General features: G+C 44.4%; 60 protein-coding genes, 3 pseudogenes and 2 other annotated features (1 of these 65 running past the window's edge). Of the genes and pseudogenes, 50 read left to right on the top strand and 13 right to left on the bottom strand.

The window, feature by feature from the left end; translation table 11 throughout:
- Both AXI57_RS08715 and ysxE read left to right on the top strand, forming a co-directional pair.
- On the top strand, positions 1-1068 hold a 1068-nt coding region (locus tag AXI57_RS08715; RefSeq protein ID WP_155724086.1), incomplete at its 5' end, for a LysM peptidoglycan-binding domain-containing protein.
- A 31-nt stretch (positions 1069-1099) separates the two neighbouring features.
- Positions 1100-2128 carry a spore coat protein YsxE gene (ysxE, locus tag AXI57_RS08720; RefSeq protein WP_061669845.1) on the top strand — a complete coding sequence of 343 codons (1029 nt, stop codon included), beginning with the start codon at positions 1100-1102 and terminating at the stop codon, positions 2126-2128.
- Positions 2129-2147: 19 nt separating this feature from the next.
- On the opposite strand, the gene AXI57_RS08725 is transcribed toward ysxE, so the two are convergent.
- Positions 2148-2339: a hypothetical protein gene (locus tag AXI57_RS08725; RefSeq protein WP_061572654.1), complete on the bottom strand. Its 192-nt coding sequence runs from the start codon at positions 2337-2339 to the stop codon at positions 2148-2150.
- A gap of 167 nt (positions 2340-2506) precedes the next feature.
- Positions 2507-2726, top strand: a binding site (T-box leader).
- 59 nt (positions 2727-2785) lie between these two features.
- Between AXI57_RS08725 and valS the strand changes: the two genes are divergently transcribed.
- From valS to pheA, 20 genes are all read left to right on the top strand, one after another.
- Positions 2786-5428, top strand: a complete 2643-nt coding sequence (gene valS / locus AXI57_RS08730; RefSeq protein ID WP_061669846.1) for a valine--tRNA ligase — start codon at positions 2786-2788, stop codon at positions 5426-5428.
- A gap of 57 nt (positions 5429-5485) precedes the next feature.
- Positions 5486-6781, top strand: coding sequence for a bifunctional folylpolyglutamate synthase/dihydrofolate synthase (locus AXI57_RS08735; RefSeq protein ID WP_061669847.1), 1296 nt, complete (start codon positions 5486-5488; stop codon positions 6779-6781).
- 153 nt (positions 6782-6934) lie between these two features.
- Entirely contained in the window at positions 6935-7681 is a 747-nt protein-coding gene (locus AXI57_RS08740; RefSeq protein WP_061669848.1) for a prepilin peptidase, read from the top strand.
- A gap of 133 nt (positions 7682-7814) precedes the next feature.
- The gene (locus AXI57_RS08745) at positions 7815-8831 is read left to right on the top strand and encodes an SPOR domain-containing protein (protein ID WP_061669849.1); all 1017 of its coding nucleotides are present in this window, start codon (positions 7815-7817) and stop codon (positions 8829-8831) included.
- Between the two features lie 146 nt (positions 8832-8977).
- Positions 8978-9547, top strand: coding sequence for a Maf family protein (locus AXI57_RS08750; RefSeq protein ID WP_061669850.1), 570 nt, complete (start codon positions 8978-8980; stop codon positions 9545-9547).
- Between the two features lie 35 nt (positions 9548-9582).
- On the top strand, positions 9583-10278 hold the full coding sequence (gene radC / locus AXI57_RS08755) for a RadC family protein (protein ID WP_003325238.1): 696 nt from the start codon (positions 9583-9585) through the stop codon (positions 10276-10278).
- 91 nt (positions 10279-10369) lie between these two features.
- Positions 10370-11383 carry a cell shape-determining protein MreB gene (gene mreB, locus AXI57_RS08760; RefSeq protein ID WP_003325239.1) on the top strand — a complete coding sequence of 338 codons (1014 nt, stop codon included), beginning with the start codon at positions 10370-10372 and terminating at the stop codon, positions 11381-11383.
- Positions 11384-11413: 30 nt separating this feature from the next.
- The gene (gene mreC, locus AXI57_RS08765; protein ID WP_003325240.1) at positions 11414-12286 is read left to right on the top strand and encodes a rod shape-determining protein MreC; all 873 of its coding nucleotides are present in this window, start codon (positions 11414-11416) and stop codon (positions 12284-12286) included.
- A complete protein-coding gene (gene mreD / locus AXI57_RS08770; protein ID WP_010789374.1) occupies positions 12283-12801 on the top strand; it encodes a rod shape-determining protein MreD in 519 nt (172 codons plus the stop codon). The genes mreC and mreD overlap by 4 nt, the downstream gene beginning before the upstream one ends.
- Positions 12802-12854: 53 nt before the next feature.
- Positions 12855-13535: a septum site-determining protein MinC gene (minC, locus tag AXI57_RS08775; protein ID WP_003325242.1), complete on the top strand. Its 681-nt coding sequence runs from the start codon at positions 12855-12857 to the stop codon at positions 13533-13535.
- A gap of 2 nt (positions 13536-13537) precedes the next feature.
- Complete coding sequence (minD, locus tag AXI57_RS08780) at positions 13538-14344, top strand: septum site-determining protein MinD (protein ID WP_003325243.1); 807 nt, start codon at positions 13538-13540, stop codon at positions 14342-14344.
- A 168-nt stretch (positions 14345-14512) separates the two neighbouring features.
- Positions 14513-15307, top strand: a complete 795-nt coding sequence (locus tag AXI57_RS08785) for a peptidoglycan DD-metalloendopeptidase family protein (protein ID WP_061669851.1) — start codon at positions 14513-14515, stop codon at positions 15305-15307.
- The gene (locus AXI57_RS08790) at positions 15300-16166 is read left to right on the top strand and encodes a M50 family metallopeptidase (RefSeq protein ID WP_061669852.1); all 867 of its coding nucleotides are present in this window, start codon (positions 15300-15302) and stop codon (positions 16164-16166) included. Before AXI57_RS08785 ends, AXI57_RS08790 begins: the two co-directional genes overlap by 8 nt.
- 63 nt (positions 16167-16229) lie before the next feature.
- Positions 16230-16302 (top strand) — a sequence feature (ribosomal protein L21 leader region).
- Positions 16303-16315: 13 nt separating this feature from the next.
- The gene (rplU, locus tag AXI57_RS08795) at positions 16316-16624 is read left to right on the top strand and encodes a 50S ribosomal protein L21 (protein WP_003325249.1); all 309 of its coding nucleotides are present in this window, start codon (positions 16316-16318) and stop codon (positions 16622-16624) included.
- A 12-nt stretch (positions 16625-16636) separates the two neighbouring features.
- Positions 16637-16978: a ribosomal-processing cysteine protease Prp gene (locus tag AXI57_RS08800; protein WP_003325250.1), complete on the top strand. Its 342-nt coding sequence runs from the start codon at positions 16637-16639 to the stop codon at positions 16976-16978.
- A gap of 12 nt (positions 16979-16990) precedes the next feature.
- Positions 16991-17275: a 50S ribosomal protein L27 gene (rpmA, locus tag AXI57_RS08805; protein WP_003325251.1), complete on the top strand. Its 285-nt coding sequence runs from the start codon at positions 16991-16993 to the stop codon at positions 17273-17275.
- Between the two features lie 317 nt (positions 17276-17592).
- Positions 17593-18171, top strand: coding sequence for a sporulation initiation phosphotransferase B (locus AXI57_RS08810; RefSeq protein ID WP_003325252.1), 579 nt, complete (start codon positions 17593-17595; stop codon positions 18169-18171).
- 33 nt (positions 18172-18204) lie between these two features.
- Entirely contained in the window at positions 18205-19491 is a 1287-nt protein-coding gene (obgE, locus tag AXI57_RS08815) for a GTPase ObgE (RefSeq protein WP_003325253.1), read from the top strand.
- Between the two features lie 53 nt (positions 19492-19544).
- Positions 19545-19988, top strand: a complete 444-nt coding sequence (thrR, locus tag AXI57_RS08820) for a transcriptional regulator ThrR (protein WP_003325254.1) — start codon at positions 19545-19547, stop codon at positions 19986-19988.
- A 17-nt stretch (positions 19989-20005) separates the two neighbouring features.
- Positions 20006-20863 (top strand): prephenate dehydratase, encoded by an 858-nt coding sequence (pheA, locus tag AXI57_RS08825; protein WP_061669853.1) that lies wholly within the window; start codon positions 20006-20008, stop codon positions 20861-20863.
- A gap of 26 nt (positions 20864-20889) precedes the next feature.
- Here the strand turns inward: pheA and AXI57_RS08830 are convergent, their stop codons facing one another.
- Together AXI57_RS08830 and AXI57_RS08835 are read right to left on the bottom strand one after the other, a co-directional pair.
- Entirely contained in the window at positions 20890-21429 is a 540-nt protein-coding gene (locus tag AXI57_RS08830) for a transcription repressor NadR (protein ID WP_003325256.1), read from the bottom strand.
- Complete coding sequence (locus AXI57_RS08835) at positions 21389-22576, bottom strand: IscS subfamily cysteine desulfurase (protein ID WP_061669854.1); 1188 nt, start codon at positions 22574-22576, stop codon at positions 21389-21391. The genes AXI57_RS08830 and AXI57_RS08835 overlap by 41 nt, the downstream gene beginning before the upstream one ends.
- 103 nt (positions 22577-22679) lie before the next feature.
- On the opposite strand from AXI57_RS08835, the gene nadB reads away from it, so the two are divergent.
- The 5 genes from nadB (at position 22680) to AXI57_RS08860 (ending at position 28277) form a co-directional block, all read left to right on the top strand.
- Entirely contained in the window at positions 22680-24248 is a 1569-nt protein-coding gene (gene nadB / locus AXI57_RS08840; protein WP_061669855.1) for an L-aspartate oxidase, read from the top strand.
- The gene (nadC, locus tag AXI57_RS08845; RefSeq protein WP_061669856.1) at positions 24230-25090 is read left to right on the top strand and encodes a carboxylating nicotinate-nucleotide diphosphorylase; all 861 of its coding nucleotides are present in this window, start codon (positions 24230-24232) and stop codon (positions 25088-25090) included. The genes nadB and nadC overlap by 19 nt, the downstream gene beginning before the upstream one ends.
- Entirely contained in the window at positions 25077-26183 is a 1107-nt protein-coding gene (nadA, locus tag AXI57_RS08850) for a quinolinate synthase NadA (protein ID WP_061669857.1), read from the top strand. Before nadC ends, nadA begins: the two co-directional genes overlap by 14 nt.
- 133 nt (positions 26184-26316) lie before the next feature.
- Complete coding sequence (safA, locus tag AXI57_RS08855) at positions 26317-27534, top strand: spore coat assembly protein SafA (protein ID WP_003325262.1); 1218 nt, start codon at positions 26317-26319, stop codon at positions 27532-27534.
- 152 nt (positions 27535-27686) lie between these two features.
- Positions 27687-28277 carry a YhcN/YlaJ family sporulation lipoprotein gene (locus tag AXI57_RS08860; protein WP_061670236.1) on the top strand — a complete coding sequence of 197 codons (591 nt, stop codon included), beginning with the start codon at positions 27687-27689 and terminating at the stop codon, positions 28275-28277.
- Positions 28278-28411: 134 nt separating this feature from the next.
- On the opposite strand, the pseudogene AXI57_RS20780 reads toward AXI57_RS08860, so the two are convergent.
- The 5 genes and pseudogenes from AXI57_RS20780 to AXI57_RS08880 form a co-directional block, all read right to left on the bottom strand.
- Positions 28412-28573, bottom strand: a pseudogene (locus AXI57_RS20780) (transposase); the annotation flags it as partial.
- A 31-nt stretch (positions 28574-28604) separates the two neighbouring features.
- Positions 28605-28910: a PTS sugar transporter subunit IIB gene (locus AXI57_RS08865; protein WP_061669858.1), complete on the bottom strand. Its 306-nt coding sequence runs from the start codon at positions 28908-28910 to the stop codon at positions 28605-28607.
- Complete coding sequence (locus AXI57_RS08870; protein WP_003325265.1) at positions 28907-29239, bottom strand: PTS sugar transporter subunit IIA; 333 nt, start codon at positions 29237-29239, stop codon at positions 28907-28909. Before AXI57_RS08870 ends, AXI57_RS08865 begins: the two co-directional genes overlap by 4 nt.
- 20 nt (positions 29240-29259) lie before the next feature.
- Positions 29260-30543, bottom strand: coding sequence for a PTS cellobiose transporter subunit IIC (gene celB, locus AXI57_RS08875; protein WP_035175516.1), 1284 nt, complete (start codon positions 30541-30543; stop codon positions 29260-29262).
- Positions 30530-31864, bottom strand: a complete 1335-nt coding sequence (locus AXI57_RS08880) for a 6-phospho-beta-glucosidase (protein WP_003325267.1) — start codon at positions 31862-31864, stop codon at positions 30530-30532. The genes celB and AXI57_RS08880 overlap by 14 nt, the downstream gene beginning before the upstream one ends.
- Before the next feature lie 163 nt (positions 31865-32027).
- Here AXI57_RS08880 and AXI57_RS08885 point away from each other — a divergent pair, with 163 nt between their 5' ends.
- The 4 genes from AXI57_RS08885 (at position 32028) to AXI57_RS08900 (ending at position 37878) form a co-directional block, all read left to right on the top strand.
- Positions 32028-32762 carry a GntR family transcriptional regulator gene (locus tag AXI57_RS08885; RefSeq protein ID WP_061669859.1) on the top strand — a complete coding sequence of 245 codons (735 nt, stop codon included), beginning with the start codon at positions 32028-32030 and terminating at the stop codon, positions 32760-32762.
- Positions 32759-33493 (top strand): chitin disaccharide deacetylase, encoded by a 735-nt coding sequence (gene chbG, locus AXI57_RS08890; RefSeq protein WP_061669860.1) that lies wholly within the window; start codon positions 32759-32761, stop codon positions 33491-33493. Before AXI57_RS08885 ends, chbG begins: the two co-directional genes overlap by 4 nt.
- A gap of 439 nt (positions 33494-33932) precedes the next feature.
- Positions 33933-35723 carry a glycosyl hydrolase family 18 protein gene (locus AXI57_RS08895; protein ID WP_034717875.1) on the top strand — a complete coding sequence of 597 codons (1791 nt, stop codon included), beginning with the start codon at positions 33933-33935 and terminating at the stop codon, positions 35721-35723.
- 64 nt (positions 35724-35787) lie between these two features.
- A complete protein-coding gene (locus tag AXI57_RS08900; protein WP_238380175.1) occupies positions 35788-37878 on the top strand; it encodes a glycosyl hydrolase family 18 protein in 2091 nt (696 codons plus the stop codon).
- A gap of 103 nt (positions 37879-37981) precedes the next feature.
- On the opposite strand, the pseudogene AXI57_RS22000 reads toward AXI57_RS08900, so the two are convergent.
- Positions 37982-38324 (bottom strand): annotated as a pseudogene (locus AXI57_RS22000) (trypsin-like serine peptidase); the annotation flags it as partial.
- Between the two features lie 119 nt (positions 38325-38443).
- Here AXI57_RS22000 and AXI57_RS08905 point away from each other — a divergent pair.
- Positions 38444-39181 carry a YebC/PmpR family DNA-binding transcriptional regulator gene (locus tag AXI57_RS08905; protein WP_061669861.1) on the top strand — a complete coding sequence of 246 codons (738 nt, stop codon included), beginning with the start codon at positions 38444-38446 and terminating at the stop codon, positions 39179-39181.
- A gap of 112 nt (positions 39182-39293) precedes the next feature.
- On the opposite strand, the pseudogene AXI57_RS22005 reads toward AXI57_RS08905, so the two are convergent.
- Positions 39294-39437: pseudogene (locus AXI57_RS22005) on the bottom strand (hypothetical protein); the annotation flags it as partial.
- Between the two features lie 259 nt (positions 39438-39696).
- Between AXI57_RS22005 and AXI57_RS22010 the strand changes: the two are divergent.
- Together AXI57_RS22010 and AXI57_RS08915 are read left to right on the top strand one after the other, a co-directional pair.
- Positions 39697-39828 carry a hypothetical protein gene (locus AXI57_RS22010; protein ID WP_010789349.1) on the top strand — a complete coding sequence of 44 codons (132 nt, stop codon included), beginning with the start codon at positions 39697-39699 and terminating at the stop codon, positions 39826-39828.
- A 107-nt stretch (positions 39829-39935) separates the two neighbouring features.
- On the top strand, positions 39936-40118 hold the full coding sequence (locus AXI57_RS08915) for a hypothetical protein (protein ID WP_003325275.1): 183 nt from the start codon (positions 39936-39938) through the stop codon (positions 40116-40118).
- Positions 40119-40156: 38 nt separating this feature from the next.
- Here the strand turns inward: AXI57_RS08915 and AXI57_RS08920 are convergent, their stop codons facing one another.
- Complete coding sequence (locus AXI57_RS08920) at positions 40157-40807, bottom strand: hypothetical protein (RefSeq protein ID WP_061669863.1); 651 nt, start codon at positions 40805-40807, stop codon at positions 40157-40159.
- A 320-nt stretch (positions 40808-41127) separates the two neighbouring features.
- Between AXI57_RS08920 and AXI57_RS08925 the strand changes: the two genes are divergently transcribed.
- The 8 genes from AXI57_RS08925 to yajC all read left to right on the top strand — a co-directional run bounded on the left by AXI57_RS08925 (position 41128) and on the right by yajC (position 47506).
- Positions 41128-42432, top strand: a complete 1305-nt coding sequence (locus AXI57_RS08925) for an RbtT/DalT/CsbX family MFS transporter (RefSeq protein ID WP_061669864.1) — start codon at positions 41128-41130, stop codon at positions 42430-42432.
- Positions 42433-42521: 89 nt separating this feature from the next.
- Positions 42522-43004: a BofC C-terminal domain-containing protein gene (locus AXI57_RS08930; RefSeq protein WP_370499846.1), complete on the top strand. Its 483-nt coding sequence runs from the start codon at positions 42522-42524 to the stop codon at positions 43002-43004.
- 146 nt (positions 43005-43150) lie between these two features.
- Positions 43151-43756 (top strand): Holliday junction branch migration protein RuvA, encoded by a 606-nt coding sequence (ruvA, locus tag AXI57_RS08935; RefSeq protein ID WP_003325279.1) that lies wholly within the window; start codon positions 43151-43153, stop codon positions 43754-43756.
- 10 nt (positions 43757-43766) lie between these two features.
- Positions 43767-44771, top strand: a complete 1005-nt coding sequence (ruvB, locus tag AXI57_RS08940) for a Holliday junction branch migration DNA helicase RuvB (protein WP_061669865.1) — start codon at positions 43767-43769, stop codon at positions 44769-44771.
- On the top strand, positions 44764-44964 hold the full coding sequence (locus AXI57_RS08945) for a DUF2905 domain-containing protein (RefSeq protein ID WP_010789343.1): 201 nt from the start codon (positions 44764-44766) through the stop codon (positions 44962-44964). Before ruvB ends, AXI57_RS08945 begins: the two co-directional genes overlap by 8 nt.
- 32 nt (positions 44965-44996) lie before the next feature.
- Entirely contained in the window at positions 44997-46025 is a 1029-nt protein-coding gene (queA, locus tag AXI57_RS08950; protein WP_003325285.1) for a tRNA preQ1(34) S-adenosylmethionine ribosyltransferase-isomerase QueA, read from the top strand.
- 27 nt (positions 46026-46052) lie between these two features.
- Positions 46053-47198, top strand: coding sequence for a tRNA guanosine(34) transglycosylase Tgt (gene tgt, locus AXI57_RS08955; protein WP_061669866.1), 1146 nt, complete (start codon positions 46053-46055; stop codon positions 47196-47198).
- Between the two features lie 44 nt (positions 47199-47242).
- Entirely contained in the window at positions 47243-47506 is a 264-nt protein-coding gene (yajC, locus tag AXI57_RS08960; protein WP_003325287.1) for a preprotein translocase subunit YajC, read from the top strand.
- A 53-nt stretch (positions 47507-47559) separates the two neighbouring features.
- Here the strand turns inward: yajC and AXI57_RS08965 are convergent, their stop codons facing one another.
- Positions 47560-47946, bottom strand: coding sequence for a TIGR04086 family membrane protein (locus tag AXI57_RS08965; RefSeq protein WP_003325288.1), 387 nt, complete (start codon positions 47944-47946; stop codon positions 47560-47562).
- A 205-nt stretch (positions 47947-48151) separates the two neighbouring features.
- On the opposite strand from AXI57_RS08965, the gene AXI57_RS08970 reads away from it, so the two are divergent.
- Positions 48152-48811: a DUF421 domain-containing protein gene (locus AXI57_RS08970; protein ID WP_003325289.1), complete on the top strand. Its 660-nt coding sequence runs from the start codon at positions 48152-48154 to the stop codon at positions 48809-48811.
- 3 nt (positions 48812-48814) lie between these two features.
- On the opposite strand, the gene spoVB is transcribed toward AXI57_RS08970, so the two are convergent.
- Positions 48815-50371, bottom strand: coding sequence for a stage V sporulation protein B (spoVB, locus tag AXI57_RS08975; RefSeq protein WP_010789340.1), 1557 nt, complete (start codon positions 50369-50371; stop codon positions 48815-48817).
- A gap of 113 nt (positions 50372-50484) precedes the next feature.
- On the opposite strand from spoVB, the gene AXI57_RS08980 reads away from it, so the two are divergent.
- From AXI57_RS08980 to relA, 7 genes are all read left to right on the top strand, one after another.
- Complete coding sequence (locus tag AXI57_RS08980; RefSeq protein ID WP_061669867.1) at positions 50485-50781, top strand: post-transcriptional regulator; 297 nt, start codon at positions 50485-50487, stop codon at positions 50779-50781.
- A gap of 38 nt (positions 50782-50819) precedes the next feature.
- Positions 50820-53039, top strand: a complete 2220-nt coding sequence (gene secDF, locus AXI57_RS08985) for a protein translocase subunit SecDF (protein WP_003325292.1) — start codon at positions 50820-50822, stop codon at positions 53037-53039.
- A gap of 197 nt (positions 53040-53236) precedes the next feature.
- On the top strand, positions 53237-53734 hold the full coding sequence (locus AXI57_RS08990; RefSeq protein WP_003325293.1) for a cation:proton antiporter regulatory subunit: 498 nt from the start codon (positions 53237-53239) through the stop codon (positions 53732-53734).
- A 76-nt stretch (positions 53735-53810) separates the two neighbouring features.
- Positions 53811-54149 carry a LapA family protein gene (locus AXI57_RS08995; RefSeq protein ID WP_003325294.1) on the top strand — a complete coding sequence of 113 codons (339 nt, stop codon included), beginning with the start codon at positions 53811-53813 and terminating at the stop codon, positions 54147-54149.
- 67 nt (positions 54150-54216) lie between these two features.
- Positions 54217-56577: a single-stranded-DNA-specific exonuclease RecJ gene (recJ, locus tag AXI57_RS09000; protein WP_061669868.1), complete on the top strand. Its 2361-nt coding sequence runs from the start codon at positions 54217-54219 to the stop codon at positions 56575-56577.
- 5 nt (positions 56578-56582) lie between these two features.
- Positions 56583-57095, top strand: a complete 513-nt coding sequence (locus tag AXI57_RS09005) for an adenine phosphoribosyltransferase (RefSeq protein ID WP_003325297.1) — start codon at positions 56583-56585, stop codon at positions 57093-57095.
- 169 nt (positions 57096-57264) lie between these two features.
- Positions 57265-57671, top strand: the beginning of a protein-coding gene (gene relA, locus AXI57_RS09010) for a GTP diphosphokinase (RefSeq protein WP_003325298.1). Its footprint extends 1798 nt past the window's final position; 407 of the gene's 2205 nt are visible here — the first part of the coding sequence; the start codon lies at positions 57265-57267; the stop codon falls past the right edge of the window.

Here is a 57671-nt window from a genome sequence, read left to right on the forward strand (position 1 = left end):
GCGGAAGAGGCCACGCCGTCAGTGCCGGAAGCAGAGCTGCGCCAAGAGGCCGAAGCAGAAAAGCAAGCAGGAGAAATCACTGCCGCGCCGCCAGAAACAGTACTGCGTCAAGAGACTGAAGAAACAGCGGAAATGAGTGCAGCAGAAGAGGCCGCGCCGCCGGTGCCAGAAACAGCACTGCGCCAAGAACCGGAGGAAAAAGCTGAAGAGAAGGCTGCGGAAGTTTACTCATCGCCGCTCCCTGAGACTGTACTGCGTCAAGAGGCGGAAGAAGAAGCAAGTATAGCGAAAATTTCTGCCCCGCCGCTGCCTGAGGCTGCGCTGCGCCAAGAATCGAAAGAAGAAGCGGAAGCTGCTGCCCCGCCGGCTTCTGAGCCAGTGCTTCACCAAGAGGAAAAGAAGGAGTTTGAACCGCTTCTGCGCGTCGGTACGAAAAAACGTTCGGAGGAAAAGACAGATTCGGAATGTGAACCTAGTCTGCATGCCGAACAGGAACCATCTGATGAAGCGGGTGAGAATAGCTTTGCGGAAAATCAGTCATTGACTGAAGAGCCTGAGGCAGACCTGACACCTGCTTATCGCGCATTTTTACCTGAACATGAACCAGAGGAACACTCACTCTACTCAGCGCCTAAGCTATTAGAGGAGAGTGAGGAAGAACGAGAGGAAGCCGGTTTTGAAATCGAAGTGAGAAAAACATCATCAGCTGAAAAGGCCGATGAAGAGTTCCATCCTGAATTTTCCTTTCAGCTGTCCCATACGCCAGAATCGGGAAGTAAAGAACCGGCGGCTCATACAAAAAGAGCGCCAACAGCTGAAACGGAGGAACCGCAAGCTAGAGAAAATAATAATTCTCTCTATTTAACAAAACTTTTCACAAGAGAAGAAGAAGAGTTTTCAAGAATGAAAATATGCATTGTTCAGCAGCAGGATACGATTGACCGTGTGTGTGAACGGTATGATATCAGTTCACAGCAGCTGATCAGAATGAATGCTTTATCATTGGATGCAGAATTAGAAGAAGGGCAGATTCTCTATATACCGGAATACAACAACAGCCATGCATAAATCCGAGTGATTTGAAAATGTGGTGAATGGAATGGAAGATGTCCAAACGGTTCTTGCGGAATATGGGCTGACAGCGGAATTTATAGAACCTGTCAGTCCGCGTGTATGTAAAGTGTATACAAATTACGGCATTTTTGCACTGAAACAGCTTGATGTGAAACGGAGCAGGCTTTTTACAGATCAAATGCTGGCGCTGGAGGAAAAAGGTTTTCGTTCTTTTGTGCCTATATACAGAACGAATTCGGGTGAATTTTTTTCAGGCGGAATGCAGACTCGGAATGCTTATTATTATTTGATGCCTTGGCTTCAATATGACCAAGCGGAAGAACGGGATCAAAAGCATGAATATCTGTTTAAAGAAACTGCGCGACTTCATGAGAGGACTGTGCAGGAAATCAAAATCAGCAGCGAGGATATTAGACGCCATTATGAGAACACGAAGAAAAAGTGGGAGAATGAAAAGCTAAGTTATGAGCAGTTTGTAGATCAGGCAGAAAAAGAATGGTACCTTTCACCGTTTGAACTGCAGGCTGTCACATGTTTTTCCGAAACGATCTCTGCTGTGGATTTTGCGATTGACCGGCTTGGAGACTGGTACGAAGCCATGAAGGAAAAGAGTGATTACAGAATTGTCATGAATCATGGGAGCCTGTCAATCCATCATTTTTTGTATAACGATGCGGGATCAGGTTTTTTTACAAATTTCGAGAAAGCCTCTGTCGGTCCGCCTCAAAATGATTTAATCGGCTTTTATGCGAGAACGTTCAGAAGCTATCCTAAATCTTGTCCGGAGTGTCTTGACTGGTTTTATACGTATCATAAAGCTTTTCCTCTATATGAATCGGAAAACAGCCTTTTTCTCAGTTATATGGCTTACCCCGCTGCTTTATATAAAGTGCTGAACCGTTACCAAACCAATCAAAGGCTTCATGAAAAAGAGGAATGCGCCCATTTGCTGAGGGCTTATTGGCAGATGAAAAATACGGAACCCTTTGTTATGAAAGTTCATCAGATTGAACAAGAGAAAAAATTTCAAACTGAAAACGGGTCTGCGTCTTAATGGCGCGGACCCGTTTTGATTACAGCCATTCCAAATGAAACGCGCAGGCGAAAAATATTAATATCCCGAGCAGCAAAACATCAAATGTTGTCGGAAAGATGATAGTCCTGATAGCTTGAAAGACTGCTATCGGAATAATGACTTGCGCGGAGGCGTGACGTATCTGTCTAACCCACGGAGGCAACGAATAAGAGTTGATTTTTTTTCTCACAATGCATCCCCCTCTTCGTATATGCAAGCATCATATGTAAACTTGGGCGATGGGTGCATGCCCATTTTTGTATAGGCAGCCGGGTTTTTGGAAAAGATGATTGACGAATAGAAAACACTTTTACTATAATAAAGAGCATAAATGAAGTATATAACGAGCTGATATATACACCTGCTTGGAACGGGAAGAGTACAAAAAAGACGCATGCAGAGAGAGAAGCCGCTTGCTGAAAGGCTTCTTATGACAGTCTTATTGGAAGGTCGCCCGGGAGCAAAATTTCTTGAACTCGAGTAGAGAAATTCGGGGCGCACCCGTTATCCGTTTAAGTGCATGAACGTATTGTTCATGAAAAAAGGTGGTACCGCGAAAGAGCTTTTCGTCCTTTACAGGGATGAAGGGCTCTTTTTTAGTTGCTCAGCCATTTCTAAACATGCTGGAGGGTTACGATGGAAACGAATGAACAAACAATGCCGACGAAATATGATCCGGCGGCAGTTGAAAAGGACAGATATGACTTTTGGTTAAAGGGAAAATTCTTTGAAGCCAAAAACGATGAAACAAAAGAGCCTTACTCTGTGGTTATCCCGCCGCCAAACGTAACAGGCCGGCTTCACTTGGGCCATGCGTGGGATACGACGCTGCAGGACATTGTGACACGGATGAAACGGATGCAGGGCTATGACGTTCTGTGGCTTCCGGGGATGGATCATGCCGGGATCGCCACTCAGGCTAAGGTTGAGGCAAAACTGCGTGAAGAGGGCACAAGCCGCTATGATTTAGGCCGTGAGAAATTCCTTGAAGAAACGTGGAAGTGGAAAGAAGAGTACGCTGAATTCATCCGCAGCCAGTGGGCGAAAATGGGTCTTGGCCTTGATTATTCACGTGAGCGCTTTACGCTAGATGAAGGCTTAAATAAAGCTGTGCGAGAAGTATTTGTGAAGCTTTATGAAAAAGGCTTGATCTACAGAGGGGAATACATCATCAACTGGGACCCTGCGACAAAGACTGCGCTATCCGATATTGAAGTCATTTACAAAGACGTTCAAGGCGCTTTCTATCATATGAGCTATCCGCTGTCTGACGGATCAGGAACAATTGAAATCGCCACAACCCGCCCTGAAACGATGCTTGGCGATACGGCAGTGGCGGTCCACCCTGAAGATGAGCGCTACAAACATCTTATCGGGAAAACGGTCATTCTGCCGATCACAAACCGAGAAATTCCGATCGTCGGAGATGATTATGTCGATATGGACTTTGGTTCAGGCGCCGTTAAAATCACGCCTGCGCATGATCCGAATGATTTCGAACTTGGAAATCGTCACAATTTAGAACGGATTCTTGTTATGAATGAAGACGGCACGATGAACGAAAACGCTTTACAATATAACGGCATGGACCGTTTCGATTGCCGCAAAACGCTTGTTAAGGACTTGCAGGAGGCCGGCGTCCTCTTTAAAATCGAGGACCATATGCATTCTGTGGGACATAGTGAACGAAGCGGCGCATGTGTCGAGCCATACCTATCAACCCAATGGTTTGTAAATATGCAGCCCCTTGCCGATGCAGCCATTAACTTGCAGGAAAAAGAAGAAAAAGTGAACTTTGTTCCTGACCGCTTTGAAAAAACGTACTTGCACTGGATGGAAAATATCCGCGATTGGTGCATATCCCGACAATTATGGTGGGGACACCGCATTCCAGCTTGGTATCATAAAGAAACCGGAGAAGTGTACGTCGGTCTGGAAGCGCCGAAAGACAGCGAAAATTGGGAGCAGGACAATGATGTGCTTGATACGTGGTTCAGCTCAGCGCTTTGGCCGTTCTCGACAATGGGCTGGCCTGATATCACTGCGGAAGACTTCAAACGATATTACCCGACGGACGTTCTTGTGACAGGGTACGATATCATTTTCTTCTGGGTGTCCCGTATGATCTTCCAAGGAATTGAATTTACTGGGGAGCGTCCGTTTAAAGATGTCTTAATTCACGGTTTAATCCGAGATGAACAAGGCAGAAAAATGAGTAAATCGCTTGGCAACGGTGTCGATCCGATGGATGTCATTGATCAATACGGCGCTGATTCACTGCGTTATTTCTTAGCGACCGGAAGTTCACCGGGCCAGGATCTTCGTTTCAGCTATGAAAAAGTGGAATCAACATGGAATTTCGCCAATAAAATTTGGAACGCCTCCCGTTTTGCTTTAATGAACATGGATGGCATGACTTACGATGAGCTTGATCTATCTGGCGAAAAAACTGTGGCAGATAAATGGATATTAACGCGTTTGAATGAAACGATCGAGAGCGTGACTCAACTCGCTGATAAATATGAATTCGGTGAAGTCGGCCGCCATTTGTACAACTTCATATGGGACGACTTCTGCGATTGGTACATTGAAATGGCGAAGCTTCCGCTGTACGGTGAAGATGAAGCGGCTAAGAAGACAACCCGTTCCATCCTTGCTTATGTGCTGGATCAGACGATGCGTCTGCTTCACCCGTTTATGCCGTTTTTAACGGAGGAAATTTGGCAGCACCTTCCTCACGAAGGGGAATCCATTACAGTCAGCGCATGGCCTGTTTCAGTACCGGAGCATACCGACACAGAAGCGGCAGCGGATATGAAACTTCTCGTAGAGCTTATCCGTTCTGTGCGTAATATCAGAAGCGAAGTCAATACGCCGATGAGCAAGCAGGTCGAACTGTATATTAAAACAAGCACAGAAGAAATCGCAGCACGCCTTGAAGCGAATCGCTCATACGTTGAGCGTTTTACGAATCCGAGCATGCTGAAAATCGGCACTGATATCGAGTTTGCCGATAAAGCAATGACAGCTGTAGTGACTGGTGCAGAGGTCATTCTCCCGTTAGAAGGGCTGATTAACATAGATGAAGAAATCGCCCGTCTGCAAAAGGAATTCGATAAGCTGACAAAAGAAGTCGAACGTGTCCAAAAGAAACTTGGAAATGAAGGCTTTATCAAAAAAGCTCCTGCACACGTCATTGAAGAAGAACGTGAAAAAGAAAAAGATTATGTGACAAAACGCGATGCTGTTCAAGCAAGAATGGCTGAGCTGAAAGGCTGATAAAAGCCGGGGCGGTTTCTTCGGAAGCCGCCTTGTCCTATAAAAGAGGGGATTTAAGTGTTTACTACCTATGAGGAAGCGATAAGCTGGATTCACGGGCGCCTGAAATTCGGCGTGAAGCCCGGAATTGAGCGAATGAAACGGCTGATGAAGGGCCTGGAGCATCCTGAAAAAAAGATCCGCGCTCTGCATGTGGCGGGGACAAATGGAAAAGGGTCCACCGTGGCGTTTATCCGTTCATTTTTACAGGAAGCAGGCTATTCAGTCGGAACTTTTACATCACCGTTTATCATCACATTTAATGAACGGATCAGTGTGAACGGCTCACCGATTTCCGACGGGGAATGGACCATGCTTGTCAATGAAATAAAACCCCTTGTCGATGGGCTTGACCAAACAGAACTTGGGCCTCCGACAGAATTTGAAATCATTACGGCCTGTGCGTTCCTATATTTTGCAAATCACAGCTCTGTTGATTTCGTTATTTTTGAAACCGGGCTGGGGGGAAGATACGACTCCACGAACATTGTCGAGCCGATTTTAACTGCTATTACGAGCATCGGTCATGACCATATGAATATTTTAGGAAACTCTATAGAAGAAATCGCCGGCGAAAAAGCGGGGATTATTAAAGCAGGAATTCCGATCATTACAGCCGTTGCGCAGCGGGAAGCCTTGCGGGTGATCCAAGACGAAGCCGCTGAAAAATCAGCCCCGTTTCAGTCTTTGCATGAGACTTGCACTCTTTTTGACGAAGAAGCATTGTCTTCAGGCGAACGCTTTTCATTGAAGACCGGCGAAAAGCTGTATGAAGAGATGCAGACATCCTTAATCGGGACACATCAAAGACAAAACGCCTCTTTAGCGATATTGGCTGCTGAGTGGCTTAACAGACAAAAACAGGCCGGCATCAGTGATGCAGCATTGCGGCAAGGATTAAAGAAAGCAGCATGGCCGGGAAGATTTGAGCTCGTGAAGGAAAATCCTCCTGTGTACCTGGACGGCGCACATAACAAAGAGGGCATCGATAAACTGATTGAGACGGTTAAACAGCGGTTTGGCGATAAAAAGGTAAACATCGTATTCAGTGCTTTAAAGGATAAGCCTTATTACGAAATGATCAAAGCTATGGAAGAGATTGCCCATTCCATCCATTTTGCGTCCTTTGATTTTCCGCGGGCATCCCTTGCCAAAGACCTTTATGATGCAAGCGATATATGTAATAAAACCTGGGATGAGGATCCTGACCATGTGATCAAATGGATAGATAGCAAAAAAGATTCAAATGAAATTGTCATTGTCACCGGTTCCTTGTATTTTATCTCTGACATTAGGAAAAGAATAATATCATAGCGGTTATTCTTATGAACCGGCAGAACAGACAGGCCATCTGTCTATTTTGCCGGTTTTTTCATGGTGAAAATCTCATTTTGTACATGAAGGGTAAAGTGGCTTTCTGTGCTACAATCCACACCAGAACTAAAGACAGAAAAGGTGTGTTGTTTGATGGTTTTTGTCATGTTTATCCTCGGTCTCATCTTCGGGTCCTTTTTCTATGCGGCAGGCTGCCGTATCCCCTTACAAATCTCCATTATAAAACCGCGCTCATCCTGTTCATTCTGCCGCCATCCGTTGTCTTATGCTGAATTAATCCCGGTTTTCTCTTTCTTTCTGCAAAAAGGCAGATGTAAAAGCTGTGCACAAAAACTGTCGCTGATGTATCCGGCCGCAGAGCTTTGGACAGCAGGTTTGTTTACGGCAGCTTATCTGCGTTTCGGTTTATCCGGGGAACTTTTTGTCGCGCTGCTGCTCATATCCTTGCTGAGCATTATCGTGGCATCAGATATTCACTATATGCTGATCCCTGACAGTGTGCTGATGTTTTTTCTCCCTTTTTTGATAGCAGGAAGAATGATTGCACCGCTTCCTGCTTGGTATGATAGTTTATCAGGAGCCGCAGCCGGTTTTTTCATGCTGGTCTTGATTGCCGTACTCAGTAAAGGAGGAATCGGGGGCGGCGATATTAAGCTATTTGCCGTTTTGGGTATCGCGCTTGGTGTTAAAATGCTGATCGCAGCCTTTGTCCTTGCTGTCTTTATAGGTATGCTGTACGGCGCATGCGGCACGCTGTCAGGAACGCTCGATCGAAAACAGCCGATCCCCTTCGCCCCTGCGATAGCTGCCGGAAGCTTGGTAAGTTATTTGTACGGTGAAGAAATATTATCACTCTATGTCAAAATCGCCATGTACTGACCCCGCTGAAAAATTTGACGAACGGTTTTTGGACAAGGCGACAAAAGTCTTGTTCTTTTTTTTTTCGCCTATGCTAAAGTGTGAAGCATGAAAAGTCCATAGAACGGTCAAAGAAAGCGAGGGGGAAGTGAAAATGAAAAAACGGAAAAGAAAAAAAAACGGAAAAGCTTCAGAAAAAGCCCTTAAGGTGACGATTAACGGAAAAGAAGAAACCGTGTTTGAAGATGATCATTCAGAAGAAAAGCAGGACAAATCCGTAACTTTTTCTAATTGGGAGGAAAGAAGAAAGGCAGAACAAGAGATCGCGGCTTCCAAAGAAGAGACATCAAAGATTGACGAAGATGAATTCAACTGGGATTCTCAAGAGGATGAAGTGTTTAAAGAAGACCCAAAAGTCGTTCCGCCGTATAAAAAGAAGAAAAAAGCAGGGGCTCCCTTGCAATCTAAAAAGAAAACAGGACCGGGAAAGCCTGTGAAAAGACTGGTCACAACCGTCGCGTTTGCAGCGGTGTTAGGAACAGGGCTGGGTCTTTTTGCTTTAAATCTTTCTGGAAATAAAGAAGCGTCGGCACCCGCGTCGGCAAGCCAAGGTTCACAAGGACAAACAGCGAAGGCAGGAGATGCGGCGGCAGATAGTCAAACTGACAGCGGTACAGGGAAAACGGGCCAGGCGGACGGTACATACAAAACATATGCTGTGCAAGCGGGTAAATTCTCTTCTGAAACAGGGGCCAAAACGTTAGCCAAGCAGCTGACCGAAAAAGGGTACTCAGCCGTTTCTTTATCAAAAGATGACGGGTATACCTATGTGATAGCCGGTCTAGCAGCGGAAAAAGATATATCGCAAAAATTAGGACAATCGTTAATTGATAATGATTTTGAAGCATGGGGAGGAAAAGAACTGTCCTTGTCCATAGATCAGGATATGACAGATTCCTTCAAGGAAACATCAGAACTCTCAGCGAAAGCCATTATCGGCAGTGAAGTGCCAAAATCGAGTGTAGAGAAAATAGAAAAATCGCTCAGCAAAACAGATGCGGGTAAAACAGAACAAAAAGAAGCGATCCTTCAGGCTTTAAAGGAATTAGAAGACCCAAGTGCGGAATCCGGCTGGAAAGCCCAGCAGCTTTTGTTGGGATTAATCAAATAAATGAATGCCAGAGCTGCGTCCTTGTGACGGGCTTTTTTCATTTTGTCATGAAAAAGTTATTTTTCTGAAATTGTGGTTAACTCTATCATTTGGTAGTATAAACAAGTATCTTTTTTTCTTAAGCAAACCCTGAAAGGATGACTATCATGACAAAGCGGCTTATTCTGGCATCACAATCTCCGCGAAGAAAAGAACTCCTCAATCTTCTCCAGCTGCCCTACAGCATTATCGTCAGCCAAGTGGAGGAAAAATTAAACCGAAACCTTTCACCGGAAGAAAACGTCCAATGGTTGGCAAAACAAAAAGCTGAAGCTGTAGCTAAGGATTATCCGGATGCTGTCGTTATCGGCGCCGACACGATTGTCTGCCTGGACGGCGAGTGCCTCGGCAAACCTCAAGATAAAGAAGATGCGGCGGATATGCTGCGGAGGCTTTCGGGCCGAAACCATGTTGTATTGACAGCCGTCAGCATCCAATCCCATGATCACAGTGAAACTTTCTATGAAACAACTGAAGTAACGTTCTGGCCGCTTAGCGAAGAGGACATATGGACTTATATTGAAACGAAAGAACCGATGGATAAAGCAGGTGCGTACGGCATTCAAGGAAAAGGCGCGCTTTTTGTAAAAAAAATAGACGGGGATTATTATTCAGTCGTAGGGCTTCCAATATCGAAAACGATGAGGGTCCTGAAAGATTTTGATATAGAGGCCTGATTATCAAAACGAGAAGGGGAAGACAAAGGGGGGGCTTGATCATTCATGATCTGCCGTTAAAACTCAGAGATTTCCCTGAAAAAGAAAAACCAAGAGAACGGCTGCTCCAATACGGGGCTGAAAACTTAGCCAACAATGAATTGCTCGCCATTTTGTTAAGAACAGGTACGAAAAAAGAATCTGTGATGGACCTTTCAAATCGGCTTCTGCACTCATTTGAAGGTTTGCGTCTGCTAAAGGAAGCCTCTGTTGAAGAGCTTTCCGGCATCTCAGGAATCGGCTTAGTGAAGGCTGTTCAAATTTTGGCAGCCATGGAACTGGGCAGCCGCATCCATAAACTCGCCAATGAAGAAAAATACGTTGTCCGTTCCCCGGAAGACGGGGCAAACTTCGTGATGGAGGACATGCGTTTCTTAACCCAAGAGCATTTTGTCTGTTTATATTTAAATACAAAAAATGAAGTCATCCATAAACGCACTATATTTATCGGAAGTCTGAATTCATCTATTGTCCATCCCCGGGAGGTGTTTAAAGAAGCTTTCAAACGCTCAGCCGCTTCCTTCATCTGCATTCATAATCATCCTTCCGGCGATCCTACTCCGAGCAGGGAAGATATTGAAGTCACAAGACGGCTGTTTGAATGCGGAAATTTAATCGGCATTGAACTGCTTGACCATTTAGTCATCGGCGACAAAAAATTTGTGAGTTTAAAGGAAAAAGGATATTTGTAACACTTTTTTTTTCGTTAAATTAAGCTATAATAGAGTTTATGAGTTTTTCCCTTTAGGGTATTTTTGCTTTAAGAAAGGAAGATACATACATATGTTTGGAATTGGTACAAGAGACCTTGGTATAGATCTTGGAACAGCGAATACGCTTGTGTTTGTAAAAGGTAAAGGAATTGTTGTGAGAGAGCCGTCAGTTGTGGCGCTGCAGACGGATACGAAGTCAATCGTTGCCGTCGGGAATGACGCGAAAAATATGATCGGGAGAACGCCGGGAAATGTTGTGGCCCTTCGTCCGATGAAAGACGGCGTTATCGCTGACTATGAAACAACGGCAACAATGATGAAATATTACATCAATCAGGCCATTAAAAATAAAGGCATGTTTGCGAGAAAACCTTATGTCATGGTTTGTGTCCCTTCAGGCATTACAGCGGTCGAGGAACGCGCTGTCATTGATGCAACAAGACAAGCCGGAGCTCGCGACGCTTACCCGATTGAAGAGCCGTTTGCTGCTGCGATCGGTGCGAATCTTCCTGTTTGGGAACCGACAGGAAGCATGGTCGTTGATATCGGAGGCGGCACGACGGAAGTGGCGATTATCTCCCTCGGAGGCATCGTAACGTCACAATCCATCCGCGTCGCAGGGGATGAAATGGATGACGCGATTATCAGCTACATCAGAAAAACATACAACCTGATGATCGGAGACCGCACCGCTGAAGCGATTAAAATGGAAATCGGATCTGCTGAATCTGCCGAAGAATCAGACAAAATGGAAATTCGCGGCCGCGACTTGCTGACTGGCCTGCCGAAAACGATCGAAATTACAGGAAAAGAAATTTCTAATGCATTGCGGGATACCGTATCTACCATTGTTGAAGCGGTGAAAAGCACGCTTGAAAAAACACCGCCGGAGCTTGCTGCCGACATCATGGACAGAGGAATTGTATTAACCGGAGGCGGAGCCCTTCTCCGCAATCTTGACAAAATCATCAGCGAAGAAACAAAAATGCCGGTTTTGATCGCCGAAGACCCGCTTGATTGTGTTGCAATCGGCACAGGAAAAGCACTGGAGCATATCCATCTTTTTAAAGGGAAAACAAGATAATCGGGAGTTAAATAGAAGAGGTGTAACACGATGCCGAATAAACGGTTAATGCTATTACTTCTGTGTATTATCATATTGGTGGCTATGATTGGATTCTCGCTGAAGGACGGCCGAAAGACCACCTGGCCTGAAAAACTTATCGGTGATACGACGGGAGTATTTCAAAATATTTTTCACACGCCTGCCGAATTTTTCGCAGGAATATTTGAAGACATTGATGATCTGAAAAACACATATGAAGAAAATGAACGGCTGAGAAAGAAGCTTGACGGACAGACGCAATATGAAGCCAAACTTCAGGCGCTTAAGGATGAAAATAAATCCTTGCGTGACGAACTCGGCCATGTAAAATCAATTAAAGATTACGATCCGATTTTAGCAACAGTCATCGCGCGAAATCCGGATAAATGGTACACGCAGATTACGATTAATAAGGGCACTCAGCAAAAAGTGGCAAAAGATATGGCTGTCACTAATGAAAAAGGTGCTTTAGTCGGTAAAATTAAAAGCTCGGGGCTGAATAACTTTACGTCTGCGGTGCAGCTTTTAAGCGATACTGACCGAAATAATCGGGTTGCGACAAAAATTTCAGGGAAAAAAGGCAGCAAAGGCTACGGTTTAATCGAAGGCTATGATACGAAGAAAAAAACGCTCACGATGAAAATCCTTGATCCTGACGAAAAACGAGAAGTGAAAAAAGGCGACCTTGTGGAAACATCGGGCACAGGGGGAGTATTCCCTGAAGGGCTGACAGTCGGAGAAGTGACTGAGGTAGAGCCTGATGCCTATGGTTTAACAAAAATTGCCCACGTGAAACCTGCTGCAGATATATATGACCTGAACAATGTCATCGTGGTAAAACGTGATGTGCCGGCTGTTGATTCAGAGGAGGAAGGATCGTGAAACGTTTCCTTCTCCCTTTGATTATGCTGGTGGTTTTTTCTGCAGAAAGCATCTATACCGATCTGGTGAAACTTCCTTTTGTCACGGATGATCAACTGGCCGTTCCGCATTTTCTTATGATCGTGCTGATCTTTATGTCTGCATATATAAACAAAAAGCATGCAGTCGTCTATGGTTTCATTTTCGGCCTCCTATATGATATAAATTATACAGGGCTGCTTGGGGTTTATATGTTTGGATTTGCGGGACTATGCTACTTAGCTGCGAAAGCCTTTAAAGTGCTGCAAACAAATGCATTTGTTGTGATGCTGGTGGCAGTGGTGGCCGTTTGTGTGCTTGAATTTTATGTGTATGGCATCCAGTCGTTAATAAATAAAGACATTATGTCATTTAATGACTTTGTCATTCAGCGGTTTTTACCGACAGCTATACTGAATATTGCAGGTGCGATCGTTCTTATTGTACCTTTTAGATTATTTTATATGAGTCTAAAGAAAGAATTGCGAGACGAGTAAAAAAGGATTTTAGCTTTTTTTGACGAAATGAGTATGTTGTTGAGGTGAACATTGTGAAGACCAGAAAGCAGCAATATGTAACAATAAAAGGAACAAAGAATGGTTTGACATTGCATCTGGATGATTCGTGTTCTTTTGATGAGCTTCTGGACGGTCTTCAGAATATGCTGTCAATCGAACAATATACCGATGGTAAAGGTCAGAAAATCAGTGTTCATATTAAACTCGGAAATCGTTATTTACATCAGGAGCAAGAAGAACAGCTGATTGAATTAATAGCGTCAAAGAAAGATTTATTTGTTCATTCTATTGTCAGTGAAGTCATCACTAAAAAAGAAGCACGGCGTATGAAAGAGGAATCGGAGATTATTTCCGTTTCTAGAATTGTCCGTTCTGGCCAAGTGCTTCATGTGACGGGTGATTTGCTGCTGATCGGAGATGTGAATCCGGGCGGAACGGTTCAGGCCGGCGGAAATATCTTTGTTCTTGGATCTTTAAAAGGAATAGCCCACGCCGGATATAACGGGAACAAACAGGCTGTGATCGCCGCTTCTGAAATGCTGCCGACACAATTAAGAATCAGTCACGTATTAAATCGCTCCCCAGACCACATTCAACAAGGGAACGACATGGAATGTGCTTATTTAGATACAGACGGAAATATGGTCATTGAACGCCTTCAACATTTGGCTCATTTAAGACCTGATCTAACAAGGCTTGAGGGAGGAATGTGAAATTGGGTGAGGCTATCGTAATAACTTCGGGAAAAGGCGGAGTAGGTAAAACAACAACATCTGCAAACCTCGGTACCGCCTTAGCCATTTTAGGGAAGCGCGTATGTTTGGTAGATACAGATATAGGGCTGCGCAACCTTGATGTCGTGATGGGTCTTGAAAATAGAATCATATACGACTTAGTAGACGTTGTAGAGGGCAGATGCAAAATGCATCAGGCGCTTGTGAAAGACAAGCGTTTTGATGACCTGCTTTATTTAATGCCGGCAGCGCAAACGAGCGACAAGACAGCTGTTGTTCCTGACCAAATAAAGACGCTGATTCAGCAGCTCAAGCAAGAATTTGACTACGTGATTATCGACTGTCCTGCGGGTATCGAGCAGGGATATAAAAACGCGGTCTCCGGAGCTGACAAAGCAATCGTCGTAACGACACCTGAAATTTCAGCGGTCAGAGATGCCGATCGTATTATAGGTTTGCTGGAGCAAGAGGAAAATATCGAGCCGCCTCGTCTCATTGTGAATAGAATCAGGAATCACCTGATGAAAAACGGAGACACCATGGATGTCGATGAAGTCGTTCATCACTTGTCGATTGATTTGATTGGAATCGTTGCCGATGATGATGAAGTCATTAAAGCCTCGAATATAGGCGAGCCGATTGCGATGGATTCAAAAAATCGCGCTTCTATCGCATACCGCAACATTGCCCGCCGTATTTTAGGAGAATCTGTTCCTTTACAGGTGCTTGAAGAGCAAAACAAAGGAATGATGGCTAAGATTAAATCCTTTTTCGGAGTGCGGTCTTAATTTTATTTTTTCATAGAACGGCAGAAAAAGATCTGACATGAAAGCGATGGCTTTGTCAGATCTTTTTTGTGTTTTGAGTTAACGTTTTTCATCCTTGGGTTTAAACGAATATTTGCTGTGGACAAGACATATTATGTACAAACCCAACGAATGCAAAGGATGATGGCTATGACTCACAGAGCAGATGAGATTAGAAAAAGATTGGCGAAAAAAAGAAAACAGCAGGCTGGATCAAAGCGTCCCTCTATTCAGACGGTTTCCGAAAAAAAGAAGCCGCCGTCTTGGGTAATGATGCCGGAGCATGAAAAACATGGGGCACTTCCGGCGTACGAGGATGAAATCCCGCCATTCAACGGAAAACACCCTTTGTTCAAAACTGATTCAATCATATTAAAATGCCTGCTGTCGGCTTGTCTTGTCCTTGTATCTGCTATAGCCTATAAAGCAAACTTTGAACCTTTACACCAGATCAAGCCGGCTATTGCCCAAACCTTTGGGAAAGAATTTCAATTTGCATCAGCAAGCAATTGGTTTGAAGCAAAATTCGGAGACCCTCTGGCTTTCCTCACCCCTGAAACGAAGAAAAAAGATAGCCAGGTAGAAGTGGGCCAAGACCTTGCTGTACCGGCTTCAGGAAAAATTCAGCAAGATTTTCAGGATAATGGCGAGGGGATAACAGTTGAAACAAGCAGTGATACGATAGACAGTATGAAAGAAGGCTACATCATCGAAGTGAATAAAGACAGTGAGACAGGTTTGACCGTTAAGGTGCAGCACGCCGACAATACATACAGCATATACGGACAGCTAAAAGATGTTGATGTAGCTTTGTATGATTTTGTCGATAAAGGCAGCAAGCTCGGCACGATTAAGCTGGATGAGAAAAATAAAGGGCTCTATTATTTTGCCATCAAAGAAGGAGACACATTTGTCGATCCGATTCAGGTGATTACATTTGAATAAATGGCTGGACCTTATCATGAGAATTCATGTTCACCCTTTTCTTTGGATCATCATAGGGATTGGGCTGGTGACGGGACGCATCAAAGAAATATTGTGTCTGCTTGTCATAGTATTAATCCATGAGCTGGGGCACGCTGCTTTGGCAGTTTTTTATTCGTGGCGGATCAAACGTGTTTTTTTGCTGCCGTTTGGAGGAGCCGTGGAGGTTGAAGAGCATGGAAACAGGCCGCTGAAAGAAGAATTTGCGGTAATCATCGCCGGTCCCTTACAGCACATATGGCTCCAGCTCGCCGCTTGGATACTCGCGAGCTTCGAGATCATAGAGCCGCACACGTTTGAGATGTTTACATTCTATAACCTGACGATTCTTTTCGTGAATCTGCTGCCGATTTGGCCGCTTGATGGCGGGAAAATCGTATTTCTTTTGTTGTCTAAGCGATTTGCCTTTCAAAAAGCGCATTGGCTCTGTTTAAGAACTTCGCTGTGCTGCGGTTTGCTTCTTGGCTGCTGGATTTTATTTGCGGTCCCCATGCAAATCAGCGCATGGGTGCTGTTTGTTTTTCTCGCGGCTTCATTATTTGATGAACATCGGCAGCGGCATTATACACACGTAAGGTTTCTGTTAGAAAGATATTACGGAAAAAAGCGTGATGTCGAAAAATTGATTCCGCTTACGGTAAAGGCTGAGGACAAAGTGTATCATGTGATGGCTAAATTTAAACGCGGCTGCAAACATCCGATTATTATTGAAAAAGCCGGCGAGAAGGTCAGTGAGCTGGATGAAAACGAAGTGCTTCACGCTTATTTTGCGGATAAACGGACAAATTCCTCAATGGAAGATCTTTTGCTTCCGTATTAGTGAGGAAATAGATTGACATAAGCCCTCTATTTTGATATATTTTTTAATGTTATGGATGTAGCACCATTGCTACAACCGCTCAGCGCAGGTGATAAGTGCTTATGCCCCCTGCTGTCTGGCGAGTCTTAGTCTAATAGGAGGTGCAGAGAATGTACGCAATCATTAAAACAGGCGGAAAACAAATCAAAGTTGAAGAAGGTCAATCTGTTTATATCGAAAAACTTGCTGCTGAAGCAGGCGATACAGTGACTTTTGAAGACGTTTTGTTTGTTGGCGGAGACAATGTGAAAGTCGGCAACCCTACAGTTGAAGGCGCAACAGTTACAGCTAAAGTTGAAAAACAAGGCCGTGCTAAAAAGATCACTGTTTTCAGATACAAAGCAAAGAAAAATGTGCATAAAAAACAAGGTCATCGTCAGCCTTATTCTAAAGTTACGATCGAAAAAATCAACGCGTAAGGCGTGTGTGATATGATTCAGGCAACAATCAGAAGGTCCGGCTCAGAAAAAGGCATATTGTCCTTTGAAATGACGGGCCACGCGAATTTTGCTGAACATGGACAAGATCTCGTATGTGCAGGAGTCACTGCTGTCGTATTTGGAGCGGTCAACGCGGTTATTGCGCTCACCGGCATAGAGCCGGTTCTTGATATAGGGGACGACGGAGGATATTTCTACTTTGAATTCCCTGAAGCCCCTGATCAGGAGGCCCTTCAAAAAGCTCAGCTGCTGATTGAAGGCATGATTGTTTCACTTGAGACAATTGAACGGGATTATAATGGTTACTTGCGGGTAACCACAAACAAAATATAGGAGGTGAGCTACATGCTTAGATTAGATCTTCAGTTTTTCGCTTCTAAAAAAGGGGTAGGTTCTACAAAGAACGGACGTGACTCTGAGTCTAAACGTTTAGGTGCTAAACGTGCAGACGGTCAATTCGTATCTGGTGGTTCTATCCTTTACCGTCAACGCGGAACAAAGATTTACCCAGGTGAAAACGTGGGCCGCGGAGGAGATGACACTCTTTTCGCTAAAATCGACGGAACTGTTAAATTCGAACGTTTCGGACGTGACCGCAAAAAAGTGAGCGTATATCCTGCAGCTCAATAATGACACAAAAACTCCGGTCGATGGACTGGAGTTTTTTTTGCAATACGCGGAGTAACATCAAGAATGATGAGCAGAGTATGTGCGAAGTGAACCCCGGCTTGAGCGAGAATTTGGTTTCTCATACCCACTGGAATGTTCCCCAAGCAGTAATACACAAAATGTTTCTGCCTGGCTGCAAAAGAAGCATGCTCAGAAAAAAGGAACATGATTTTCTAGGAAAAACAAGTGTTTTTCTAACATTGCCTTCTCTGTTATAATTCATAGTACACACTTATACAGACTCCTAAATAGAAATTCAAATGATTGGGAGTGCGAAAATGAAGGATGTATCAAGAAAACAAGAAGAAAATCTCAGCGAAACAGCTTTAACAAACGAGCTTATCCATCTGCTCAGCCATTCAAGGCATGATTGGATGAATAAGCTGCAGCTCATTAAAGGAAACTTAAGCTTGCAGAAATATGACCGTGTTTTTGAAATCATTGATGAAATGGTCATTGATGCAAAGCATGAATCAAAGCTCTCAAACCTGAAAACACCGCATTTAGCATTTGATTTTCTCACGTTTAATTGGAAAGCCCAATATATGACGCTTGAATATGAAGTGCTCGGAGATATTAAGGATATGTCTGCCTATGATGTGAAATTGGCAAAACTGATGAGGAAGCTTTTTCATATATTTGATCAGGCGGTTAGTAAAGAAAGTGAAAATCATCTGACCGTATCGCTGCAAACAGACCATCCTGACAAACAGCTTATCCTGTACCTTGACTTTCACGGAGCTTTTGCCAATGCAAGCGCATTTGACGAGTTTCGGAAGGCCGGGTACGAGGATTTTGACGTCATGCGTTTTGAGATGACCGGTCACGAGTGTCTTGTTGAAATTGGGATGAATTAGCGGTGTTTTTTACGGTTTAGAACGGAGGACATTATGTTTGTAGATCAGGTGAAAGTGTATGTAAAGGGCGGCGACGGCGGCAACGGTATGGTTGCGTTTCGCCGTGAAAAATATGTTCCGAAAGGCGGACCTGCCGGCGGTGACGGAGGAAAAGGCGGCGACGTCGTTTTTCAGGTGGATGAAGGTCTCCGGACGTTAATGGATTTCAGATATCAAAGGCACTTTAAAGCGATTCGCGGAGAGCATGGCATGTCTAAAAATCAGCATGGCCGCAACGCTGATGATATGGTGATTAAAGTTCCGCCGGGCACTGTCGTTACAGATGATGATACAAAGCAGGTCATTGCTGATTTGACAGAGCACGGACAAATAGCGGTGATCGCAAGAGGCGGAAGAGGCGGAAGAGGAAATACACGTTTCGCGACGCCGGCCAATCCCGCTCCGCAGCTTTCAGAGCAAGGCGAGCCAGGGAAAGAGCGGTATATCGTGCTTGAATTAAAAGTGCTCGCAGATGTCGGGCTTGTCGGCTTCCCAAGTGTCGGAAAATCGACGTTGCTGTCCGTTGTATCTTCAGCAAAGCCGAAAATCGCGGATTATCATTTTACAACGCTTGTGCCGAATCTAGGCATGGTTGAAACTGATGATGGCCGCAGTTTTGTTATGGCAGATTTGCCGGGATTAATCGAAGGAGCCCATGAAGGCGTCGGACTTGGACACCAATTTTTGCGCCATATTGAGCGGACTCGCGTAATTGTGCATGTCATTGATATGTCAGGCTTGGAAGGCCGGGACCCTTACGAGGATTATCTGACCATTAATCAGGAGCTGAGCCAGTATAACCTTCGGCTGACAGAGCGTCCGCAAATTATTGTTGCCAATAAAATGGACGTGCCCGAGGCGGAAGAACATCTGGCGGCTTTTAAAGAAAAGCTGACAGATGACTATCCCGTTTTTCCAATCAGTGCGGTGACAAGAAGCGGTCTTCGTGATCTTCTGTTTGAAATCGCCAACCAATTGGAAACAACGCCTGAATTCCCTCTTTACAATGAGGAAGAGCTGGCGGAAAATCGCGTTATGTACACAATGGAAGATGAGGAATCGCCATTTGAAATTACCCGAGACCCTGACGGTGTATTTGTGCTTTCAGGAGACAGTCTTGAGCGGTTATTCAAAATGACAGACTTCTCCAGAGACGAATCAGTCAAACGTTTCGCCAGACAGATGCGCGGAATGGGTGTGGATGAAGCACTGAGAGAACGCGGGGCAAAAGACGGAGATATTATCAGGCTCCTCGAATTTGAGTTTGAATTTATTGATTAATAAACGTAGAGAGCCTGCAAGCCGGGCTCTCTTATTAAAAAGGAGGGATGCAAGTGAAAGAGGAAACGTTTTATCTTGTCCGTGAAGACGTTTTGCCTGAAGCTATGAGAAAAACCCTCGAAGTCAAAAAACTAATTGACAGAAAAAAGGCGGAATCTGTTGCGGATGCCGTTCAAAAGGTAGATTTAAGCAGAAGCGCGTTCTATAAATACAGAGATGCGGTTTTTCCTTTTTACACAATGGTGAAAGAACAAATTATCACGCTTTTTTTTCATTTAGAGGACAGGTCAGGCGCGTTATCACAGCTGCTTCAAGCTGTAGCTGACTCCGGAAGCAACGTTCTTTCCATTCACCAAACCATCCCGCTTCAGGGAAGAGCAAATGTAACGCTGTCAATCAGTACATCGGCAATGGAAGAGGATATTCATACCTTAATGAATAAACTGAGAAAGTTTGATTTTGTAGAAAAAGTCGAAATCTTAGGTTCAGGTGCGTAAGGGGAGAGAGTTTACATATGAAAGTCGGTTACTTAGGTCCAGAAGCTACATTTACACATTTAGCAGTCAGTTCTTGTTTTCAAAACGACGTCACTCATGTTGCGTACCACACGATCCCGGAATGCATGGATGCGGCAGTGGCGGGAGAAATTGATTTCGCCTTTGTGCCTTTAGAAAATGCATTGGAGGGTTCTGTCAACTTAACGATAGACTACTTAATACATGAGCAGCCATTACCCATTGTGGGTGAAATGACGCTGCCGATTCATCAGCATTTGCTCGTTCATCCTTCCAGAGAGAATAAATGGGAGAGCCTGGGACAAATATACTCGCATTCTCATGCCATTGCACAATGCCACAAGTTTCTCCACAAGCATTTTAAAACAGTGCCATATGAATATGCCAAATCGACCGGAGCGGCGGCAAAGTATGTCAGTGAAAATCCGCAGCTTAATATCGGTGTCATTGCCAATGAAATGGCGGCTGCTACATACGGATTAAAAATCGTAAAGCATGATATTCAGGATTACAGAGATAATCATACCAGATTTGTTATCTTGTCTCCTGATGAGAACGCGGGGTATGAAGTCAACCCGCATTTAGTTTCCAGACCAAAAACGACGCTTATGGTAACGCTGCCCCAGGATGACCAATCAGGAGCGCTTCACAGAGTGTTATCGGCTTTTTCATGGAGAAATTTAAACCTTTCAAAAATAGAATCCCGTCCGACAAAGACAGGATTAGGCCATTATTTCTTTATTATTGATATCGAAATGGCGCTTGATGCTGTATTGATTCCGGGAGCCATTCAAGAGCTTGAAACGCTGGGATGCAGTGTGAAGCTTCTTGGAAACTATCAGTCATACAAGCTGTAGAAAAAAAGCCCTCAGAAGGGCTTTTTTTAGTCTGTGATTAAAATGCCGGCTGCTTCAAGTGCCTGGCAAGCCTGTTGAATCCGGTGCTCATCAGAAGCCGTTAAAGTGTGAAGGTGAACGCCATTGGTCAGCTGCGATAAGTACGAGGCATTCGTTGAATTGATTTTTTTCATGAAATGCTGTACTTCTTTCCGGGTGCCGACCCGTAAGGAAGCGGTTAAATCTCCGTACACAGGGTGTTCAATGATCACGTCTTTTACCGTTACGCCCTCATCTACAATAAGCTGCAGCTCTTCTTCAGTCCGTTCCGGGCCATGCAGGCATGCTACGATTTTTTCCGCCGCCTGCTGCTGTCCGGTTGAATCTATATATACATATCCTTGGCTGGTGGCAATGATCGGTTCATTTTTAGCTTTTAAAAGTGAAATATCCTGAACAATCACCTGTCTTGAAACATTCGCTTGTTTTGCCAGTTGTCCTCCCGTTAGCGGTGATGTGGATTCTTTTAGCCAAAGAAGAAGCTTGTCACGCCTGTTGGCGCCCGTAAGCTTTACTCTTTCTGTCAAAATCATGATCTCCTTTCTTTTGCTTCTGCAGCAATGTAAACGTATGTAATAATAAGTCCAGATGTTCGGTTGTTGTCGTATTCCCGAAAGAAATGCGAATAAATTGGAGCGCTTCCTGTTCCGTCTTTTTCAAAGCTTTCATTGTTTGAGAAGGTCCATGGTATCCGGCAGAACAAGCGCTTCCGGTTGAAATGCAAATATTATTACGATTACATTCTAACATAACATATTGTCCTTCAAAGGAGTGAAAAAAACACCCGACAATATGGGGGAGGCAATAGGTTTTTGAGTCTTCCAATGCAAGCGTCACGGGAAGGGAGCGTATCTTGATCTGTTTCAGGAAATAACGCCGTAAGTTTTGATAATGCGTGATGTTTTGAGACAAGTGGTTTACTGTGTGCTCCGCTGCCTCAGCAAAAGCTCCTATCCCAGGCACATTCACTGTTCCGGCCCTAAATCCGTTTTCATGCAGAGTATACGGATACAGAGGCTTCCAATTGATACCCGGCCGAATATAAACGGCGCCGACTCCTTTTGGGCCGTAAACTTTATGGCTTGAAACAGAAAGTGCGTCAATTCCTGAATCATCTGCATCAATCGGAATTTTCCCGAAGGTTTGGACAGCATCGCAATGAAGCAGGATATCTTTTTCATGGAGGAGTGCTGAAATGCTCCGAATATCCTGGACAACCCCTGTTTCTGAATTGGCATGCTGAATCGATACCAATCCCGTCTCGGGGCGGAGGTGGGATTCTAATATTTCCCTGGTAATATGTCCATATTCGTCAGGCTCAATGATCGTAATATCAAAGCCCTGATTAGCGAGAAAGGCGGCTGTGTTATGAATAGATTGATGCTCCATAGCAGTCGTAATAAAGTGTCTTTTTTGTTCAGGCAGCCCGTTTAATAAAGACTGTATGGCCAGCATATTAGCTTCCGTCCCGCCGCTAGTAAAATAAATCCCTTCAGCCGATCCCCCGATCAGCTCCGCTATTTTTCTCCGGCTGTAATCTACTATAAGTTTCGCTTTTCCGCCCGCATCGTGAAGACTGCTCGCATTCCCGTAAATATCGGTGCTCAGCTGGTTGAACACCAGAAGGGCCTCACTGTATATCGGTGTTGACGCTGCAAAATCCAAATAGATCATGATGTCAGTCTCCTATCCGTTCAAAATAAAAAACTCTTGAGTTTATTTTATCTCTGTGTAAATATAGGTGTCAAGACAGGCGTAAATAACAGGAGGGCGGTTTATGTCTGGAAAGAAGGTTATAGTCATTGGTTCTGGGGCAGCGGCACTTTTCTTAGCTTCCGCCTTACTGCCCGCAAACAATGTGACGGTCATAACGAAAAAAAGTAAAAAAAACAGCAATTCTGCATTTGCCCAAGGAGGCATCGCCGCTTCTCATTTGGAAGGAGATTCGGTTGCAGCTCATACCGAAGATACTTTGTATGCCGGATGCGGCCATAATGATGGAAAACTGACGGAAGAGATTATAAGCGAGGGAAAAACGATTATTCATGAATTGCTGGAGAATGGTTTTCCGTTTGATCGGGACGGAGATGGAGAATATCGTCTCGGCAAGGAAGGCGCACACTCATTCAACCGCATTTTTCACGCGGGCGGGGATGCCACTGGCAGGCTGTTAATTGATTATTTGCTTGAGAACATACAAAAAGGCAATCAAGTAAAGGAGTATGAAACAGCAGTCGATTTATTGATCGAGGATGGCCGCTGTGCAGGTGTCATAACCAAAGATAGCGGCGGCCGCATTAAGGCTAGGCGGGCGGATCATGTGGTGCTTGCCGCAGGAGGATGCGGCAGCCTGTTCCGATACCATACGAATGATCAAACAATTACTGGTGACGGGCTCTCACTCGCTTACCGGGCGGGGGCTGAATTAACAGATTTAGAATTTACCCAGTTTCATCCAACGCTGCTTGTGAAAAACGGAGTTTCCTACGGTCTCGTTTCAGAGGCAGTCAGAGGTGAAGGGGGATTTTTAACCGATGAAAATGGGAGGCGCATCATGGCAGGAAGACATCCGTTAGAAGATCTTGCGCCAAGAGACGTGGTTTCAAGAGTCATCCATGAAGAGATGATAAAAGGCAGCCGAATTTATATGGACAGAAGTCGCATCCCTCATTTCGAAACACGTTTTCCTACAATCACAGGCATTTGCCGCAAGGCGGGAATTCCTGTTAACGAAGATAGAATCCCCGTGGCTCCGGGCATGCATTTTTTAATGGGAGGCGTCTCAGTCAACAAATGGGGAGAAACATCAGTCCCTGATCTATATGCAATAGGCGAAACAGCGTGCACCGGCTTTCACGGAGCAAACCGATTAGCAAGCAATTCATTGCTTGAAGCGCTTGTGTTTGGAAAAAGAGCTGCTGAACATATCAACAAAAAACCAGCAGGCCGTTGGAATAAAAAAACAGACCGTCCGATAAACGCCGTCTATCACGTGCCGGAAATTCAGCTTCATCAGCTGCAAGAAAGAATGACAATCGACATGTCGATCACAAGAAAAAAGGATAGGCTGAAGAGTTTGTCAGACTGGCTTAACACCTTGCCTTCGCAGGAAATTAATGTGAAGGATATCACAATTGAACAATTAGAGTGTTCTCATTTATGGCAGGTCGCAAAGCTGATGACCTCATCTGCTTTATTAAGAGAAGAAAGCAGGGGCGCGCATTTTCGCTCCGATTTTCCTGAAACCGACAACCATTGGCGGGGAAAACAAATCATTCAATCAAAGCATGGAACTGTTATAAGACAAAATGAAGGGATTTGGAAACCATGGACCGTTTACAGCTGAAGAAAATGCTGGAATATTTCTTTCAAGAAGATATTGGAACAGGGGATCTCACGTCTCAGGCGATCTTTTCAGGACACTCCTGCGAGGCTTTTATCATTGCCAAATCGAACGGAATCTTCGCGGGAGGCTCAATTATTAAAGAAGGATATGCCCTTATAGATAAGGAAGTGCGAACCGTCCTGAAAAAAGAAGATGGAGATACGGTGCGTAAAGGAGACACCATCGCTGCATTAAGCGGCCCGGCGGCAGCCTTGCTTACTGGAGAACGAGTGATTTTAAATCTGATTCAAAGGCTTTCCGGAATTGCGACGATGACAAAGCAGGCCGTTGATAGGCTTGATGATCCGAGCATTAAGCTGTGTGACACAAGAAAAACGACACCGGGGCTAAGAATGTTGGAAAAGTATGCTGTCCGGGTTGGCGGCGGCTATAATCATCGGTTTGGCTTATATGACGGAATGATGATTAAAGATAATCATATTGCCGCCTGCGGTTCCATTCAGAAGGCTTGTGAAAGAGCGCGCCGGGCGGCCGGACACATGGTAAATATTGAAGTGGAAATTGAATCTGAAGAGCAGCTACGAGAGGCAATTTTGGCTGGTGCAGATGTCATCATGTTTGATAACTGCCCGCCAGACACTGTCAGGCATTTTGCGGAAATCACACCTCATCATATCAAAACGGAAGCTTCAGGCGGGATTTCGTTAGAAACACTGCCATCTTATAAAGGCACCGGTGTACAGTTTATTTCATTAGGGTGTCTGACTCATTCTGTACAAAGCCTGGATATCAGTATGGATGTACAAATTAAAAACGGAGGGATTCATCATGTCAATTCTTGATGCCATCAAACAAGTTGAAGGGTTGATGCCGGATTGTTATAAAGAGCTGTCCAGAGAGGAAATGGAGAAGCGTGTGGCACATATCAAGCGAAAATTTGGCAAAAGGCTGTTTATTCCCGGGCACCATTATCAAAAGGACGAGGTCATCCAATTCGCTGATGAAACAGGCGATTCTCTTCAGCTTGCCCAAATTGCTGAAAAGAATAAGGACGCAGATTATATTGTATTTTGCGGCGTTCATTTTATGGCTGAAACCGCAGATATGCTGACTGAAAAACATCAAACGGTCATTCTGCCTGACATGCGGGCAGGATGTTCCATGGCGGACATGGCTAATATGCAGCAGACGAACAGGGCGTGGGAAAAACTTCAGCATACATACGGCGATACGATCATACCTTTAACTTATGTCAATTCCACTGCCGAAATTAAAGCTTTTGTCGGGAAGCATGGGGGAGCGACCGTAACTTCTTCCAATGCGAAAAAAGTGCTGGAATGGGCATTTGCGCAAAAAGAAAGAATTATGTTTTTGCCTGACCAGCATTTAGGGAGAAATACCGCATTTGACCTCGGCATTCCTCTTGAAGACATGGCAGTCTGGGACCCGATTCATGAGGAATTACAAACCGAATACAACCATGAGCAAATGAAAGTGATTCTGTGGAAAGGGCATTGCTCAGTCCATGAAAAATTCACAGTAAAAAACATTGCTGATCTGAGAGAGCGTGATCCTGATATTCAAATTATCGTTCACCCTGAATGTTCACACGAAGTGGTGGCTCTTAGTGATGACAGCGGATCAACCAAATATATTATCGAAGCGATCAATAGGGCAGAGCCGGGAACCAAATGGGCGATCGGCACAGAAATGAACCTAGTGCAGCGCATCATTCAGGAGCACCCTGATAAACAAATTATGTCGCTGAACCCGGACATGTGTCCGTGCCTTACAATGAACAGAATTGATCTGCCGCATTTGCTTTGGTCTATGGAACAAATTGAAAAAGGAGAGCCTGCCGGCATTATTAAAGTTTCAGAAACCATTCAAAAAGATGCGCTTTTAGCTTTAAACCGAATGCTGAAAAACACATAAGGACTAAAAAGCAAAAAGTTCCCCTCCTGAAAACAAGTTTTGATCATAACTCTAAACGTTTGAACATACATTGTGAAGAAACATATTGTAATGACAGATGAACTGTTCACGTTTTGCATAGGAGGGGAAAACGTTGAAAATTCATATCGTTCAAAAAGGCGATTCGCTCTGGAAGATAGCTGAAAAATACGGAGTAGATTTTGAAGAAGTGAAAAAATTGAATACACAGCTCAGCAATCCGGACTTAATCATGCCTGGAATGAAGATAAAAGTGCCTTCAGAAGGTGTCCTGGTAAGGAAGGAGCCGACTGGCCAAGGGCCGGCATCAGAGGCTTCACCGAAACATGAGCATCCTTATTCAAAGGAGAAACCGAAATCAGTTGTGGACATAGAAGACACAAAGCCAAAAGAAAAACAGTCCGTGCCCTATGTACCGCCAATGCCTCAGCAGCATGAAGATGTGTATCCGGAAGCTGATACCAATGATTATTATAATGTCAATCAGCTGTTTCAGCCTTGGTCGCCTCCAAAACCGGAGGAACCTGAAAAGTATCATTTTGAGAACACTGAAAATGAGCATTATCTGCAAGACCAATTTCCACATCAGGAGGCAATGAATAATATGGAAAATGCTAATTATCCGAATATGCCTAACATGCCAAAGGCGCCCGATGTTGGCGGTTTAGAAGAAGAAAATATTCATCACGCAGTTCCGAATATGCCGGGGCCAGAGCCGTATTACCATCATCATCATCCGGTTCATTTCGCGCCTTGTCCTGTCCCTATTTCGCCGGTGCTGCCGGGTTCGGGTTTATGTTACCCGTGTTATCCTGCACCGCATGCATATCCGGTACATCAGCCATACGGATATCAGCCGGGCTTTGTCTCGCCAGCCGGGTACGGCCATGGGGGATATGAAAATAAGCACCATGAAAATGATGACCACCATCATTATTCTCAGCACCATTATCCGTCATATGGCGCTCCGTACGCGCCTCAATATGGAGCACATGCCTACGGAGCTCCTTATGGCCAAATGCCGTATGCACCGCATTATGGCGGACATATGGGAGGATACGGCGGTCCTCAAGCCCAAAGCCCTTATCACTATCAGCCGAATGTGGCTCATGGTTATGAGAATGCACCGCAATTTAAGGACCATGATGATTGCGGATGTGACGATGATCAGCACTATCCATATCCCCAAGGACCGGGTTACCCGGGAGCCGGAGCTTATGGAGCGCCGCAGATGCCTTACGGCGGAGCAAATCCGTATGGCGCAGGGGCGTTTGGACCAAATCAGCCTGCGCCAAACCAGATGTTCGGCCGGCCGGATGAGGAAGAAGATTGATCCTTTTGGGACGATGTAAATCGTTCCTTTTTTTATTGTTTTCCATTTCACTGGTCATAACTGACAAGCTTAACATGACCCTTTCGCGCACATGATAAAAAAGAGCGCAAACGCTCAGGAGAGAAAATCTTATCATGCGGGGGGTTTTTCCTTTGGGTAAAAAGGTAAGCATAGCGGGTCTCATGTTGTTAACAGCAGGTCTGACAGCTTGCGGTACCAACGACGCCTTGAATGATTCTGGAAATAATAATAACGGCGCCCGGCCGATAGGCTACTACTCCAATGAAAATGATGCCGACAGACGGGGAGACGGAATGGATCACGACGGCCCAGTTTCGGAGCTGATGGAAGATGCGGACGGTCGAAACAACACAACGAATGTGGCTGACCGCAACGGTAATCAAGAGAATGGCCGTTTGCCTATAGCAACTGACGGGACATACAGCCATGGAGACATGAACTACCATAATCACATGACTTTTAATGGTTATGAAAAAGAAGAGAACAAAAGGCTGGCTGCAAAGATCGCAAACCGTGTTAAACAAGTGAATGATGTCAGTGACAGCCAAGTAATGGTAACAGATGACAGAGTCATTATTGCAGTCAGAAGCGCCAATGCTTTTTCGAACGATGACAAAAACCAAGTAGAAAAAGCGGCGCAGAACTTTGCTGACGGCCGGTCCGTTCAAGTGCTCACAGATAACGGGACATTTACTAGGCTTCGCAATATGCACAACCGCTAAATAAAAAACTGCCGGAATTATCCGGCAGTCAGCTTGTAGAGAAACCTATGTTTTTCTACAAGCTTTTTTGTTTTAAATGGTTTTAATGTGTTTTTCATCTTTATGAAAGAAACAGAAAAAGGCCTCCCACACCCCTAGTCTAGCTTCGCTAGGTGTGTGGCAATCTTCTTCATATTCTGGCAAGCGGCTGTGAGGAAAACTTGTTCGTTCACATTTCGTTTTCCCCTCAACCGGCAGTAGCGAAGTCCATGCAGCTGTTTTGAATTTGCAAAGCTTCGCTCTATCTTTTCCTTTTTTGCAGAGGATTTTTCCCGAGTCAGGATGTTGTCAACAATGTGTCAGCTCGATCGCTTGGTCCAGAACTTTTGCTCCGTTCATCATTCCATATGCCATTTGGTCAATGATATCGACCGGTATCTGGTATTGTTTCGCTCGTTCTGCAATTTGTGTTTTTAAATAGCGGACTTGAGGTCCGATCAATATGACATTAATATCATTCATATGGCTTTGTAAATCCGCTTCAGCATAAGCGTTGATTTCAGCGACTATTTCACGGTTTTCCGCTTCTTCTCTCATTTTTTTCACCAGCATGCTGGTCGACATGCCGGCAGAACATACAAGTGCTATCTTCATTTTTGTTTTCCACTCCTCAGCTCTTGATATAAATGAATCATTTCTTTCGCTACATCTTTTACAGTCATTGACGTCATCAAATGGTCTTGTGCATGGATTAACAATAGATTGGGTGAAAGGCCTTCGCCTTGTGCTTCTTTTTGCAATAAGCGGGTTTGCGCCTGATGCGCTTGAAGCAGTTCCGCTTCTGCTTCTTGGATCTTTTGATTCCCTGAATCGTACTCGTTATTTTTCACATGCTGTAATGCTTCCATTGCAGATGAACGCGCATTTCCAGCATGCAAGATGATTTCAAAAGAGACCTGTTCTAAATGGAGTGTGTCCGCCATGAAATGACCCCCTTGTTTAGTTATTTTGTTGCCTGATGCAGAGCGGCTCGTTCTGCTGCTTTAATGAATGGCAGGTAGAGCAAGACAGCCAGCACCAAGTTGAAGATTTGCAGAAAGACTCCCCGGATTGATCCTCCGGTTACGAGATAACCGCTGACAATCGGCGGCGTCGTCCACGGGAGAATGGCTACAGTTTTCGGAACGAGTCCACAGGCTAAAGCGATGTACGACGTAACCGTTAAAACTAATGGAATCAATAAAAATGGAATGAACATAATCGGATTTAATACGATAGGAAGTCCGAACAGAATAGGTTCATTAATGTTAAAAAGGCCGGGTGCGAAGGATACCTTTCCGATTGTTTTGTAGTGTTTCGATTTCACGCCGATGAAAATAGCAGCGAGCAAAGCCAATGTCGTCCCCGATCCTCCCATAAACACATAAGAATCAAAGAAGGGCTTGGTCACGATATAAGGCACTTCAAAAGCGCTCATTCCTTGCGAGAATAAATGTTGATTTTCCTGAATGAGCGGAAGATAGATGGATTCCATGATCGGTCCCAGAATATTTGTTCCGTGCAATCCGAAAAACCAAAGCAAATGATTCAAAAAAGTGAAAATCAAAGCGGATCCAATCGTGTTGGAAAGGCCTTGCAGCGGCTCCTGGATCGAGCTGAAGACTAGCTCGTGGATGCTTTGTCCGAAAAAATAAACGATCAGGGTGTTAAGTAATCCTGCTGTCGCCAATATCACAGCAGCCGGCAATAAAGCGTTCAAGGATTTTGTAACGCCATCAGGTACACCATCAGGCATTTTGATTTTAAGTTTCTCATTTTGAGAGAAGAGCCTGAATGCTTCCGTTGATAGCAAAGCCACGATTAATCCAACGAAAAGACCTTGAGCCCCCAGCCAAGTCATTGAAAAACCAAAGTCTTCTGTCGTCGGCGTAAGTACGGCGAATGCCCCGACCCCGATTAATGCGGCAGAAAGACCATCAGTCTTATAAGACTCTGCAAGCTTGAAACTGATAGCTGCAACAGCCAGCAAACTTAAAATAGCAAATGATCCATTCCATATAGCTCCGCCGGCAGCCGTCCATCCTTCTCCAAAAAGACCCGTCATGAAATCTTGAAATGCCGGTATAGGGAAATGATTGATCAGTATGGCAAGAGAGCCGATGATGATTAAAGGCATAATGGCAATGAATCCATCGCGTATGGCAATTAAGTGCCTTTGGGAGCCGATTCTTCCAGCGATCGGCATGATTTTAGATTCGATGAATGCCATGGTTTTATTTTGTTTCATCATGTACAGCCTCCTTAAAGAACTGCGGGAGATAACGTTTATGAGCCTCAAGCATTTCATTCATCACCGATTGGGCTTTATGATCAGAGGGAATCAGTGGATTCATGATCATAGCGGAATACAATATGTTGTCATCACCCGTGATCGCTGCTTCGATGACTAATTGTTCGAATTTTTTTATAGAGATCACCGCCCCGCTGATTGAATCTGGCAGTTTTCCGACTGTCAGCGGTATGGGGCCGCTTTTTGTGATGACACTGTTGACTTCGATCACCGCATCATGTGGAAGATCTGGTATGCTTCCTCTATTCAATGTGTTGACGGTCTGAATATCCATCGAATGATGATAAAGCGAGTTCATTAATGAGCAGGCTGCTTCACTATAATAAGCCCCGCCGCGTTCTTCCAATTCTTTAGGCTTTTCATGGATGTCTGCGTCATTGTATTTTTCAAACAGCTGCTTTTCTACGTCCATGACGGCTTCTGCGCGTGTCCCTTTGTTCTTGTATGCTTCGATATCTTTTGCGAGTACATCTTCATACTGATAATAGTACTGATGATACGGATTGGGAAGCATGCGCAAAGAACGTAAAAATTGGCGATTCCAAGGCAGCATCGCAATATTGGAAGGAGAATAGTCTATGGTGTCATTCAATAGATGACCTATTGCCTCTTCTGTGCGGTCTACCCCATCAATCCATACCTTTTGTCCGAAGACAAAATGGTTAAGCCCTGCGAATTCAATCATGACACGGTTCACATTCACGTCGAAAATTTCTGCAATGCTGTTTTTCATGTTATAAGGAATATTGCAAACCCCGATGACTTTTTGATGGGGTCCATGTTTCAATAAAGCTTCAGTTACGATGCCTGCTGGATTTGTAAAATTGATCAGCCACGCTTCTGGACAAATCTCCTTTATATCGCGAGCGATATCCAGCATGACGGGAATGGTCCGCAAAGCTTTAAAAATACCGCCGGCTCCATTTGTTTCTTGGCCGATAAGACCATGGCTGAGCGGGATTCTTTCATCCAGCGATCTGGCATTCAATCCTCCGACTCTTATTTGAACCGTGACGAAATCCGCATGTTTAAGCGCTCTCGCACGATCTTTTGTATAGCTCAATTCAATCGGAACATCAGCATGTTTGATCATTCGCTTCGCGAGTTCTGAAGTGATGCGTACTTTTTCTTCCCCTTCCTCAATGTCGACGAGGACAACCTCTTTCACTGGAAAATGCTGATACCGTTTGATGATACCTTCAATGATTTCTGGTGTGTAGCTTGATCCCCCGCCTATAATGACTAACTTCAGCGCCATAATCCCCCTCCTCAAGTCTCAATTTTTGAAAGCGCTTCACACATTTGGAATTTAACATGTAGTAACAAATTTGTCCATACATATTTGTTATGATAAATTATTTTTTTTGAGAACTTTTTGTGTTATTCTATAGTTAATAATTTCACTCCAAAGGAGAAAATGAATGGCAAAGCAACCACAACTCCACAGTCGAATTAAACAAGATATTGTAGATAAAATAGAGAGCGGCTATTACCCGTCTGGCAGTCTGCTTCCGACGGAATCCGAATTTTGTAAAATGTACGATGTCAGCCGAACAACGCTGCGGACCGCCTTGAACCATTTGCTTATGGAAGGAGCTATTTACCGCAAACAGGGGAAAGGGACATTTGTCGCAAAAGGAAAAGTAAAGCAGATATTAAGTTCCAGCAATCTTCGCTATGCAGATCAATTAAAAGCGCAAGGTATGAAACCGAAAATCAAAGTTGTCGATTTGCAAAAATTAAAACCAGCCAAAAAGATCCAAAATCGCCTTGGAATTGATGATGAACAAATGGTCTATCAGGTGAAGCGGATTCGGTATGCGGATGAGGAAGAAATCCAGTTCGAAATGGCCTTTATCAGAGCCGATCTCGTGCCGGAGATAACGGAAGAAATGGCCAATACTTCACTGTACCAGTGTATTAACAGTCAAGGAAATACGATTAAAAGAACCGAAGAGCAAATCAAAATCTTTATTTCGGATGAAGAAATTGCACAGCATTTGAATATCACACAAGGCACGCCTTGCTTTCAGATTGCAACACAAACATTTTTGGCATCTGAAGAAGTCGTGGAGTTTTCTCTGGCTTATTTCCGCGGAGATCGCGTTGAATTCTTCATAGAACGCGACTATGAAGAAAGAGGGGATGAAGGATGAAATCTTTGATCATAAACGCCGATGATTTTGGATTTTCACGGGGCGTCAACCTCGGCATCATTGATGCGTTTCAGCGCGGGGTGCTCACATCGACTACGCTCATGACCAATATGCTAGAAATGGAACATGCCGTCTTACTTGCAAGGGGAAATCATGAACTTGGGGTCGGCGTTCACTTAACATTGACAGCAGGACGTCCGCTTCTCAGCGGCCTGCAAACGGTTACGGGTGAGGATGGGAATTTTCGCAAGCTTTCATACTATCAAGGTTTTTTCGACATCGATCTTGATGAAGTGTATCAGGAATGGAGAGCACAGATAGAAAAAGCCCTCTCCTGCGGCTTGCATCCGACGCATATCGACAGCCACCATCATATCCATACATACGGAAATCTTCCCGAGGTGTTTGTGAAGCTGGCGAAAGAGTATGATCTGCCCTGCAGAAAGGTGAACGATCATCATCCTTCCTTGTGGAAGAATGTGAGATCAAATGATGCCTTTGAGTTGAAAGTAGACAGACTGAAAGACTTATCATCCTTCCTTGATCTTCATCAAGACGCGGAAGTCATTGAAGTCATGTGCCACCCGGCTTATGTTGATAAATTACTGCTCGAAAAATCTTCATTTCATTATCCTCGGGTTTATGAGCTTTCATTGCTGACAGACCCTTTGTTGAAAGCGGCTTTCATACAATGTTCGGATATTCGCCTTATTTCTTATGCCGGTCTTTAAATCTACAATTCTTGTAAAAATATGAAAAGCGCTCATAGTTATCATCAGCTCGCCGTTCTCCAAGTCTTGATGCTGGAAATGTCCAAGGCATTTCCAGCACGTAATGCAAAAACAGCATTGACAATTCTGAATATTCTAATTATCATAAATTTGTCATAACAAATTTATGAGTCATCAAACTTTTGCTTGAAGCTATTCTTACCAAATAAGGTCTAGACATTTATACCTGTTATTCAAAACGTCATTCTAATGTTTGCTCTCCACCCACACATACGGTTTGAAGAGGCGTATGAAAACCAAAAATGTAAGCGTTTTCCCCTTGTTGTCTTCAGTGTCATCAGCTGCTATGTCAGGACAAGGTGAATATAAACCTATTGAAAAGGGGGTGAACAAAATAGAGTTTCATTGATGAACAGCCAAAAAAATTGATGAAAAGGAGATGAAAAAAGTGTTTTCAAACAAAAAGTTTCTCGTTTTTTCTTTCATTTTTGCGATGATTTTAAGTCTGTCTTTTTTTAATGGGGAAAGCGCAAAAGCCAGTTCTGACAAAAGTTATAAAATCATCGGCTACTATCCGTCCTGGGGCGCTTATGGAAGGGATTTTCAAGTATGGGATATGGATGCTTCTAAAGTCAGCCATATTAATTATGCATTTGCTGATATTTGCTGGGAGGGGAGGCATGGAAACCCTGATCCGACAGGCCCGAATCCCCAGACATGGTCTTGCCAGGATGAAAACGGAGTGATTGATGTTCCAAATGGATCAATCGTTATGGGGGACCCATGGATCGATGTGCAAAAGTCAAATGCCGGAGATACTTGGGATGAGCCGATTCGGGGCAACTTTAAACAACTATTGAAGCTGAAAAAGAACCATCCTCATTTGAAAACATTCATATCAGTTGGCGGATGGAGTTGGTCAAATCGCTTTTCAGATGTTGCGGCAGATCCTGCGGCAAGAGAGAATTTTGCTTCTTCAGCAGTAGATTTTTTAAGAAAATATGGGTTTGATGGGGTCGACCTTGACTGGGAATACCCGGTTAGTGGAGGGCTGCCGGGAAACAGCACCCGTCCGGAGGATAAGAGAAACTACACGCTACTCTTGCAGGATGTGCGAGAAAAGCTTGACGCCGCAGAAGCGAAGGATGGCAAGAAATACTTGCTGACGATCGCCTCCGGCGCCAGTCCTGAATATGTAAGCAACACTGAATTAGATAAGATTGCTGAAACCGTTGATTGGATTAACATTATGACCTATGACTTTAATGGCGGATGGCAAAGTATAAGCGCTCATAATGCCCCATTATTCTATGATCCAAAAGCGAAAGAAGCCGGCGTTCCAAACGCTGAGACATTTAACATTGAAAGCACCGTGAAGCGCTACAAGGAAGCCGGTGTCAAAGCGGACAAATTAGTGCTTGGCACACCGTTCTATGGCAGAGGCTGGAGCAATTGTGAGCCTGCAGACAACGGAGAATATCAAAAATGCGGACCGGCTAAAGAAGGGACGTGGGAAAAGGGGGTATTTGATTTTTCAGATCTTGAAAAGAACTACATCAATAAAAACGGATATAAAAGATATTGGAATGATCGAGCAAAAGTGCCGTTTTTGTATAATGCGGAGAATGGAAACTTCATTACCTACGATGATGAAGAATCATATGGATACAAAACCGATTTAATTAAATCAAACGGATTAAGCGGGGCTATGTTTTGGGATTTCAGCGGTGATTCAAATCAGACTTTGCTCAACAAATTAGCAGCCGATTTAGGGTTCGCTCCGGGTGGGGGTAATCCAGAGCCGCCTTCATCTGCACCGGGTAATTTGCATGTGACCGAAAAAACCGCAACCAGTATCAGTCTGGCATGGGATGCACCGAGCGACGGAGCAAACATCGCAGAGTATGTGCTGTCATATGAAGGCGGGGCCGTATCGGTCAAGGATACATCGGCGACAATCGGGCAATTAAAGCCGAATACGACATACTCATTTACGATATCGGCAAAGGATGCGGACGGAAAGCTCCATACCGGGCCAACGATAGAAGCAGCAACAAACTCTGATCAAACATGTGGGTATAACGAATGGAAAGATACAGCCGTCTACACAGGCGGAGACCGAGTCGTCTTTAACGGCAAAGTGTATGAAGCGAAATGGTGGACGAAAGGAGAGCAGCCGGATCAGGCTGGTGAGTCGGGTGTATGGAAATTAATTGGTGATTGCAAATAAATCAGTTTGATAGAAAACGATAAAGAGAGAGTGGGCTCCCCATCTCTCTTTATGAGAAAGGAGTATGAATGAAGTGAAAAGAACCGCTTTATTTACTTTGTCATCGATGCTGCTCCTGTCACTTTTGACCCCGTTCCACAACATTTCCGCAGAGTCTCCAAGCAAAAAACAGACTTGCCGTCCAGAAGGGCTGTGGGACTCTGGTGTTGCCAATATTCCATATTGTGATGTATACGATCTGGAGGGACGCGAAAAGCTGGCCAATGATTTAGACCGCAGAATGATCGGCTATTTTACGGGCTGGCGTACGGGAAAAGGCAATCAAGATCGTTATTTAGTAAACGATATCCCATGGAAGTACTTAAGCCACATTAATTATGCATTTGCTCATATCGGGGAGGATCATCGGGTTTCAATCGGGAGCGAGACGGATGCGAACAACCCATCTCTAGGGATGACCTGGCCGGAGTATCCGGATGTAAAGATGGATCAAACATTGCCGTATAAAGGCCATTTTAACCTTCTTCACCAGTTTAAAAAGAAACACCCTGATGTAAAAGTGTTGGCGGCAGTCGGTGGCTGGGCTGAAACCGGCGGTTATGTTGATAAGGATGGGAACCGAATACCAAGCGGAGGCTTTTACTCTATGACAACGAATGGTGATGGTTCTGTGAACCATAAGGCAATCAACACCTTTGCCGAATCTGTCGTAGCGTTTCTCAGAAAATATGAATTGGATGGAATTGATATTGACTACGAATATCCCACAACCATGCAAGATGCCGGCAATCCGCTAGATTGGAGCATATCCAACCCGAGACGCAAGGGATTAAATCAAAGCTTCGATGTATTGATGAAAACATTAAGAGAAAAACTTGATCAAGCATCTGCTGAAGATGAACAATATTACATGCTCACCATTGCGGCGCCATCATCAGCCTATTTGCTGAGGGGCGTGGAAACCTTTAAACCGCTCCGATATGTCGATTATGTCAACATTATGTCCTATGATCTCCATGGAGCCTGGAATGAGTTTGTCGGACCTAACGCATCCTTATATGATAACGGCGAGGATGCGGAGTTAAAGCAGTCCAACATATACAGCACGCCGGAATATGAGGGGATCGGATATTTAAATACAGACTGGGCTTACCATTATTTTAGGGGAGCGATGGAGGCAGGCAGAATCAATATCGGTGTTCCTTATTATACGAGGGGCTGGAAAAACGTGAGCGGAGGAGTAAACGGTTTGTGGGGGAGCGCTAAAGGTTCAAATTGTCCTCAAGGCCTTACCAAATGCGGCGACGGGGCAGTCGGGATCGATAATATTTGGCATGATCAAGATGAACAGGGAAATGAACTGGGGGCAGGAGCAAATCCGATGTGGCATGCCAAAAATCTCGAAAAAGGCATTGCCGGTTCTTATTTAGAAAGGTATGGACTAAGCAAAGCCGATTTAAAAGGCGCTTACACTAGATATTATGACTCAGCGCTTGCGGCACCTTGGCTATGGAATGACGAAAAGAAAGTGTTTCTATCTACTGAAGACGAGGAATCAATAGAAACAAAGGCCGATTATGTCATTGAAAAAGGAATCGGCGGTGTCATGTTTTGGGACTTAAGCGGTGACTATGACTGGTATCCCGACAGAAATGGCAACAATGGAGAGTATGGTATCGGCAGGACATTAACGAGAACCTTATATCATAAATTTGCGGACACGACACCATACGATAATTGGCTCAGTACGTCACCTTTACCTGGCGAATCACTAGATATCAATATAGAGTTTACCGATTATCCGTTAGGAGATCAAAATTACCCCATCCATCCGAAAATGAGACTGACGAATAACAGTGATGTCACAATAACAGGAGGATCTGTGATTGAACTTGATGTGCCTACCTCTACTTCACCCCGATTTGGAAGCTGGAGCGGTGACCAGGTTGAAGTCATTTCTAAAGGGCATACAGGGCCGAACATTGGCGGGCTGACAGGAGATTTCCACCGCATCGGTGTGACCCTATCAAATTGGAAGTCAATTAAACCAGGTGAGACAGAGGAGTTTCAGCTTGTCTATTACTTGCCTATCAGCGGACCATCTCATTTCACCATCACCATAGATGGTAAAAAGTACAGTCTGAAAGGCCAGTGAGGGCGGCTCCTATTCCGGCAAGCACTGCTGTAGCAAAAAACGAAGACAAGCCCGTTCCCGAGGGAAGCGGGCTGTCTTCATGTCCTTATCGCGCGCTGTTTTTCTAGTTTATGGAATTATCAAAGACTCTTTTTATGATACGGGTGCCTCTGTTGTATGAAGAACCTCCGTATACTCCATTCGCATAACCGCAAGAGAGCATGGGCCGCGTGAACCGCTTTGCCAAATACAGGTGAACCGCTTTGCCTTCCGTAAGTGTCCATCGCATATTGCAGTTTGTAAGTTTCTGATACGGCGATCGATCCTGAATGTTGCCACTGTGCGCCCGATGGTGTGTCACCTGGATATCTGCTGCCGGTCACGCTTGTCCCAACGAGGGATGAAGTGGTGTATGATGATCCAAAATAACCGGCAGTGTTGCCAATTGGCTCACTGAGTTCGATGGCTCAATTTTCTCGACAGCCTGACTGCCGGAATTATCCGGCAGTTTTTTTGCCTTTACAAGCTTGCAGCAGATCATTTACAGTGTACATAGAAAATTCAGGTTTCAATGGAGGGAGAAGAAATGGCCGGACATTCTAAATGGAAAAACATCCAAAAACGAAAAAACGCACAGGATTCAAAACGCGGAAAGATTTTTATGAAGCTCGCCAAAGAATTATATGTAGCGGCCAAGCAAGGAGGAACAGATCCGGAGTCCAACGCAAACTTGCGGCTGGTTATTGATAAAGCAAAAGGGGCGAATATGCCAAATGACAATATAGACCGGGCTATAAAAAAAGCAGCTGGAAATCATGACGGAAACAACTATGAGGACATCACCTATGAAGGCTACGGTCCCTCAGGAATTGCCGTCATGGTTACATGTTTAACAGATAATAAAAACCGCACAGCGACAAACGTTAGAACCGCCTTTAACAAAAACGGAGGCAGCCTGGGGGAAAGCGGCTGCGTTTCGTACATGTTTGACCGAAAAGGATTTATCGCGATTGACCGTACAGACCTGAAAACGGCTGAAGACGAGATGATGCTGGAAGCGATAGAAGCAGGAGCGGAAGATCTTCAAACAAGTCACAATTTATTCGAGATCTTTACCGAGCCGGAAAAATTTGAAGAAGTGAGAAAAGCCTTAGAAGGAAAATACCCAATCGTTTCAGCCGAAGTCACCATGATTCCCCAAACATTTGCGGAAGTCGATCAAGCTGCGGCGGAAAAATTGGAAAAGCTGATTGACATGCTTGAGGATGATGACGATGTGCAGGAAGTGTACACGAACTTTTCATCCAGTGCTGAAGAAGATTAAACGCAGAGATCCGTTGGGGCCTTGACAGATGAATCAGTTAGGTGAAAACTTTATAAAAAACGGCCGGCAGAATATGTCCTTCCAAGCCTGCCGTTTTTTTCATTTACATTGTTTACGAAACGCGTTCATCTTCGTTGAACATATTTTTTCTTCCAAAAATCAGCATTTTTAATACCGAGGGCTTTAGGATCAAACACGGGATCCAGCCCTTGTTTTTCTGTCTCTCGTAGTCTTTCAGAGTCAACAGCGCCGGGTTAGAATAGACCTTTACCGCATAGCGGCCGTTTGTACGAGCGGCCATTTCGGAACGCCGTTTAGCGAAAAAAACTTCCAATTGAACATAAGAAGTGGGAGCGAGAAGGAGAGAAGGATTTTGCTCGTGTGTTCATCGTGTTCGCTCCAAGTTTTAACACTATTTTACCTTACTTTCACAAACACTTTACATTTCTTTAAAACGGCCTCTACATTGCCTTGTTATGATGAAAATATCAACCAAAGGGATGGGGGGAGAAAACGTGCCGATCAAAACAGAATGGCGATTCGATAAAAACAACGAACCATCTGACGTGGAATACCTGACTGTCAGGGGATACTGCATCAAACTGACTCCCGAACAAATGAAACTTATTTCCGCTAATCGCAAATAACAAGTAAAAATCAGCCACCGCGCTGATTTTTTGTTTTTAATGCTTTTTTTCTGTTAAAGATGCCGTAAATAAGGGTATTAGTGTAACAGAATAAAAGGAGGAGAATGATGAAAACCTATCGACTCACATTTCATATGAACAATGGAGAAGAGCTGACATTCGAAATTACCCGTCCTGCCACGTATGATTTCTTTAAAAAGATTGATGAAGCAAACAGCTGGTTTAAAATGAACGATGACATCATAAATTTGCGGAATGTGAACAGTATTAAAACAGAAGAGTTTGCGTGAAAAGCAAAAAAGGCAGCCGTATAACCGGCTGCCTTTTTTTATGAGGAATATTTCTTTTTGCGTTCTGAAAAGGATTTTTGAAACCAGTTTTTCTTATATAAAAAGGCGATGGCTTCCAGCCAGAAGGCCGGGATTTTCTTAGGGAAGACCGGTTTTTTATACAGGGTATTGTAGGCGCCTTTTAAATCATCCCACTGGGTGCACGTTTTTGACTGATTAAATCTGGCAACGTCAATAACTCTTACGGCCCCGCTCTTTGTCAAAATCAGATTACGCAAATGAATATCGGACGGATTCAGACCCGCAGCCCTTGCTTCGCTGAGAGCGTCTTCCACTTGCTGTATCATGTCATCATTAATTGAAATCCCTTTTGTCAGGCAATTATAGAAAGTATAGCCTTTGATATATTCCATTAATATAAATGTATCGCCGGTTTCATAAATGTCAGGATAGAAAGGTGATCCGGACAGTTTTTCATATATCTTCGCTTCTTTTAGTGCAGTCGCTTGAAATTCAGGAAAAAACACTTTGAGAGCCTTTTGTTTATCACCATCTGTGAAAGCAAACACATAAGCGCTTCTTCCTTTTCCGATTAAGGTTAATTCATCGGGTTTTTCTTTGAGTTTATCCATTCTGCTGTTTGAGTGGTATATAACTGAATGAGCCAGTGCCGCTGCTTTTGTAAGCATTTCATTCACCTTCTTTGCTCTATTTTATGCAGTTGTCTATAGGAAAATCCTTAACTGTTAAGGAAAAGAGCTATTTATAGTGTATCTGGTCTTGGAGGCGATGGCTACATATATGCATTGATTGTCATCAAAGCGAAATAGTGAAGCGAATATTTGCCAGCATTGATTCTTGAAAAGCGCGTATGTAAAGCACCTATAACCCTGAAATTAAGCGCTTTCTAAATATGAAATATGACAAACAGTTTGCAGGATTAAAAAGAAAAAGTGAGGGGTATATAAGATGCATTCATACATAAAAGCAAAAGCAGGCGGTGGAGAGAATGAACTCAGTACAAACTAAAGGAGCTTTTTTAAACAAAATAGGAATCCCATCTCACTTGGTTTGGGGGTACATGGGTATCGTGATCTTTATGATAGGGGACGGACTTGAGCAAGGCTGGCTGTCTCCTTTTCTAGTAGAACACGGACTCAGCATGCAGCAATCTGCATCGTTATACACCTTTTATGGTATCGCCGTGACGATTTCTGCCTGGTTTTCCGGCATCTTTGTACAGGCATGGGGGCCAAAAAAGGCGATGACCGCAGGCCTTATTGCATTTATTCTTGGTTCGGCCGTATTTATCGGATGGGCCATTCCTCACATGTATTATCCTGCTCTATTGGGAAGCTACGCGCTCAGAGGATTAGGCTACCCGCTGTTTGCTTATTCTTTTCTCGTATGGGTATCGTACAGCACCTCCCAACAGATTCTTGGTAAAGCAGTCGGCTGGTTTTGGTTTGTGTTTACATGCGGCCTCAACGTGCTCGGCCCTTTTTATTCAAGCTTCGCAGTCCCGCTCATCGGAGAAATCAATACGCTTTGGAGCGCACTTGTTTTCGTTGCTGCAGGCGGCATTCTCGCATTGTTTTTTAATAAAGATAAGTTTACGGCAACGCCAAAACAAAGCGATCATAAATGGAAAGAGCTTTCAAAAGCGTTCACGATTATGTATGAAAATCCGAAAGTCGGCATCGGAGGAATCGTGAAAACAATTAATGCCCTTGGCCAATTTGGATTTGCCATCTTTCTGCCGACTTATTTGGCAGGCTATGGCTATTCTGTTTCAGAGTGGCTGCAAATTTGGGGGACGCTGTTTTTTGTCAATATCGTGTTTAATTTAATTTTCGGCATTGTCGGTGATAAATTGGGCTGGCGCAATACCGTCATGTGGTTCGGCGGGGTAGGAAGCGGAATCTTCACGCTGGCTATCTACTATACGCCGCAAATCATCGGACACAACTACTGGGTATTAATGATCATTGCCTGCTGCTATGGAGCGTGTCTTGCCGGTTATATTCCGTTAAGTGCTCTTATGCCGACTCTTGCCCCTGATAATAAAGGGGCGGCGATGTCTGTGTTAAATCTGGGTTCAGGTTTATGTGCTTTTATCGCACCCGGCATCGTCAGTCTTTTTATCGGCCCGTTAGGCGCGGGCGGCGTGATTTGGATTTTTGCAGTCTTATATTTTTTCAGCACATTTCTTACACAATTTCTGAAGCTGCCTGAGTCCGGTGCTGTCCATACGGAGAAAAGGGAGGTCAGCAGGGTGGCGAAAACAAATTTCAAGAAAATGGTTAAGCCGTAATACCTTTGGTCAAACTAGGCGTAAAGCTGATTTGATCTAGTGTATATAAAGAGGTGTTAATGGTGAAACAAATTTTCAGCGTGCGTCTTATGATGGCGGTTTTCTGTGCAGCCGCGGCTTTGCTGTTGTGTACATCTTCCGTATTTGCTGCTGAAGTTGAGCACTATGAACCGCTGCAGCTTCATGTGCAGCTTGAAAAAGTGTATATGGACGGAGATGTAAGCATTGAGCATAAGCACGAGACGGTTCTTGCCATGGAAGATTTCTGGGCGGCATATGCCGGGTGGACACTCGTTGAACAGAAAAAAGGATTTGTCCTTTTTCGGAAACAAGTGGATGATATTTCTCCCCTGAGCAAGGTAAACGGTTATATCGGGATAACGGACGACGGGGTAATTTCCACCTTTCACGGACGCCCTGATTCCGTAGCTGAACCGATTCAATCTTTTTTTCAAATTGACTTAGAGAGATTGGAGAGCCGGATCCAAAAAAACTTGCAAAACGGCATTCCGTTTCGCACAAAAGCCGAATTTGAGCACGTCATCGAGAATATAAAGACATACAGCGGATGACCCGTGCTGCTTGACGTTTTAAGACATGCCCCCATGTCTTTTTTTTCGTGAAAAGATCGATGCGAAAGCGAACATACGTTAACATTTCTATAAGACTTTGCCTGTTTTTATGGTACAATGAAGAACAGTCAAAGAGGTGAATATGGGTGATTGAATTTGTTAAAGGGACGATTGATTATGTATCTCCCCAATATATTGTGATAGAAAACGGCGGAATCGGCTATCAAATTTTTACGCCGAATCCTTTCATATACAAGGAGAGAAATCAAGAAACAATCTTTACGTACCATCATATCAGAGAGGACGCTTTTTCTTTGTACGGCTTTTCCACGCGGGAAGAAAAAGCGCTTTTTACGAAGCTTTTAAATGTGACGGGCATCGGGCCTAAAGGCGCCCTTGCCATTCTTGCGTCCGGTGACCCGGGGGCTGTCATTGAAGCCATTGAACAGGAAGATGAAGCTTTTTTGGTGAAATTCCCAGGCGTCGGCAAGAAGACGGCGCGCCAGATTATTCTCGATCTAAAAGGGAAGCTCGCCGATGTTGTGCCTGAAATGATTGAAAATCTGTTTAACCATGAGGACAGAATCGAAAAGCATAAGGCTGAGACGGCTCTTGATGAGGCGCTTGAAGCATTGCGTGTCCTCGGCTATGCGGAGAAAGAAATTAAAAAGGTGCTTCCTCATCTAAAAGAGGACACGACGCTTACCACTGATCAATATGTGAAAAAAGCATTACAAAAACTATTAAAGTAAGGTGATGTTCATGGATGAACGGCTTGTCTCAAGTGAAGCAGACAACCATGAATCAGCGATAGAGCAAAGCCTGCGGCCGCAAAGTCTGGTTCAATATATCGGCCAAAAAAAGGTGAAAGAAAATCTGCGCGTATTCATTGACGCGGCAAAAATGAGAGAAGAGACGCTTGATCATGTCCTTCTTTACGGGCCTCCGGGACTTGGGAAAACGACGCTTGCTTCCATCGTTGCCAATGAAATGGGTGTGGAAATGCGGACTACCTCAGGGCCGGCGATTGAAAGGCCGGGAGATCTGGCAGCCATTTTAACGGCTCTGGAACCCGGAGATGTGTTATTTATTGATGAGATTCACAGGCTCCACAGGTCGATTGAAGAAGTGCTGTATCCCGCTATGGAGGATTTTTGTCTTGATATTGTGATCGGAAAAGGCCCTTCCGCCCGTTCCGTCCGCCTTGATCTACCGCCCTTTACGCTCGTCGGCGCAACGACAAGGGTAGGTCTGTTGACGGCGCCTTTAAGGGACCGGTTCGGCGTCTTGTCCCGTCTTGAATATTATACACAGGAAGAGCTATCCGATATTGTCGTGAGAACGGCTGATTTGTTCGAAGTGGAAATCGACAAACCGTCAGCGCTCGAAATTGCGAGACGTTCAAGGGGAACGCCGCGGGTTGCCAACCGGCTTCTCAGGAGAGTTCGCGATTTTGCCCAAGTGTTAGGCGACAGCCGCATTACGGACGATATTGCCCAGGATGCGCTGGAGCGGCTTCAGGTTGACCGGCTTGGACTGGATCATATTGATCACAAGCTGCTGATGGGTATGATCGAAAAATACAGCGGCGGTCCGGTCGGCCTTGATACCATTTCCGCGACAATTGGCGAAGAACCTCATACAATTGAAGATGTGTATGAGCCGTATCTTCTGCAGATCGGGTTTCTTCAGAGAACGCCGCGCGGACGTATCGTGACGCCGGCTGTATATCATCATTTTAATATGGAGGCTCCCCGGCATGATTGAATTTCCTAAGATATTAATGATTCTTGGCGCTGTTTTGCTCATTGCCGGTGCGGTGCTCCACTTTGTCGGAAAGGTGCCGGGGGATATTTTTGTTAAAAAAGGGAATGTTACTTTTTTCTTTCCGGTCGTGACTTGTATTATCATTAGTGTGGTATTATCAATTTTAATCAACCTTTTCGGCAGAATGAAATAATTAAAGACTACTGACAGAATAAAGGTGAAATTATGAAAGTCGAGTTATTTGATTTTGAACTTCCAGAACGTTTAATTGCCCAAGTGCCTCTTGAACAGCGTGATGCTTCAAGGCTTATGGTGCTTGATAAACATACAGGCGGGCTGTCAGACAGCTCGTTTAAGGAAATTGTCAGCTTTTTCAAGGAAGGGGATTGTCTTGTCCTGAACAATACCCGCGTTTTGCCTGCCCGTTTATTCGGAGTAAAAGAGGATACGGGCGCCAAAGTTGAACTGCTTTTATTAAAGCAGGAAACAGGTGACAGATGGGAAACCCTTGTCAAGCCGGCGAAACGCGTGAAAAAAGGAACCGTTCTGACTTTCGGCGACGGCTTGTTACAGGCAGTGTGCACAGAAGAGCTGGAACACGGCGGGAGAAAAGTTGAATTCCGATATGACGGGATCTTTTATGAAGTGCTGGAATCCCTCGGAGAAATGCCGCTTCCTCCGTATATTAAAGAGCAGCTGGATGACAGAGAGCGGTACCAAACGGTGTTTTCTAAAGAAATTGGGTCTGCTGCTGCACCGACAGCGGGACTCCATTTTACGGAAGAGATATTAGGTGAATTAAAGGAAAAAGGCGTTCGGATCGAGTTTATTACTCTGCATGTCGGACTTGGAACGTTTCGTCCTGTCAGTGCCGATGAAGTAGAGGAGCACAATATGCACGCGGAGTTTTATGAAATGTCTGCAGAAACAGCGGCTGCTTTAAATCATGTAAGGGAAACGGGCGGACGGATTGTGTCGGTCGGTACGACATCAACGCGCACGCTTGAAACCATTGCCGGGGAGAATAACGGTAGCTTTAAAGCTTCGAGCGGATGGACGTCTATTTTTATTTACCCCGGATATGAATTTAAAGCGATTGACGGAATGATTACGAATTTTCATCTGCCGAAATCATCGCTTATTATGCTTGTCAGCGCACTTGCTGGGAGAGAACATGTACTCCGCGCGTACAACCATGCGGTGGAAAAGGAATATCGCTTTTTCAGCTTCGGCGATGCGATGCTGATTATCTAATTTGAAAGACAGGAGGCCTCATATAAAGTGGCTGAACAACCAATACGCTATGAATTTATAAAAGAATGCAAACAAACGGGAGCACGCTTGGGAAGAGTGCATACTCCGCACGGCTCCTTTGACACACCTGTTTTTATGCCGGTCGGCACACTGGCGACAGTCAAAACGATGTCGCCTGACGAGCTGAAGGCAATGGACGCGGGAATTATTTTGAGCAATACCTACCATCTTTGGCTGAGACCCGGCCATGACATCGTCAAGGAAGCGGGCGGCCTTCACAAATTTATGAACTGGGACCGTGCGATTTTAACGGATTCAGGCGGTTTTCAGGTCTTTTCGTTAAGTAAGTTTCGTAATATAGAAGAGGAAGGCGTTCATTTCCGTAATCACTTAAACGGAGATAAACTGTTCCTTTCACCCGAAAAAGCAATGGAGATCCAAAATGCGCTCGGATCCGATATTATGATGGCGTTTGATGAATGCCCGCCATATCCGGCTGAATACGATTATATGAAACGGTCTGTTGAGCGGACGAGCCGTTGGGCGGAGCGCTGCCTTGAAGCCCACAGCCGTTCAGACGATCAGGGGCTGTTTGGCATCGTACAAGGCGGAGAATATGAAGAATTACGGACACAAAGCGCGAAGGACTTGATTTCTCTTGATTTTCCGGGCTATGCTATAGGCGGACTGTCTGTCGGCGAACCGAAAGATGTCATGAACCGGGTGCTTGAGTTCACAACGCCTCTTTTACCGAAAGATAAGCCGAGATACCTGATGGGTGTCGGATCTCCTGATGCTTTGATTGACGGAGCGTTGCGCGGTGTTGACATGTTCGACTGTGTGCTGCCGACCCGTATTGCGAGAAACGGAACCGTGTTTACGGCTGAAGGGCGTCTCAATATGAAAAATGCAAAATTCGAAAGAGATTTCCGCCCGATTGATGAAGAGTGCGATTGCCATACTTGTAAAAATTACTCACGCGCTTACATCAGACATTTAATTCGCTGTAATGAAACATTCGGTATCCGATTAACAACTTATCATAATCTTCATTTTCTGTTAAACTTAATGGAGCAAGTAAGACAGGCCATTCGTGAGGATCGCCTGGGTGATTTCAGAGAAGAGTTCTTTGAGCGTTACGGCTATAACAAGCCAAATGCGAAAAGCTTCTAAATAAAAAGCCTCATGGCTATTTTGTTTCGAAAGGGGTGAAACAGATGACAGGTACATTAGGCACTTTGGTTCCTATTATTTTAATGTTCGCGGTTCTTTATTTCCTATTAATTCGTCCGCAGCAAAAGCAGCAAAAAGCTGTGAAAAGAATGCAGGAAGAACTGAAAAAAGGCGACGCGGTTGTGACAATCGGCGGATTGCACGGCACCGTTGATTCGATCGACGAAAGCAAAGTCGTGATTAAGACTGGTGAAAATACCCGCCTTACATTCGACCGGCGCGCGATCAGAGAAGCTTCCGCTGAATAACAGCGAAGCTTATACATAACGAAAAAAAGAGCGGAAATCCGCTCTTTTTTTCGTTATGACGATCTGCTTCCCCGCAAATTCACTCCAAAAATGCCGCCTAGCATACAAACTCCTAAAAAGCCGAGATGAAAGAGGAGCTGTTCGCCGGTAAATGTTTTCCCAAACCCCAAATACTGAAATAACAAAATGATCAATGAAAAACATATAGAGGTCAATGCGCCGATCATCCAGCCTTTTTCCTTTGCTTTTCCTCCTGAAATAAACCCGCCGATAAATAAAGAAAGGAACGAAAGGGCGGTGACGAGCCAGTTGAACGATGACTCTTGCAGCGAAGTAGCTGTAAGTAAAAGTGAAATGGCCAAACTTGTGGCAAGCATTGCCGCAAAAATAACGATCAGGCCGTAAAGAATGCCTTTTCCTACTTGTTTTGTTTCCTCCATGAGTGAGTGTCTCCTCTCTGCCTTCCAGCCCAAAGGCTGTCTGGTTCTTTCTTCAACTCACCGCCATACAAGCAGACGGCTCGTCTTTTTAAAAATGTATTCTCTCATGAGGAGAATTAGACTTGAAAAAGCATAATTATCACATTGCTTTTTCTTACATAAATCAGTGAATTTGATGCAGGCTATGATGAGATGGAGGTGCGCTATGGAAGAAATTTTCATTATTGCGTTTCGGACAATCCTGCTGTATTTTGTGATTCTTATTATTTTCCGTTTAATGGGAAAGCGGGAAATCGGTGAACTCAGTATTTTGGATCTGGTCGTTTTTATCATGATTGCGGAAATTGCGGTTTTGGCGATTGAAGATGTAGAAGATCACCTCTCTCATACGATTGTGCCGATGATCGTTTTAATGATCATACAAGTATCGTTAGCGTATTTGTCTTTAAAAAGCCAGAAAGTGCGCCAGATGCTTGACGGCAAGCCGACCATCATCATTGAGCACGGAAAAATTGATGAACGCGCAATGAGATCACAGCGCTATAATTTTGATGACCTAATGGTTCAGCTCAGAGAAAATAACATTGACAGGATTGCCGATGTGTCATTTGCTATTCTTGAGCCGTCAGGCAAACTGACGGTCGTCCAAAAAGAGCCTAATGAAAAACATAAACAGCTTGAAACCCCGCTTATCGTGGATGGCGTCATTCAAAAAGAACATGTAGACAGGATAGGAAAAGACGAACAATGGCTTATAAAGATGCTTTCAAAAAGAGGTTATCATAACATTTCTGACATATCGTTTTGCAGCTTTACGGACGGTGCATTTTATGTTGACCTGAAAGACGAGCAAGTCCGGCCTTAATGTTTATCGGGCAACAAACCGGCCGATGACAGGGATGCGGCGGAGCTCGTCTTTTTTTATTAAGCGGAACAACAGAAGTAAAATGATATACAGCGCCGCGCTTAATGTGACCCATCCGACAAGATTCACAGCCTCAGACCCGGAGAACCGAATGTAATGTTTCATGATGGAGCTGAGGTAACCGCTGACGAAAATAATGGCGATGCACATTGCGTATTCTTTTATTTTTATGCTGATCGGCAGAACCTTGCTCACAGTAGCCGCATGTAAAAGCGTAACGAGCACCATGCCGGTTACAATAGCCAAGGCCGCTCCCATAATGCCGAGAGACGGTCTGGTTGCAAGGGCAAAGATAAGGCCTGTTTTCACGACCGCTCCTATTAAACTGTTCATCATGGCAGCCCCCGCCAGATTAAGCGCCTGCAGCACAGCCTGTAGCGGGCCTTGAAAATAATAGAGCAGAAAAAAAGGCGCCATAACTTTTATAAATACAGCTGCTCCAGATGAGCCATACATCACGCTCATCAGTTCCTCTGCAAACGTAAATAAAATAACAACAGATATTCCTCCGCTAAGAAGACAAAGCCTCATGGCTTGTTCCAGCCGGTATTCCACCACCTGCAGCTTTTTTTGCTCCATCCCTTCGCTAATCGCAGGAACCAGCGCTGTCGATAAAGAATACGTAATAAAGCTGGGAAGTGTTAAAACCGTCATTGCAAGTCCTGTCAGCTCTCCGTACTGGCTTGTTGCCGCGGCTGTTGCGACCCCGGCGATAGCGAGGCTCTGAGCGACAACGATCGGTTCGAAAAACCAAGACAGGTTGCCGATAAACCGGCTTCCTGTCGTAGGAAGCGACACACTCATTAATTGAGAAAACGTATCTTTACCGGTTTTAATCGAGTGGAAAAACTGCTTTCTGATTCTGATTTTCTTTTTAAATTTAAAAGCAATGAATAAATAGACCAGTGATGCAAGCTCGCCGATAACAGAGGAAATCATCGCTCCGGCTGCCGCGTATTCAATCCCGTATGGAAGGAAGATCGTCGTGCAGACGGCAACAAGGGATATGCGCACAATTTGTTCAAGGACCTGCGAAACAGCGAGCGGGTTCATATTTTGTTTTCCTTGAAAATATCCTCTCAGCACGCTGGAAATCGCTATAATCGGCACAACCGGTGTAATCGCCAGCAGCGGATAAACTGTTCTGCCGTCTGTCAGCATCGTTTCCGCCATTACCGGAGCAAATAATAAGAACAGCGGGGTAAAGATAAGACTGAGCACCCCGGTAATCGTAAGCGACATGACTAAAATATTCTTTGTTTTTTGATGGTCTCCCCGCGCGCTGGCTTCAGCGACAAGCTTGCTGATCGCGACGGGAAGCCCGAATTGCGTCAGCGTTGTGGCCAAGAAAAAAGTGGGAGCCGCCATCATATAAAGCCCGACTCCTTCTTCACCGATAAACCGGGCGATAACCACCCGGTTGACAAAGCCGAGCATCCTTGTAATCATCCCCGCAGCGATGAGAATAAGTGTGCCTTTTAAAAACGTCTGTTTCGTCATTTTGACCCCCTGCCTTCTCAAACAACCTGTAATCATATACAATAAAGATATGCGTATATATCGTCCAAGCATGACAAGTCTTCTTGAAAAACAAAAAAAGGAGCGTGCAGTTCGTGGATAAACATCCCGCCGGCATATATAAAGACCACTTGAGGCCTTTTCTTTACAGTAAGCTGGAAGAGTTCAAAATCCTCGGGTACGATGATGTTGAGCTTGACAGTTTATGGTCATACTTATTAAATAAAAAGTGGAAAAAGAAAACAGAAAAACAGATTTATGAATTGGCAAGCGATATTTTATCAGTGAAAATTGGCGAATTTATGAACTATGCAACCGTAGAATCATTTAAAACGTCTAATTGGCTGAGCAGTGAAGAAGGTCAAGAAGTTTTGGACGAGCTGCTGAAATAGCACTGTCTGATTTACCTAGGTTAAGGAGGATATACATAATGAAAAAGGGGCGCTTGATTGCGTTTTTCCTATTCGTATTATTGATCGGCACCGGGCTTGGATATTTCACAAAGCCGGCAGCTGAGAATATTACGCTGGGATTAGATTTACAAGGCGGATTTGAGGTTCTGTACGATGTGAAACCCGTCAAAAAAGGTGATAAAATCACAAAAGATGTTCTCGTCAGCACGGTTGAAGCGTTAAACCGCAGGGCCAATGTGCTTGGGGTCAGTGAGCCGAACATCCAGATTGAAGGCAATAACCGGATTCGCGTTCAGCTTGCGGGTGTTACCAACCAGAACAGGGCGCGCGAAATCTTATCTACAGAAGCTCAGCTCTCATTCAGAGATACAAATGATAAAGAGCTTCTGGACGGCTCTGATCTTGTTGAAAATGGCGCGAAACAAACTTATGACGGAACTACAAATGAACCGATTGTCAGTGTGAAACTCAAAGACGCTGATAAATTCGGAGAAGTGACAAAAAAAGTCTTGAAAATGGCGCCGAACAACCAGCTGGTCATTTGGATGGATTACGAAAAAGGCGATTCTTTTAAAAAAGAAGTCCAAAAAGAGAATCCTAAATATGTATCTGCTCCGAATGTCAGCCAAGAATTAAACACAAAAGACGTGACGATTGAAGGCAATTTTAAAGTTCAGGAAGCTAAAGATTTAGCCAGTATTTTAAATGCCGGGGCGCTGCCGGTGAAACTGACTGAAAAATATTCTACTTCAGTAGGTGCGCAATTTGGGCAGCAGGCGCTGAATGAAACAGTTTACGCGGGTATTATCGGTATTGCTCTTATTTTCTTGTTTATGCTGCTTTACTACCGTTTGCCTGGGCTGATTGCCGTTATTACTCTGTCAGTTTATGTGTATATCACCCTGCAGGTCTTTGACTGGATGAATGCAGTCCTGACGCTGCCGGGAATCGCCGCGCTTATATTAGGTGTCGGGATGGCGGTGGATGCGAATATCATCACCTATGAACGAATTAAAGAGGAACTGAAACTCGGTAAATCTGTCCGTTCGGCGTTCCGTTCGGGGAACCGGCGGTCATTTGCGACGATTTTTGACGCAAATATCACCACTATCATCGCTGCCGTTGTGCTCTTTATTTTCGGGACAAGTTCTGTCAAGGGATTCGCTACAATGCTGATCCTATCGATTCTGACCAGTTTTATTACAGCTGTTTTCTTATCAAGGTTCCTGCTGTCGCTGCTTGTGGAAAGCAGATGGCTTGACCGGAAAAAAGGCTGGTTCGGCGTTAAGAAGAAACATATTATGGACATTCAGAAGACGGACGAATATACAGAGCCGTACACTCCATTTGAAAAATGGGATTTTACGAGCAAACGAAAATTTTTCTTTATTTTCTCAAGTGCCGTAACCATTGCCGGGATTATTTTGCTGCTGGTATTTAAGCTGAATCTCGGTATTGACTTTGCAAGCGGCGCGCGGATTGAAGTACAGAGTGATCATAAGCTGACCACCCAGCAGGTTGAGAAAGATTTCACTTCACTTGGCATGAAGCCTGATACTATTGTATTGTCGGGAGAAAAAAGCAATATCGGGGTTGCAAGGTTTGTAGGTGTCCCTGATAAAGAAACAGTTGCCAAGGTGAAAGATTACTTTAAAGATAAGTACGGATCTGAGCCTAATGTCAGCACAGTCTCGCCGACAGTCGGGAAGGAACTGGCGCGAAACGCTTTATATGCAGTGGCCATCGCTTCTCTCGGCATTATTATTTACGTGTCCATCCGGTTCGAATACAAAATGGCGATAGCAGCTATTGTTTCATTGCTGTATGACGCTTTCTTTATCGTCGCATTTTTCAGCGTGACAAGGCTGGAAGTGGACGTTACGTTCATTGCGGCGGTTCTGACGATTATTGGTTATTCGATAAACGACACCATCGTAACCTTTGACAGGGTTCGGGAGCATATGAAAAAGCGCAAGCCTAAAACGTTTGCTGATTTAAACCATATTGTAAACCTGAGCTTGCAGCAGACCTTTACCCGTTCGGTCAACACCGTCCTTACGGTAGTGATTGTGGTGGTCGTTCTCTTGCTGTTAGGTTCAACATCGATTACAAACTTCTCATTCGCGTTATTGGTCGGTTTGTTGACAGGTGTCTATTCTTCTCTGTACATTGCAGCGCAAATTTGGCTCGTGTGGAAAGGGAAAGAATTTAAAAAGGATAAACGTATTGAAGAATAATGAACAAAAACCTAGGCTGTCCGTTTTTCGGGCAGCCTGTTTTTTTATCCTTAACGCTTTTCCATTATTTTTCTTTACGTTTCATTGAACTTGAAATATACATTTGCTATAATGACATACGCTTACAATAAAACATATAAATGGTGTCATGATCATTTTGGTATAAACAGGTTGTAACATGATGTAGGAGGGTTTTTATGAAGGTTCGTGAGTCGGAGCTTCCGGGAATAGGGCAAAAAGTTGAGATTCTGACTAGAAATCAGGATAAAATTTGCATTATTATCCATGATGATGGCAGAAGAGAGCTGTATTATTTTGATGAGAATGATCACGAAGAATGTGTAACATCCGTGCAGTTTAATGACGCAGAAGCGAGACAGCTGTCCGCTATTCTGGGTGGAATGGCGTATAAACCGAAGGCTCTTGAATCGGTTGAGGTAGCGCTTGATGATTTGATCATTGAATGGTTCAAAGTAGAGGCAAAAGCCCCTGCTGTTCAACTGACACTCGGCGACTTGGACGTTCGGCAGCATTATCAGGTTACAGTCATTGCCATCGTGAAAAAAAATCAGCAGAAACAGCTGAATCCGGGGTCTGATACGGTGATTGAAGAAGGAGACACACTGGTCATTTCCGGAGAAAGAAAAGGGCTGAAAAAGCTGATTCAAGAGAAATTAACCGCATCTGAGACTTGATTCTCTTTTGAAAGCCTGTTTAAAACGGGAAGCAAAAGGGAAACTTACCTCAAAAAGCCAGTTTGGGGGAACCAGCATGAACAAACAATGGACGATTATTTTTGCTCTTATATTTACTTTGATTGTTGCTATTTTTGCAGTAATTAACGTAAGGTCTGTTGAAGTAGATTACCTTTTCGGAAGATCAGAATGGCCTTTAATTCTCGTGATTCTCGGATCAGTATTAATGGGGGCCTTGATTGTATTTTCCGCAGGTATATTTCAGGTTATGAAATTAAAGCGTGAAATCAAAACTTTAAGAAAAGAAAGAAAAGCCATACAACAAGACCCTATGCCTGAAACAGAAGGCGTACAGCAGTATGACAGTGAAGCAGTGAAGGCGAATTCGGCGCCTCCGTTGGAGAAAAAGGATTAGATTCTCGAATAACATTTGAAACCCCTCAGCTTGCTCTAGTATAATAGGGTGGTTGAGGGGTGAATTTATGTTAGCGTCAAAAATGCGTTGGGAAATACAGCGACCAGATCAGGATAAGGTCAAATCACTCACAGAACAATTGGACATAACACCTCTTGTGGCATCTCTGCTTGTAAAAAGAGGATTTGATACAGCGGAAAGCGCAAGGCTGTTTTTAAATACAAAAGAAGCTGATTTTTATGATCCCTTTGAGATGAAGGGCATGAAAGAAGCAGTTGAGCGGATTAAAGAGGCCATTTCACAGCAAGAGCCCATTATGATATACGGAGATTATGATGCGGACGGCGTCACCAGTACGTCTGTCATGCTGAAAACATTACAAAAGCTCTCGGCTCACGTTGACTTTTACATACCTGACCGGTTTAAAGAGGGCTACGGACCGAATGAGCAAGCCTTCCGCTCGATTAAAGAGCAAGGCTTCTCTCTTATTATCACGGTTGATACGGGGATTGCGGCTGTTCATGAAGCAGAGGCAGCGAAGGAACTAGGACTGGATGTCATCATCACTGACCACCATGAGCCCGGCCCTGTGCTGCCTGATGTGTGTGCCATTGTTCATCCGAAGCAGCCGGGATGCGCCTATCCGTTTAAGGAGCTTGCCGGAGTGGGTGTGGCGTTTAAGCTTGCACATGCTCTTTTAGGCGCTTTGCCTGAGGACCTGCTCGATTTGGCGGCAATCGGGACTATAGCCGATCTTGTGCCGCTGCATGATGAAAACAGATTATTAGCAACGTTAGGCATGCAGAAGCTTCGAATGACAAACCGGCCGGGGCTAAAAGCATTGATTAAACTGTCAGGCGGTGACATCGGACAAGCGAATGAAGAAACAATCGGCTTTCAGCTTGCACCGAGGCTTAATGCTGTCGGGAGAATTGAACAGGCTGATCCGGCTGTCCATCTGCTGATGACAGAGGATGAGTTCGAAGCAGACGAGCTTGCAACTGAAATCGACCAGCTCAACAAAGAGCGCCAAAAGATTGTCAGCAAAATGACGGATGAAGCGATTGAAATGGTTGAGCAGCAAGGGCTCAATGGATCTGCCATCGTAGTGGCAAAGTCCGGCTGGAACCCCGGGGTTGTCGGCATTGTGGCTTCAAAGCTTGTTGACCGTTTTTACCGTCCGGCCGTTGTTCTTGGAATTGATGAAGAAAAGGGCATCGCGAAAGGATCGGCTCGAAGCATTAAAGGCTTTGATTTATTTAAAAGCCTTTCTTCTTGCAGAGACATCCTTCCCCATTTCGGAGGACATCCGATGGCTGCAGGAATGACACTTTCTGCCGATGATGTATCTGACTTGAGGGACAGGCTCAATCAAATCGCGGATGAGACGCTTACAGAAGAGGATTTTATTCCGGTTCAGGAAATTGATCTCGTATGCAGCGTAGAGGATATTACGGTTGAAAGCATTTCTGAAATCAATCTCCTGTCTCCCTTTGGCATGCAGAATCCGAAACCGCATGTGATGGTGGAAAATGCGCTTTTGGAAGACGTCCGGAGAATCGGAGCCAATAAAAACCATATCAAAATGACGGTCAAAGACCAATCGGCAAAGCTTGATTGTGTCGGCTTTCATAAGGGGGAGCTTGAGACAGGTATTGTGCCAGGTTCAAGAATCTCATTAGTCGGCGAAATGTCGATTAACGAATGGAATAACAGAAAAAAACCTCAATTAATGATAAAGGATGCAGCCGTTTCTGAGTGGCAGCTGTTTGACTTGCGTGGAAAACGTACGTGGGAAGAGACATTAGTTGCGCTTCCGTCTGAAAAACGGGTCATTGTTTGCTTTAAGGAGGAAACGAAACAGCTGCTTCAAAACGAAGAGCTGCGCCATCAGCTGCATGCGGTGAGCTCGGAGCAGGAAGCGAGAGACCTTGAACTGGACGGCGCATATGTGGTATTCCTTGATGCGCCCCCTTCATTAGATCTGCTTTCAAGCTTGGTAGAAGGAAAGAGACCGGAGCGTGTCTATTTTATCTTTATGAATAACGAGGAGCATTTTCTGTCAGCATTTCCGACCCGGGATTATTTTAAATGGTACTACGGTTTCTTGCTGAAAAGAGGAACTTTCGATCTGAAAACACACGGTTCAGAGCTTGCAAAACATAAAGGCTGGACAAAAGACACAATCAATTTCATGACAAAGGTGTTTTTTGATCTCGGTTTTGTTAGAATAGAGAATGGCGTGCTGTCTGTTATTTATGATGTGAAAAAACGCGATTTGACAGACTCGCAAACCTATCAGGCAAAACAGCAGCTGATGGAATTGGATCAGAAGCTGAATTATTCTGCGGCTGAAGAGCTGAAGGAATGGCTGAATAAGCTGATGAATCAAGATTCAGAGGCTTATGAAAGTACGAGGAGGACATAAAACAGATGGATTTAAAGAAATATGTAACAATTGTGCCGGACTATCCGAAAGAGGGCGTGCAATTTAAAGATATTACAACATTAATGGATAAAGGCGACGTATACCGATATGCGACTGACCAGATTGTTGAATACGCTAATGAAAAACAAATTGACTTAGTTGTCGGGCCGGAAGCAAGAGGCTTCATCATCGGCTGCCCGGTGGCATACGCGCTTGGCGTAGGTTTTGCGCCCGTCCGTAAAGAAGGCAAGCTTCCGCGTGAAGTCGTGAAGGTAGATTACGGCCTCGAATACGGCAAAGATGTGTTAACCATCCACAAAGACGCGATTCTTCCTGGCCAGCGTGTGCTCATCACAGATGACCTATTGGCAACAGGAGGCACAATAGAAGCGACGATCAAGCTTGTTGAAGAGCTTGGAGGCGTAGTAGCAGGTATCGCTTTCTTAATCGAGCTTACGTATCTTAATGGTAGAGAAAAGCTTGATAAATACGATATTTTAACGTTAATGCAATACTAGGCTAAACCGCATAAAGGAAAAAAAGCACTCTCTATCCGGGTGCTTTTTTCCTATTATCTGATTATTTGTTTATGTAATCTTTGGAGATTGAACTTCTTCTCTTTACATCTATCGTTTTTTTCTTGATAATAAACTACAATACAGTTTACATTTAAAAAAAGGTGATTCCATGGCGAACGAACAAGTATTAACTGCCGAGCAAGTGATTGACAAAGCGCGCAGTTATCTAACCGATGAGCATATTGCATTTGTAGAAAAAGCATACCTGTACGCTGAAGACGCTCATCGCGAGCAGTACCGGAAGTCAGGTGAGCCATATATCATCCACCCGATTCAAGTGGCGGGCATTCTCGTTGACCTTGAAATGGACCCTTCAACCATCGCGGGAGGATTTCTCCACGATGTGGTGGAAGATACGGATGTAACGCTTGATGACCTGAAGGAAGCTTTTTCTGAAGAAGTGGCAATGCTTGTGGACGGGGTGACAAAGCTCGGTAAAATTAAGTATAAATCTCAAGAAGAACAGCAGGCGGAAAACCATCGCAAAATGTTTGTCGCTATGGCTCAAGATATCCG

Origin of the sequence: Bacillus atrophaeus (assembly GCF_001584335.1) — a bacterium.
GTDB lineage: Bacteria > Bacillota > Bacilli > Bacillales > Bacillaceae > Bacillus > Bacillus atrophaeus.

Coding starts and splice junctions, on each gene's coding strand:
- ysxE (WP_061669845.1), top strand. CDS start 1,100: ATGGAAGATGTCCAAACGGTTCTTGCGGAATATGGGCTGACAGCGGAA.
- valS (WP_061669846.1), top strand. CDS start 2,786: ATGGAAACGAATGAACAAACAATGCCGACGAAATATGATCCGGCGGCA.
- AXI57_RS08740 (WP_061669848.1), top strand. CDS start 6,935: ATGGTTTTTGTCATGTTTATCCTCGGTCTCATCTTCGGGTCCTTTTTC.
- AXI57_RS08745 (WP_061669849.1), top strand. CDS start 7,815: ATGAAAAAACGGAAAAGAAAAAAAAACGGAAAAGCTTCAGAAAAAGCC.
- AXI57_RS08750 (WP_061669850.1), top strand. CDS start 8,978: ATGACAAAGCGGCTTATTCTGGCATCACAATCTCCGCGAAGAAAAGAA.
- mreB (WP_003325239.1), top strand. CDS start 10,370: ATGTTTGGAATTGGTACAAGAGACCTTGGTATAGATCTTGGAACAGCG.
- mreC (WP_003325240.1), top strand. CDS start 11,414: ATGCCGAATAAACGGTTAATGCTATTACTTCTGTGTATTATCATATTG.
- AXI57_RS08785 (WP_061669851.1), top strand. CDS start 14,513: ATGACTCACAGAGCAGATGAGATTAGAAAAAGATTGGCGAAAAAAAGA.
- rplU (WP_003325249.1), top strand. CDS start 16,316: ATGTACGCAATCATTAAAACAGGCGGAAAACAAATCAAAGTTGAAGAA.
- AXI57_RS08800 (WP_003325250.1), top strand. CDS start 16,637: ATGATTCAGGCAACAATCAGAAGGTCCGGCTCAGAAAAAGGCATATTG.
- rpmA (WP_003325251.1), top strand. CDS start 16,991: ATGCTTAGATTAGATCTTCAGTTTTTCGCTTCTAAAAAAGGGGTAGGT.
- AXI57_RS08810 (WP_003325252.1), top strand. CDS start 17,593: ATGAAGGATGTATCAAGAAAACAAGAAGAAAATCTCAGCGAAACAGCT.
- obgE (WP_003325253.1), top strand. CDS start 18,205: ATGTTTGTAGATCAGGTGAAAGTGTATGTAAAGGGCGGCGACGGCGGC.
- pheA (WP_061669853.1), top strand. CDS start 20,006: ATGAAAGTCGGTTACTTAGGTCCAGAAGCTACATTTACACATTTAGCA.
- AXI57_RS08835 (WP_061669854.1), bottom strand. CDS start 22,576: ATGATCTATTTGGATTTTGCAGCGTCAACACCGATATACAGTGAGGCC.
- nadB (WP_061669855.1), top strand. CDS start 22,680: ATGTCTGGAAAGAAGGTTATAGTCATTGGTTCTGGGGCAGCGGCACTT.
- nadC (WP_061669856.1), top strand. CDS start 24,230: ATGGACCGTTTACAGCTGAAGAAAATGCTGGAATATTTCTTTCAAGAA.
- nadA (WP_061669857.1), top strand. CDS start 25,077: ATGTCAATTCTTGATGCCATCAAACAAGTTGAAGGGTTGATGCCGGAT.
- AXI57_RS08865 (WP_061669858.1), bottom strand. CDS start 28,910: ATGAAGATAGCACTTGTATGTTCTGCCGGCATGTCGACCAGCATGCTG.
- AXI57_RS08870 (WP_003325265.1), bottom strand. CDS start 29,239: ATGGCGGACACACTCCATTTAGAACAGGTCTCTTTTGAAATCATCTTG.
- celB (WP_035175516.1), bottom strand. CDS start 30,543: ATGAAACAAAATAAAACCATGGCATTCATCGAATCTAAAATCATGCCG.
- AXI57_RS08880 (WP_003325267.1), bottom strand. CDS start 31,864: ATGGCGCTGAAGTTAGTCATTATAGGCGGGGGATCAAGCTACACACCA.
- AXI57_RS08885 (WP_061669859.1), top strand. CDS start 32,028: ATGGCAAAGCAACCACAACTCCACAGTCGAATTAAACAAGATATTGTA.
- chbG (WP_061669860.1), top strand. CDS start 32,759: ATGAAATCTTTGATCATAAACGCCGATGATTTTGGATTTTCACGGGGC.
- AXI57_RS08895 (WP_034717875.1), top strand. CDS start 33,933: ATGAAAAAAGTGTTTTCAAACAAAAAGTTTCTCGTTTTTTCTTTCATT.
- AXI57_RS08900 (WP_238380175.1), top strand. CDS start 35,788: ATGAATGAAGTGAAAAGAACCGCTTTATTTACTTTGTCATCGATGCTG.
- AXI57_RS08905 (WP_061669861.1), top strand. CDS start 38,444: ATGGCCGGACATTCTAAATGGAAAAACATCCAAAAACGAAAAAACGCA.
- AXI57_RS08915 (WP_003325275.1), top strand. CDS start 39,936: ATGAAAACCTATCGACTCACATTTCATATGAACAATGGAGAAGAGCTG.
- AXI57_RS08920 (WP_061669863.1), bottom strand. CDS start 40,807: ATGCTTACAAAAGCAGCGGCACTGGCTCATTCAGTTATATACCACTCA.
- AXI57_RS08925 (WP_061669864.1), top strand. CDS start 41,128: ATGAACTCAGTACAAACTAAAGGAGCTTTTTTAAACAAAATAGGAATC.
- AXI57_RS08930 (WP_370499846.1), top strand. CDS start 42,522: ATGATGGCGGTTTTCTGTGCAGCCGCGGCTTTGCTGTTGTGTACATCT.
- ruvB (WP_061669865.1), top strand. CDS start 43,767: ATGGATGAACGGCTTGTCTCAAGTGAAGCAGACAACCATGAATCAGCG.
- AXI57_RS08945 (WP_010789343.1), top strand. CDS start 44,764: ATGATTGAATTTCCTAAGATATTAATGATTCTTGGCGCTGTTTTGCTC.
- queA (WP_003325285.1), top strand. CDS start 44,997: ATGAAAGTCGAGTTATTTGATTTTGAACTTCCAGAACGTTTAATTGCC.
- yajC (WP_003325287.1), top strand. CDS start 47,243: ATGACAGGTACATTAGGCACTTTGGTTCCTATTATTTTAATGTTCGCG.
- AXI57_RS08965 (WP_003325288.1), bottom strand. CDS start 47,946: ATGGAGGAAACAAAACAAGTAGGAAAAGGCATTCTTTACGGCCTGATC.
- AXI57_RS08970 (WP_003325289.1), top strand. CDS start 48,152: ATGGAAGAAATTTTCATTATTGCGTTTCGGACAATCCTGCTGTATTTT.
- spoVB (WP_010789340.1), bottom strand. CDS start 50,371: ATGACGAAACAGACGTTTTTAAAAGGCACACTTATTCTCATCGCTGCG.
- secDF (WP_003325292.1), top strand. CDS start 50,820: ATGAAAAAGGGGCGCTTGATTGCGTTTTTCCTATTCGTATTATTGATC.
- AXI57_RS08990 (WP_003325293.1), top strand. CDS start 53,237: ATGAAGGTTCGTGAGTCGGAGCTTCCGGGAATAGGGCAAAAAGTTGAG.
- AXI57_RS08995 (WP_003325294.1), top strand. CDS start 53,811: ATGAACAAACAATGGACGATTATTTTTGCTCTTATATTTACTTTGATT.
- recJ (WP_061669868.1), top strand. CDS start 54,217: ATGTTAGCGTCAAAAATGCGTTGGGAAATACAGCGACCAGATCAGGAT.
- AXI57_RS09005 (WP_003325297.1), top strand. CDS start 56,583: ATGGATTTAAAGAAATATGTAACAATTGTGCCGGACTATCCGAAAGAG.